The sequence below is a fragment of the Pseudomonas allokribbensis genome, from assembly GCF_014863605.1.
GTDB classification, from domain to species: Bacteria; Pseudomonadota; Gammaproteobacteria; order Pseudomonadales; family Pseudomonadaceae; genus Aquipseudomonas; species Aquipseudomonas allokribbensis.
On record NZ_CP062252.1, the window covers coordinates 987,787 to 1,043,408 of the forward strand.

57 protein-coding genes (2 of these 57 only partly in view) are annotated in these 55,622 nt (G+C 61.0%); 34 read left to right on the forward strand and 23 right to left on the reverse strand.

What is annotated here, in order from left to right:
• Both IF199_RS04315 and IF199_RS04320 read right to left on the reverse strand, forming a co-directional pair.
• Positions 1 to 1,280: the 5' portion of an ABC transporter substrate-binding protein gene (locus tag IF199_RS04315; protein ID WP_192559773.1), read on the reverse strand. The gene continues 322 nt to the left of window position 1, outside the view; 1,280 of the gene's 1,602 nt are visible here — the first part of the coding sequence; the start codon lies at positions 1,278 to 1,280; the stop codon falls past the left edge of the window.
• 583 nt (positions 1,281 to 1,863) lie between these two features.
• A complete protein-coding gene (locus tag IF199_RS04320) occupies positions 1,864 to 2,580 on the reverse strand; it encodes an SIMPL domain-containing protein (protein ID WP_096818907.1) in 717 nt (238 codons plus the stop codon).
• Between the two features lie 226 nt (positions 2,581 to 2,806).
• On the opposite strand from IF199_RS04320, the gene IF199_RS04325 reads away from it, so the two are divergent.
• The 4 genes from IF199_RS04325 to IF199_RS04340 all read left to right on the forward strand — a co-directional run bounded on the left by IF199_RS04325 (position 2,807) and on the right by IF199_RS04340 (position 7,298).
• Entirely contained in the window at positions 2,807 to 4,069 is a 1,263-nt protein-coding gene (locus IF199_RS04325) for an ATP-binding protein (protein ID WP_096818909.1), read from the forward strand.
• A complete protein-coding gene (locus IF199_RS04330) occupies positions 4,062 to 4,622 on the forward strand; it encodes a response regulator transcription factor (protein WP_003221630.1) in 561 nt (186 codons plus the stop codon). The genes IF199_RS04325 and IF199_RS04330 overlap by 8 nt, the downstream gene beginning before the upstream one ends.
• 96 nt (positions 4,623 to 4,718) lie before the next feature.
• Positions 4,719 to 6,446 carry an ABC transporter ATP-binding protein/permease gene (locus IF199_RS04335; RefSeq protein ID WP_192559774.1) on the forward strand — a complete coding sequence of 576 codons (1,728 nt, stop codon included), beginning with the start codon at positions 4,719 to 4,721 and terminating at the stop codon, positions 6,444 to 6,446.
• A 105-nt stretch (positions 6,447 to 6,551) separates the two neighbouring features.
• Positions 6,552 to 7,298: a FadR/GntR family transcriptional regulator gene (locus tag IF199_RS04340; RefSeq protein WP_096818913.1), complete on the forward strand. Its 747-nt coding sequence runs from the start codon at positions 6,552 to 6,554 to the stop codon at positions 7,296 to 7,298.
• Positions 7,299 to 7,302: 4 nt separating this feature from the next.
• Here the strand turns inward: IF199_RS04340 and IF199_RS04345 are convergent, their stop codons facing one another.
• The 3 genes from IF199_RS04345 to IF199_RS04355 all read right to left on the reverse strand — a co-directional run bounded on the left by IF199_RS04345 (position 7,303) and on the right by IF199_RS04355 (position 9,281).
• Positions 7,303 to 7,677, reverse strand: coding sequence for a hypothetical protein (locus IF199_RS04345; protein WP_192559775.1), 375 nt, complete (start codon positions 7,675 to 7,677; stop codon positions 7,303 to 7,305).
• A gap of 102 nt (positions 7,678 to 7,779) precedes the next feature.
• Positions 7,780 to 7,971, reverse strand: coding sequence for an early set domain-containing protein (locus IF199_RS04350; protein WP_192559776.1), 192 nt, complete (start codon positions 7,969 to 7,971; stop codon positions 7,780 to 7,782).
• 11 nt (positions 7,972 to 7,982) lie between these two features.
• Entirely contained in the window at positions 7,983 to 9,281 is a 1,299-nt protein-coding gene (locus IF199_RS04355) for a phospholipase (protein WP_192559777.1), read from the reverse strand.
• 236 nt (positions 9,282 to 9,517) lie between these two features.
• Between IF199_RS04355 and kdgD the strand changes: the two genes are divergently transcribed.
• The 5 genes from kdgD (at position 9,518) to IF199_RS04380 (ending at position 15,995) form a co-directional block, all read left to right on the forward strand.
• A complete protein-coding gene (gene kdgD, locus IF199_RS04360; RefSeq protein ID WP_007953624.1) occupies positions 9,518 to 10,429 on the forward strand; it encodes a 5-dehydro-4-deoxyglucarate dehydratase in 912 nt (303 codons plus the stop codon).
• Positions 10,430 to 10,490: 61 nt separating this feature from the next.
• Positions 10,491 to 11,930 carry an aldehyde dehydrogenase family protein gene (locus IF199_RS04365; protein WP_192559778.1) on the forward strand — a complete coding sequence of 480 codons (1,440 nt, stop codon included), beginning with the start codon at positions 10,491 to 10,493 and terminating at the stop codon, positions 11,928 to 11,930.
• 98 nt (positions 11,931 to 12,028) lie between these two features.
• Entirely contained in the window at positions 12,029 to 13,393 is a 1,365-nt protein-coding gene (locus IF199_RS04370; protein WP_102619615.1) for an MFS transporter, read from the forward strand.
• Between the two features lie 11 nt (positions 13,394 to 13,404).
• Positions 13,405 to 14,958, forward strand: a complete 1,554-nt coding sequence (garD, locus tag IF199_RS04375) for a galactarate dehydratase (RefSeq protein ID WP_192559779.1) — start codon at positions 13,405 to 13,407, stop codon at positions 14,956 to 14,958.
• 95 nt (positions 14,959 to 15,053) lie between these two features.
• Positions 15,054 to 15,995 (forward strand): AEC family transporter, encoded by a 942-nt coding sequence (locus tag IF199_RS04380; RefSeq protein WP_096818922.1) that lies wholly within the window; start codon positions 15,054 to 15,056, stop codon positions 15,993 to 15,995.
• A 10-nt stretch (positions 15,996 to 16,005) separates the two neighbouring features.
• Here the strand turns inward: IF199_RS04380 and IF199_RS04385 are convergent, their stop codons facing one another.
• From IF199_RS04385 to gatC, 6 genes are all read right to left on the reverse strand, one after another.
• The gene (locus IF199_RS04385; protein ID WP_085685699.1) at positions 16,006 to 16,386 is read right to left on the reverse strand and encodes a carboxymuconolactone decarboxylase family protein; all 381 of its coding nucleotides are present in this window, start codon (positions 16,384 to 16,386) and stop codon (positions 16,006 to 16,008) included.
• Complete coding sequence (locus tag IF199_RS04390) at positions 16,383 to 17,444, reverse strand: calcium/sodium antiporter (RefSeq protein ID WP_096818926.1); 1,062 nt, start codon at positions 17,442 to 17,444, stop codon at positions 16,383 to 16,385. Before IF199_RS04390 ends, IF199_RS04385 begins: the two co-directional genes overlap by 4 nt.
• Before the next feature lie 46 nt (positions 17,445 to 17,490).
• Positions 17,491 to 17,865: a septal ring lytic transglycosylase RlpA family protein gene (locus IF199_RS04395; RefSeq protein ID WP_192559780.1), complete on the reverse strand. Its 375-nt coding sequence runs from the start codon at positions 17,863 to 17,865 to the stop codon at positions 17,491 to 17,493.
• 88 nt (positions 17,866 to 17,953) lie between these two features.
• Entirely contained in the window at positions 17,954 to 19,399 is a 1,446-nt protein-coding gene (gatB, locus tag IF199_RS04400) for an Asp-tRNA(Asn)/Glu-tRNA(Gln) amidotransferase subunit GatB (protein WP_192559781.1), read from the reverse strand.
• 10 nt (positions 19,400 to 19,409) lie between these two features.
• Positions 19,410 to 20,861, reverse strand: coding sequence for an Asp-tRNA(Asn)/Glu-tRNA(Gln) amidotransferase subunit GatA (gatA, locus tag IF199_RS04405; protein ID WP_096818931.1), 1,452 nt, complete (start codon positions 20,859 to 20,861; stop codon positions 19,410 to 19,412).
• Between the two features lie 16 nt (positions 20,862 to 20,877).
• On the reverse strand, positions 20,878 to 21,165 hold the full coding sequence (gene gatC / locus IF199_RS04410; RefSeq protein WP_096818932.1) for an Asp-tRNA(Asn)/Glu-tRNA(Gln) amidotransferase subunit GatC: 288 nt from the start codon (positions 21,163 to 21,165) through the stop codon (positions 20,878 to 20,880).
• 211 nt (positions 21,166 to 21,376) lie between these two features.
• On the opposite strand from gatC, the gene mreB reads away from it, so the two are divergent.
• From mreB to tldD, 8 genes are all read left to right on the forward strand, one after another.
• Complete coding sequence (mreB, locus tag IF199_RS04415) at positions 21,377 to 22,414, forward strand: rod shape-determining protein MreB (RefSeq protein WP_002555108.1); 1,038 nt, start codon at positions 21,377 to 21,379, stop codon at positions 22,412 to 22,414.
• A 141-nt stretch (positions 22,415 to 22,555) separates the two neighbouring features.
• The gene (gene mreC / locus IF199_RS04420) at positions 22,556 to 23,701 is read left to right on the forward strand and encodes a rod shape-determining protein MreC (protein ID WP_192560907.1); all 1,146 of its coding nucleotides are present in this window, start codon (positions 22,556 to 22,558) and stop codon (positions 23,699 to 23,701) included.
• Positions 23,701 to 24,192: a rod shape-determining protein MreD gene (gene mreD, locus IF199_RS04425; RefSeq protein WP_085711798.1), complete on the forward strand. Its 492-nt coding sequence runs from the start codon at positions 23,701 to 23,703 to the stop codon at positions 24,190 to 24,192. The genes mreC and mreD overlap by 1 nt, the downstream gene beginning before the upstream one ends.
• Before the next feature lie 63 nt (positions 24,193 to 24,255).
• Positions 24,256 to 24,852, forward strand: coding sequence for a Maf family protein (locus tag IF199_RS04430; protein ID WP_192559782.1), 597 nt, complete (start codon positions 24,256 to 24,258; stop codon positions 24,850 to 24,852).
• Between the two features lie 58 nt (positions 24,853 to 24,910).
• Positions 24,911 to 26,368, forward strand: coding sequence for a ribonuclease G (gene rng, locus IF199_RS04435; RefSeq protein WP_096818937.1), 1,458 nt, complete (start codon positions 24,911 to 24,913; stop codon positions 26,366 to 26,368).
• A 75-nt stretch (positions 26,369 to 26,443) separates the two neighbouring features.
• Positions 26,444 to 30,247 carry a YhdP family protein gene (locus IF199_RS04440; RefSeq protein ID WP_192559783.1) on the forward strand — a complete coding sequence of 1,268 codons (3,804 nt, stop codon included), beginning with the start codon at positions 26,444 to 26,446 and terminating at the stop codon, positions 30,245 to 30,247.
• A 58-nt stretch (positions 30,248 to 30,305) separates the two neighbouring features.
• A complete protein-coding gene (locus IF199_RS04445) occupies positions 30,306 to 31,166 on the forward strand; it encodes a carbon-nitrogen hydrolase family protein (RefSeq protein WP_192559784.1) in 861 nt (286 codons plus the stop codon).
• Positions 31,167 to 31,171: 5 nt separating this feature from the next.
• Positions 31,172 to 32,614 carry a metalloprotease TldD gene (tldD, locus tag IF199_RS04450; RefSeq protein WP_085711794.1) on the forward strand — a complete coding sequence of 481 codons (1,443 nt, stop codon included), beginning with the start codon at positions 31,172 to 31,174 and terminating at the stop codon, positions 32,612 to 32,614.
• Positions 32,615 to 32,665: 51 nt separating this feature from the next.
• On the opposite strand, the gene yjgA is transcribed toward tldD, so the two are convergent.
• Complete coding sequence (gene yjgA, locus IF199_RS04455) at positions 32,666 to 33,190, reverse strand: ribosome biogenesis factor YjgA (RefSeq protein ID WP_096818946.1); 525 nt, start codon at positions 33,188 to 33,190, stop codon at positions 32,666 to 32,668.
• A 108-nt stretch (positions 33,191 to 33,298) separates the two neighbouring features.
• Between yjgA and pmbA the strand changes: the two genes are divergently transcribed.
• From pmbA to IF199_RS04485, 6 genes are all read left to right on the forward strand, one after another.
• A complete protein-coding gene (pmbA, locus tag IF199_RS04460) occupies positions 33,299 to 34,645 on the forward strand; it encodes a metalloprotease PmbA (RefSeq protein WP_425220355.1) in 1,347 nt (448 codons plus the stop codon).
• Between the two features lie 161 nt (positions 34,646 to 34,806).
• On the forward strand, positions 34,807 to 35,214 hold the full coding sequence (locus IF199_RS04465) for a FagA protein (RefSeq protein ID WP_085608076.1): 408 nt from the start codon (positions 34,807 to 34,809) through the stop codon (positions 35,212 to 35,214).
• The gene (locus IF199_RS04470; RefSeq protein WP_192559786.1) at positions 35,195 to 36,571 is read left to right on the forward strand and encodes a class II fumarate hydratase; all 1,377 of its coding nucleotides are present in this window, start codon (positions 35,195 to 35,197) and stop codon (positions 36,569 to 36,571) included. Before IF199_RS04465 ends, IF199_RS04470 begins: the two co-directional genes overlap by 20 nt.
• Positions 36,572 to 36,598: 27 nt before the next feature.
• A complete protein-coding gene (locus tag IF199_RS04475) occupies positions 36,599 to 37,039 on the forward strand; it encodes a hypothetical protein (protein ID WP_096818952.1) in 441 nt (146 codons plus the stop codon).
• Between the two features lies 1 nt (position 37,040).
• On the forward strand, positions 37,041 to 37,652 hold the full coding sequence (locus IF199_RS04480) for a superoxide dismutase (protein ID WP_192560908.1): 612 nt from the start codon (positions 37,041 to 37,043) through the stop codon (positions 37,650 to 37,652).
• Positions 37,653 to 37,682: 30 nt separating this feature from the next.
• A complete protein-coding gene (locus tag IF199_RS04485) occupies positions 37,683 to 38,576 on the forward strand; it encodes a ZIP family metal transporter (protein WP_102619440.1) in 894 nt (297 codons plus the stop codon).
• Between the two features lie 40 nt (positions 38,577 to 38,616).
• Here the strand turns inward: IF199_RS04485 and IF199_RS04490 are convergent, their stop codons facing one another.
• The 10 genes from IF199_RS04490 to IF199_RS04535 form a co-directional block, all read right to left on the reverse strand.
• Entirely contained in the window at positions 38,617 to 38,892 is a 276-nt protein-coding gene (locus tag IF199_RS04490; protein ID WP_096818959.1) for an HPr family phosphocarrier protein, read from the reverse strand.
• A 15-nt stretch (positions 38,893 to 38,907) separates the two neighbouring features.
• Positions 38,908 to 39,765 carry an RNase adapter RapZ gene (gene rapZ / locus IF199_RS04495; protein WP_096818961.1) on the reverse strand — a complete coding sequence of 286 codons (858 nt, stop codon included), beginning with the start codon at positions 39,763 to 39,765 and terminating at the stop codon, positions 38,908 to 38,910.
• Positions 39,766 to 39,767: 2 nt separating this feature from the next.
• Positions 39,768 to 40,232, reverse strand: coding sequence for a PTS IIA-like nitrogen regulatory protein PtsN (ptsN, locus tag IF199_RS04500; protein ID WP_096818963.1), 465 nt, complete (start codon positions 40,230 to 40,232; stop codon positions 39,768 to 39,770).
• Positions 40,233 to 40,243: 11 nt separating this feature from the next.
• Positions 40,244 to 40,552 carry a ribosome hibernation-promoting factor, HPF/YfiA family gene (gene hpf, locus IF199_RS04505; RefSeq protein ID WP_007953578.1) on the reverse strand — a complete coding sequence of 103 codons (309 nt, stop codon included), beginning with the start codon at positions 40,550 to 40,552 and terminating at the stop codon, positions 40,244 to 40,246.
• A gap of 73 nt (positions 40,553 to 40,625) precedes the next feature.
• The gene (locus tag IF199_RS04510; protein ID WP_011332472.1) at positions 40,626 to 42,119 is read right to left on the reverse strand and encodes an RNA polymerase factor sigma-54; all 1,494 of its coding nucleotides are present in this window, start codon (positions 42,117 to 42,119) and stop codon (positions 40,626 to 40,628) included.
• 186 nt (positions 42,120 to 42,305) lie between these two features.
• The gene (gene lptB, locus IF199_RS04515) at positions 42,306 to 43,031 is read right to left on the reverse strand and encodes an LPS export ABC transporter ATP-binding protein (protein WP_007953572.1); all 726 of its coding nucleotides are present in this window, start codon (positions 43,029 to 43,031) and stop codon (positions 42,306 to 42,308) included.
• Positions 43,031 to 43,576: a lipopolysaccharide transport periplasmic protein LptA gene (lptA, locus tag IF199_RS04520; RefSeq protein WP_096818965.1), complete on the reverse strand. Its 546-nt coding sequence runs from the start codon at positions 43,574 to 43,576 to the stop codon at positions 43,031 to 43,033. Before lptA ends, lptB begins: the two co-directional genes overlap by 1 nt.
• On the reverse strand, positions 43,563 to 44,135 hold the full coding sequence (lptC, locus tag IF199_RS04525) for an LPS export ABC transporter periplasmic protein LptC (protein WP_085711782.1): 573 nt from the start codon (positions 44,133 to 44,135) through the stop codon (positions 43,563 to 43,565). Before lptC ends, lptA begins: the two co-directional genes overlap by 14 nt.
• Positions 44,136 to 44,143: 8 nt before the next feature.
• A complete protein-coding gene (locus IF199_RS04530; protein WP_011332476.1) occupies positions 44,144 to 44,668 on the reverse strand; it encodes a KdsC family phosphatase in 525 nt (174 codons plus the stop codon).
• A complete protein-coding gene (locus IF199_RS04535; RefSeq protein ID WP_085729618.1) occupies positions 44,669 to 45,643 on the reverse strand; it encodes a KpsF/GutQ family sugar-phosphate isomerase in 975 nt (324 codons plus the stop codon).
• Between the two features lie 275 nt (positions 45,644 to 45,918).
• Here IF199_RS04535 and IF199_RS04540 point away from each other — a divergent pair, with 275 nt between their 5' ends.
• The 10 genes from IF199_RS04540 (at position 45,919) to hisC (ending at position 53,868) form a co-directional block, all read left to right on the forward strand.
• The gene (locus IF199_RS04540; protein WP_096818967.1) at positions 45,919 to 46,728 is read left to right on the forward strand and encodes an ATP-binding cassette domain-containing protein; all 810 of its coding nucleotides are present in this window, start codon (positions 45,919 to 45,921) and stop codon (positions 46,726 to 46,728) included.
• On the forward strand, positions 46,728 to 47,525 hold the full coding sequence (gene mlaE / locus IF199_RS04545) for a lipid asymmetry maintenance ABC transporter permease subunit MlaE (RefSeq protein ID WP_096818969.1): 798 nt from the start codon (positions 46,728 to 46,730) through the stop codon (positions 47,523 to 47,525). The genes IF199_RS04540 and mlaE overlap by 1 nt, the downstream gene beginning before the upstream one ends.
• Positions 47,525 to 47,992: an outer membrane lipid asymmetry maintenance protein MlaD gene (gene mlaD / locus IF199_RS04550; protein ID WP_096818971.1), complete on the forward strand. Its 468-nt coding sequence runs from the start codon at positions 47,525 to 47,527 to the stop codon at positions 47,990 to 47,992. Before mlaE ends, mlaD begins: the two co-directional genes overlap by 1 nt.
• Positions 47,993 to 48,003: 11 nt before the next feature.
• Positions 48,004 to 48,654: an MlaC/ttg2D family ABC transporter substrate-binding protein gene (locus IF199_RS04555; protein ID WP_096818974.1), complete on the forward strand. Its 651-nt coding sequence runs from the start codon at positions 48,004 to 48,006 to the stop codon at positions 48,652 to 48,654.
• Positions 48,651 to 48,956, forward strand: coding sequence for an STAS domain-containing protein (locus IF199_RS04560; RefSeq protein WP_096818976.1), 306 nt, complete (start codon positions 48,651 to 48,653; stop codon positions 48,954 to 48,956). The genes IF199_RS04555 and IF199_RS04560 overlap by 4 nt, the downstream gene beginning before the upstream one ends.
• Before the next feature lie 115 nt (positions 48,957 to 49,071).
• A complete protein-coding gene (locus IF199_RS04565; RefSeq protein ID WP_096818978.1) occupies positions 49,072 to 49,311 on the forward strand; it encodes a BolA family protein in 240 nt (79 codons plus the stop codon).
• 22 nt (positions 49,312 to 49,333) lie between these two features.
• Positions 49,334 to 50,599: a UDP-N-acetylglucosamine 1-carboxyvinyltransferase gene (gene murA / locus IF199_RS04570; protein WP_085729622.1), complete on the forward strand. Its 1,266-nt coding sequence runs from the start codon at positions 49,334 to 49,336 to the stop codon at positions 50,597 to 50,599.
• Positions 50,600 to 50,726: 127 nt separating this feature from the next.
• On the forward strand, positions 50,727 to 51,362 hold the full coding sequence (gene hisG, locus IF199_RS04575) for an ATP phosphoribosyltransferase (RefSeq protein ID WP_096818980.1): 636 nt from the start codon (positions 50,727 to 50,729) through the stop codon (positions 51,360 to 51,362).
• 125 nt (positions 51,363 to 51,487) lie between these two features.
• The gene (gene hisD, locus IF199_RS04580; protein ID WP_192559787.1) at positions 51,488 to 52,813 is read left to right on the forward strand and encodes a histidinol dehydrogenase; all 1,326 of its coding nucleotides are present in this window, start codon (positions 51,488 to 51,490) and stop codon (positions 52,811 to 52,813) included.
• A 2-nt stretch (positions 52,814 to 52,815) separates the two neighbouring features.
• Positions 52,816 to 53,868, forward strand: a complete 1,053-nt coding sequence (hisC, locus tag IF199_RS04585; protein ID WP_192559788.1) for a histidinol-phosphate transaminase — start codon at positions 52,816 to 52,818, stop codon at positions 53,866 to 53,868.
• Between the two features lie 49 nt (positions 53,869 to 53,917).
• On the opposite strand, the gene algW is transcribed toward hisC, so the two are convergent.
• The gene (algW, locus tag IF199_RS04590; RefSeq protein WP_192559789.1) at positions 53,918 to 55,072 is read right to left on the reverse strand and encodes a Do family serine endopeptidase AlgW; all 1,155 of its coding nucleotides are present in this window, start codon (positions 55,070 to 55,072) and stop codon (positions 53,918 to 53,920) included.
• A 103-nt stretch (positions 55,073 to 55,175) separates the two neighbouring features.
• Here algW and IF199_RS04595 point away from each other — a divergent pair, with 103 nt between their 5' ends.
• Positions 55,176 to 55,622 carry the 5' portion of a Nif3-like dinuclear metal center hexameric protein gene (locus tag IF199_RS04595; RefSeq protein ID WP_102619445.1) on the forward strand. The gene runs 312 nt beyond the window's last position, so 447 of the gene's 759 nt are visible here — the first part of the coding sequence; its start codon is at positions 55,176 to 55,178; the stop codon falls past the right edge of the window.

A 55,622-nucleotide genomic window follows, 5' to 3' on the forward strand; every position in this document is an offset into this window, starting at 1 on the left:
ATCGCGTCGTGTTCGCCATTCTTGGCGCGCTTGATGTACTCGCCCCATTCATAGCTGACGATGTTGGCCTTGATACCGATCTTCTCCCAATCCTGCTGGATCATCTGTGCCGACATCCGCGCATTCGGGTTGGATGCGCGCTGCACTGTCATCGCCCAGAGGTTGATGGTTGTACCCGGCGCAACCCCGGCTTCCTTGAGTAGCGCCTTGGCTTTCACGGGATCGTACGGCGCGTCCTTGATATTCGGGTCATAGGACCATTGCGCGGGCGGCAAGGCGTTCTGCGCCAGCTGCCCGGCACTCTGATAAACAGCCTTGATGATCGCCGGTTTGTCGATGGCCATGTCCAGGGCCTGACGCACCTTTAATTGGTCCAGCGGCGGGTGAGTGGTGTTGTAGGCAAGGAAACCGAGGTTGAAACCGGCCTGCTTCAACACGCGCAGGTTCGGGTCTTTTTCCATCACTTCGATGTCGGCCGGGCGCGGGTAGCCGCTGACCTGGCATTCGCCGGTCTTGAGCTTTTGCAGGCGCACGGCGGCGTCCGGGGTGATCGAGAACACCAGGTTGTCGATTTTCACGTCCTCGGGTTTCCAGTAGTCCTTGTTCGCCGCGTAGCGGATCTGCGAGTCCTTCTGATAACGCTTGAACACAAACGGGCCGGTGCCGACCGGTTTCTGGTTGAGGTCGGCGGCGTGGCCTTCCTTCAGCAGTTGGGCGGCGTATTCGGCCGATTGCACCGAGGCGAAGCTCATGGCGAGGTTTTGCACGAACGCGGCGTCGACGTTGTTCAGGTTGAAGCGCACGGTGTTTTCGTCGAGTTTTTCCACGGATTTGATCGTGGTGTTCAGATCCATGTCTGTGAAATACGGGGACTCGGCGGGGTAGGCCTTGCGAAAGGCGTTGTCCGGGTCGAGCAGGCGTTGGAAGGTGAACAGGACGTCGTCGGCGTTGAAGGTGCGGGTCGGGGTGAAGTAGTCGGTGGTGTGGAATTTTACGTTTTGGCGCAGGTGGAAGGTGTATTGGAGGCCGTCCGGGCTTACGTCCCAGTTGGTCGCCAGACCGGGTTCGACTTCGGTGCCGCCGCGTTTGAACTGGGTGAGGCGGTTGAAGAGGGTTTCGGCGGAGGCGTCGAAGTCGGTGCCGCTGGTGTACTGGCTGGGGTCGAAGCCTGCGGGGCTGGCTTCGGAGCAGTAGACCAGGGTTGTTGCTGCGTTGGCGAAGGGGGCGGTAGTTGCCAGGGCGAGGGTTATCAGTAGTGGTTTTAGGGTGAGTCTTTGCATGTCTGCCCCGGGTGTTGGAGGTGATTGTGGCGGGGGAGGGTAGCTGGGGTGATGGGGGGCGCGGAAATATCGTTTTTCTAGGTGAGGTGTCTAACTCGGTATATCTGGGGTGGTTGGGTACATATCCGTTGTTGCGGTAACGGCCACTTAGGGTTCCGCCCTTACGGCGGGTCACTTTTTACAAACGCCTAAAAAGTAACCAAAAACGCTTGCTCCTACGTTCGGCCCGCTCGCTGAGGCTCGGGGTTCCTTCGCTCCGGGATTCATCCGGGGGGCATCGCCTACGGTTTGCTTCGCTGCACCTCCTCTCGATGTGTTTGGCTTCGCCAAACGGTCGCTGCGCTCCCACCCCCGGATGAATCCCTCCACTCAGCCTTCCGACGTCGCCAAAAGATCAAGAGCTGCAGCCGAGCTAACGCTCATCCTGTTGAGTGGGGCGGCTGCGCCGCAGGGGGCGTCTATCAGGATTTTTGGGACAGCAGCGGCGATCCGGTTTGCCAGCGATGGCGGCAACCCAAATCCGATGCATAAAAAAACCGGCGATCATCACTGATCGCCGGTTTTTCATTCAGCCGTCACTCAATCACTGCATCAACACTTCAATCGAGCCATCGGCCGTCAGGCTGACCTGGCTGGTGCCTGCTTCGACTTCAGGCGTGACCGGTGCTGCGTCCATGCCGGCGGCTTTCATCATCATCGGGGCGCGCATGTACGGTTGTGGGAAGCCGTTGCTGTTGAGGTTCAGGTTGACGATTTTGTAACCCTTGCCGCCCAGGGCGTCGGTGGCCAGTTGGGCGCGGGCCTTGAAGGCGGTGACGGCTTCTTTCAGCAGTTTGTCTTCGCTGGCCTTGCGAGTCGGGTCGGCGATGGCGAAGTCCATGCCGCCCATTTTCAGGTCGGTCAGCAGTTCGCCAGTGAGTTTGGACAGGGCGGCGAAGTCGGCGCTTTCCAGGCGCAGTTCGGCGCGTTCGCGCCAGCCGGTGATTTTCTGGCCCTTGGTGTCGTAGATCGGGTAGCTGTTGCGGCTGCCCTGGCGCAGGGTGATGTCTTTGACCTGCTTGGCCTGGGCGAGGGCCTTGTTCATGGTGGTGCTGACGTCGGCGGCGAGTTTGGCCGGGTCAGTGTTTTGCTCTTCGGTGTAGAGGGTCACGATCATCAGGTCGCGGGCCACTTCCTGGCTGACTTCGGCGCGCAGGGAAATCTGGTTGTAGTGCAGCTCATCGGCAGCCAGGGCCGGAAGGCTGGCGACGCTGCCGACGGTCAGGGCGAGAAGGGCGGCGCTGCGGCGAAATGTGTGCATGAAAGCTCCTTGATGAGGGCGCAGGTGATGGTTCGGGGGCCTGCGTGAAACCATCAGACTGTAGCTTTTATGATCCGGTTCGCCCAGTTACAACTTCTATACAGATGGGTCTTATAGCCGCCGCGAAGCTTTTTGCCATGTGGTCGTTTGCCGCACTTTCGCCTCTCAAGCCCGCGCCTTGGTTATACTCCGTGCGATCCGCCTGGAGCGCTCATCAGGAGAGCTCATGCTCGCCCCCGTACAACTGACTTCCGCCACTCGCCAGAACCTCTGGCGGCTGACTTTCATCCGCACGCTGGTGCTCGCCGCGCAGGCCGGTTCCGTGGGCCTGGCCTACTGGCTGGATTTGTTGCCGTTGCCGTGGGTGCAGCTGGTGATGACCCTCGGCTGTTCGATTCTGCTCTGCGTGTTCACCGCCGTGCGCTTGCGCACTTCGTGGCCGGTTACCGAGCTCGAATACGCGCTGCAACTGGCCTGCGACCTGTTTATCCACAGTGCCTTGCTGTATTTCTCCGGCGGTTCGACCAACCCGTTCGTTTCGTATTATCTGGTGCCGCTGACCATTGCCGCAGTGACGCTGCCGTGGCGTTATTCGGTGGTGCTGTCCGGCATTGCGCTGGCCTTGTACACGCTGATGCTGACGCATTTCTATCCGCTGGAAACCCTGCCGGTGGCCCGGGAGAACCTGCAGATCTACGGCATGTGGCTGAGCTTCGCGCTGGCGGCAGCGGTGATCACCTTCTTCGCCGCGCGGATGGCCGAAGAGCTGCGCCGTCAGGAGGAATTGCGCGCGATCCGCCGCGAAGAAGGCTTGCGCGATCAGCAATTGCTGGCCGTGGCGACTCAGGCCGCTGGCGCCGCCCATGAACTGGGCACACCGCTGGCGACCATGAGCGTGTTGCTCAACGAAATGCAGCAGGATCATCACGACCCGATGCTTCAGGAAGACCTGAAGGTGCTGAAGGATCAGGTGAAACTCTGCAAGGAGACCCTGCAACAATTGGTGCGCGCCGCCGAAGCCAATCGCCGGATGGCCGTGGAGATGCAGGACGTCACCGAGTGGCTCGACGAAGCGCTCAATCGCTGGCACCTGATGCGTCCCGAGGCCAGTTACCGCTTCCAGCGCCTGGGCCAGGGCACGTTGCCGCGTGTAGCACCGCCGCCGGATCTGACCCAGGCCTTGTTGAATTTGCTGAACAACGCCGCCGATGCTTGCCCGGAAAACCTTCAGGTGACGCTGGACTGGACCGCTGAAGACCTGACCATCAGCATCCGCGATCATGGCGCCGGTGTGCCGCTGGCCATCGCCGAGCAGATCGGCAAACCGTTTTTTACCACCAAGGGCAAAGGTTTCGGCCTGGGCCTGTTTTTGAGCAAGGCCAGCGTGACACGCGCCGGCGGCTCAGTGAAACTCTATAGTCATGAGGAAGGCGGCACGCTCACCGAGCTGCGCCTGCCCCACGGCGCCCGAGGAGAGCAACATGAGTGACGAAATCCAAGTCGAAGGCGAAGAGCTGCCGCATTTGCTGTTGGTCGATGACGACGCGACCTTCACCCGGGTGATGGCCCGCGCCATGGCTCGCCGTGGTTTCCGCGTCAGCACCGCCGGTTCCGCCGAAGAAGGCCTGACCATCGCCCAGGCCGATCTGCCGGACTATGCCGCGCTGGACCTGAAAATGGACGGCGACTCCGGTCTGGTCCTGCTGCCGAAGCTGCTGGAGCTGGACCCGGAAATGCGCGTGGTGATCCTCACCGGTTACTCGAGCATTGCCACGGCGGTCGAGGCGATCAAGCGCGGCGCCTGCAATTACCTGTGCAAACCGGCCGACGCCGACGACGTGCTGGCGGCGCTTCTGTCCGAACACGCCGACCTCGACAGCCTGGTGCCGGAAAACCCGATGTCGGTGGATCGCCTGCAATGGGAACACATTCAGCGCGTGCTGACCGAGCACGAAGGCAACATCTCCGCCACTGCCCGTGCCCTGGGCATGCACCGCCGCACCCTGCAGCGCAAACTGCAGAAGCGTCCGGTTCGTCGCTGAACCTGCGCTGAACGGCCATCGCCAGCCCTCGCGATAAAGCGCACCGATCAACTATGATCGGTGCGTGTCTGTTCTTTTCTTTATCGAGCCTTATCCATGAATCAGAACGCTGAATATTCCGCGGTCAACGATGCTGTGCGCGGGCAGTTTTTTCGCAAGGTGTGGGCCATGACCACGCCGTACTGGCGCAGTGAAGAGAAGGGCAAGGCCTGGACGTTGCTGATCGCCGTGATCGCGCTGTCGCTGTTCAGCGTCGGCATCTCGGTGTGGCTCAACAGTTGGTACAAGGATTTCTACAACGCCCTGCAAAAGAAGGACGAGGCGGCGTTCTGGCAGTTGATCCTGTATTTCTGCGGCATTGCGGCCGTGGCGATTCTCGGCGCGGTGTATCGCCAGTACCTGACGCAGATGCTGACCATCCGCTGGCGGGCGTGGCTCACCGAAAACCATTTCAAGCGCTGGCTCGGGCACAAGAACTACTACCAACTGGAGCAGGGCGGCTACACCGATAACCCTGACCAACGGATTTCCGAAGACCTGAATACCTTCACCAGCAACACCTTGAGCCTCGCATTGGGCTTGATCCGCACGGTGGTCAGCCTGGTGTCGTTCTCGATCATTCTGTGGGGAGTGTCGGGCAGCATTGAGGTGTTCGGCGTCGAGATTCCCGGTTACATGTTCTGGTGTGCACTGCTGTATGCGGCGGTCGGCAGTTGGCTGACGCACCTGATCGGTCGACGCCTGATCGGCCTGAACAACCAACAACAACGTTTCGAAGCCGACCTGCGTTTCTCGATGGTGCGGGTGCGCGAGAATGCCGAGAGCATTGCGCTGTACAACGGCGAGCCCAACGAAAATCGTCGTCTGAGCAGCCGCTTCGGTCTGGTCTGGCACAACTTCTGGGACATCATGCGGGTGTCCAAGCGCCTGACGTTCTTCACCTCGGGTTACGGCCAGATCGCAATCATCTTCCCCTTCATCGTCGCGGCACCGCGTTACCTGTCCGGCAAGATCGAACTGGGTGAGCTGATGCAGATCAACTCGGCATTCGGCAACGTGCAGGAGAACTTCAGCTGGTTCATCTCCGCCTACTCGGACCTCGCCGCATGGCGAGCGACTTGTGATCGTTTGTTGAGCTTCCGTCAGGCCATGAGCGACAACGAAGACCGGGCACCGGCCATCGATGTACAGAATCACGGTGATGAACTGAAGGTACACAACCTCGGTCTGGACCTGGCTGACGGTCGTCACCTGCTGACCAGCGCCGACATGACCGTGGAGGCGGGTGATCGAGTGATGCTCAGCGGCCGCTCCGGCAGCGGCAAGTCGACACTGCTGCGGGCGATGGGGCATTTGTGGCCGGCCGGCCACGGCAGCATCCGTCTGCCGGCATCGCGTTATCTGTTCCTGCCGCAAAAACCGTATCTGCCGATCGGCACCCTGCGTGAAGCCTTGAGTTATCCACAACCGGGTGACACCTACTCGCCAGAGCGTTATGCACAAGTGCTGGAGACCTGCCGTCTGCCGCATCTGGTGGCACGACTGGACGAAGCCAATCACTGGCAGCGCATGCTCTCGCCGGGTGAACAGCAACGTCTGGCCTTCGCTCGTGCGCTGCTCTACGCACCGCACTGGCTGTACATGGACGAAGCGACGTCGGCGATGGACGAAGAAGACGAGGCCACGCTGTATCAGGCGCTGATCGATCAGTTGCCGGGCCTGAGCATCGTCAGCGTCGGCCATCGCAGCAGCCTCAAGCGCTTCCATCCACGGCATGTGCGGATCGACAGCGGGCATCTGGTCGAGCAGGCCGTCACGGCTTGATGTGTACTGAATCTGTGGGAGCCTGCTCCCACAGAGGACGGTGATCGTACAACTCCCTTGGGCTATGATGCCCCTCTAGCCGAATTTTCGAGATAAACGCAGACCATGGAAAACCCGATCGACACCCCGCGCCTCCCTCGCAAGCGCCGCAGCCTGGCACAGGAACTGGTGACGGTGCTGACCGAGCAGATCCGCGACGGTCTGCTCAAGCGTGGCGACAAGTTGCCCACCGAGTCGGCGATCATGGAAGCCAATGGTGTCAGCCGTACTGTGGTGCGCGAGGCGATTTCCCGACTGCAGGCTGCAGGGCAGGTCGAAACCCGTCACGGTATCGGTACCTTCGTGCTCGACACACCGAGCCCGAGCGGTTTCCGGATCGACCCGGCAACCGTGGTCACCCTGCGTGACGTGCTGGCGATTCTCGAATTCCGTATCAGCCTCGAAGTAGAGTCCGCCGGTCTCGCCGCACAACGTCGCAGCACCGAACAACTGGCCGCCATGCGTGCCGCCCTCGATGCATTGAACGAAAGCGTGGCCCATGCCAGCGATGCAGTGGCGTCGGACTTCCAGTTCCACCTGCAAATCGCGCTGTCCACCGGCAACCGCTATTTCACCGACATCATGACCCACCTGGGCACCAGCATCATTCCGCGCACGCGGCTGAACTCCGCGCGCCTGGCCCATGACGATCAGCAGCACTACATGAATCGCCTGAGCCGCGAGCACGAGGAAATCTACGAGGCCATCGCCCGTCAGGATTCCGATGCCGCCCGCGCGGCCATGCGCCTGCACCTGACCAACAGCCGCGAACGGCTGCGTCAGGCGCATGAAGAAGCGCAGGCGCAGGGTTGAGGAATCAGGCTTCGACGTAGAGTTTCAGCGGTTCGGAGGAGGGCTCCAGGCTGGACTCATCGGCGAACTTGTAGCGCAGCTCGACGGTGCTGTTCAGGTACTTTTCCAGTTCGAATCGAGGGATGCTCAGCTCGATTCCGGTCAGGCCGACCATGTCGTCGAGTGCGTCATCCCAGACGCCGGTCGGCTCCGACAGGCCTAGCCATTCAGGCTCTTCCGGATCGTCGCCGAGGATCGGGTACACATCCCAGTTCGGCGGTGTGTCCTGTCCATCGGGGACACGAATGATCAAATCGTCATCCAGCGTCGACAGCCGCAGGATGATCGAATCGCTGGCGTGATCGGGGAATTGCGGAAGGTGTGCAGCGGCAAACGTCATGCTTCGTTCTCCTTGAAAGATCTGCCGCGATCCTTCGCGGCAGTCGTCGCACTTTACCCGGCGAATCCGTGTTGTGCGCCGGGGCAATCTTGTCCGGGCATTTCAGCTCCGGGGCAGAATCGAGCGATCCACCCTGACCGCCAGTTTGCCCGGGCCGGGCCTGACGTCGAACGTCGCCTGGCCCTGGGCATCCACCGACGCCCGGGCGATGGCGACGCCGTCGTGCAGCAATTGCAGCGGCGCACCTTTCAACGATTGGCCGGAAGCCAGTTCCACTTTCAATTTGATCGTCATCGAATCGCTCCTTAATTCGTGTTGCCGGTTGGGTGATAGTCCTTGAGCAGCAGGTAAGTGCTCCAGCCCCACCAGTCGTCGACGGTGGCGGTGTCGTTGAGGTTGTTCACGTCCTTGCGCCGCAGGACTTTGTTGCCCTGAAGGCGGAACAGTGGCGAGAAGTTGTTCGTCAGACTCATCACGAAAGTCAGGTCCGGCAACCGTTGCAGCGCGTTGAAGGTGGTCGGCACATTGCCGCTGAAATAGGCGGCATACACTTCGTCCGCAGAATCCTGTACCGCGTGATTCACCTGATTGCGATTGTCGGTATCGGCGGCTTCGAAGTAGCGCTTGTCGCCGAATGCCCGCCATTGCTCGCCCCGGGCGTTGCGTACCTTGAGGCCGAATTTGCTGTCTTCGTCGTGCATGAACCGGGTGATCAGAGAGCCCAGATCGCTCGGCGTCACTGCGGCGGCCATGGCCTTGCGGGGCACTCGCAAATGCCCGGAGGAGAACAGGTCGGTGAGATAGTGATCGGCGAACGCGTTCATCGCGTAGGCCCGTTCCAGTTGCAGCTCGTCCTGACTGGCGTGGGCGGCAGCGGCAGTTTGCAGGGCGGCGGTGTGCCCGGCGATGTAAGCCTGACGGGCCCATTCGCCGAAGTGGTCGGCATTGTTCGCCGCCAGTTTCAGGTAGCGACCGAGCGGGAATAGCGCCGAGACGAAACTGCCGCCACCGGTGATCTTGTTCCACTCTTCCGACAACGTATCTCCCAGTGCGTCGTAGGCTTCGTGGGGTGGTTTGCCGTCCTTGATCGCCTGTTTAACGGCGTCGATCTCTTTTTGCATGATCGCGAGAATCTGTGGCGCTTCGGCCTTGGAGGCCGGCACGGCGGCGAGGGTGTCGAAAGCTGCCGTGAAGCGCAGCAGACGATCCGCCGGGGTGGCGCCTTCGTTGATCGGCCGGTCGACGACTCCGTAGAAATCTCCGCCTAGCGCCAGCACCTGGCCATAGGTTAGCACCAGTCCGTTCGGCAGATGCAACGGCACGTTTTGCGCGAGCACCGGCTCGGCGTTTTCAACGAGGCGCAGCAGGGTGTTGTCGCCGATAGCCGTGTGTTCCGCACCTTCGAAGCGCAGCGGCGGCCGAGCTTTCATGGCCTTGCCGGGCAGGGCGGGGGCGGGTTCGACATCGCTGTGCGAGTCGGCAATGTGCAGCAACAGGTGCGGATTTTCAGCAGTGAAGGCGATGCCGCCGGGGGTAAAGAGATCATCGAAACGGGCGATGACCGGTGTGGGTTTTTCAAGGCATTTTGTTTGTAGACCGGACATTTCTTTCTCCTTGATATGTCGTCGGTGGATTCTTATTTAGCTGTATGTATATACAGTCAATTCGAGCCTAGTCGAGAAAACGCCTACGTCAAAAAGAAATCCTGTCCGACAAAAAATGCCCCCCAGCGATGAAATGCAGTTGACGGTTATCTTTTAAGTTGTACGATGACCTACAACTTCGGCGAAGGCTGAACGGTCCACTCACAAAAAAACGTTGCTACCAGGGTGTTCGAATAATGAATCCACAAGAACTGAAGTCCATCCTCTCCGCCGGCCTGCTGTCGTTCCCGGTTACCGATTTCAATGCCCAGGGCGATTTCAACCGCGCGGGCTATATCAAACGCCTGGAATGGCTGGCCCCGTACGGTGCTTCGGCCCTGTTCGCCGCCGGTGGCACTGGTGAGTTCTTCTCCCTGGCTGCCAGCGAATACTCGGAAATCATCAAGACTGCCGTCGACACCTGCGCCAGCAGCGTGCCGATCCTCGCCGGTGTCGGTGGTTCGACCCGCCAGGCCATCGAATACGCTCAGGAAGCCGAACGTCTGGGCGCCAAAGGTCTGTTGTTGCTGCCGCATTACCTGACCGAAGCCAGCCAGGACGGCGTTGCCGCCCACGTTGAAGCGGTGTGCAAATCGGTGAACATCGGTGTGGTGGTTTACAACCGCAACGTCTGCCGCCTGACCGCGCCGCTGCTGGAACGTCTGGCCGAGCGCTGCCCGAACCTGATCGGTTACAAGGACGGTCTGGGTGATATCGAGCTGATGGTGTCGATCCGTCGTCGCCTGGGCGATCGCTTCAGCTACCTCGGTGGTCTGCCGACCGCTGAAGTCTACGCCGCTGCCTACAAGGCCCTGGGCGTGCCGGTCTACTCGTCGGCGGTGTTCAACTTCATCCCGAAAACCGCGATGGATTTCTACCACGCGATTGCCCGCGAAGATCACGCCACCGTTGGCAAAATCATCGACGACTTCTTCCTGCCGTACCTGGACATCCGCAACCGCAAGGCTGGTTACGCCGTGAGCATCGTCAAGGCAGGCGCCAAGATCGCCGGCTATGACGCAGGCCCGGTGCGGGCGCCGCTGACCGACCTGACTCGCGAAGAGTACGAAATGCTCGCCGCGCTGATCGACAAGCAAGGTGCGCAGTAACCCAACCCACTAATCAAGGCCGCTGAGCAATCAGCGGCCTTTTGCGTCAGGAGAATGATTCGTGACCAAGCGCTATGACAACTACATCAACGGTGAGTGGATCGCCGGTAACGATTACTCGGTCAACATCAACCCGTCCGAGCTGAGCGACACCATCGGCGACTACGCCAAGGCCGATCTGGCTCAGGTCAACGCCGCCATCGACGCCGCTCGCGCCGCGTTCCCGGCGTGGTCGACCTCAGGCATTCAGGCTCGCCACGACTCGCTGGACAAGGTCGGTACTGAAATCCTCGCCCGTCGCGAAGAGCTCGGTACCCTGCTGGCCCGGGAAGAGGGCAAGACCCTGCCGGAAGCCATTGGCGAAGTGACCCGCGCCGGCAACATCTTCAAGTTCTTCGCCGGTGAATGCCTGCGTCTGTCTGGTGATTACGTGCCGTCGGTGCGCCCGGGCGTCAACGTCGAAGTCACCCGCGAAGCCCTCGGCGTGGTCGGCCTGATCACCCCGTGGAATTTCCCGATTGCCATCCCGTCGTGGAAAATCGCCCCGGCCCTGGCCTACGGCAACTGCGTGGTGTTGAAGCCTGCGGATCTGGTGCCGGGTTGCGCCTGGGCCCTGGCCGAAATCATCTCCCGCGCAGGCTTCCCGGCTGGCGTGTTCAACCTGGTGATGGGCAGCGGACGCGTAGTGGGTGAAGCGCTGGTCAACAGCCCGAAAGTCGACGGCATCAGCTTCACCGGTTCCGTCGGTGTGGGACGTCAGATCGCGGTCAATTGCGTGTCGCGCCAGGCCAAGGTTCAGCTGGAGATGGGCGGCAAGAACCCGCAGATCATTCTCGACGACGCCGACCTTAAGCAGGCGGTCGAGTTGTCGGTGCAGAGCGCGTTCTACTCCACCGGCCAGCGTTGCACGGCGTCTAGCCGTTTGATTGTCACTGCCGGGATTCACGACAAGTTCGTTGAAGCCATGGCCGAGCGCATGAAGTCGATCAAGGTCGGTCACGCGTTGAAGGCGGGCACTGATATCGGTCCGGTGGTCTCCCAGGCGCAGCTTGAGCAGGACCTGAAATACATCGACATCGGCCAGTCCGAAGGCGCACGCGTGGTCAGCGGTGGCGGTCTGGTGACCTGTGACACCGAGGGCTACTTCCTTGCACCGACGCTGTTTGCCGATAGCGAAGCGTCGATGCGCATCAGCCGCGAAGAGATCTTCGGCCCGGTGGCCAACATCGTCCGCGTCGCCGACTACGACGCCGCGCTGGCCATGGCCAACGACACCGAGTTCGGTCTGTCGGCGGGTATCGCCACCACGTCGCTGAAGTACGCCAACCACTTCAAGCGTCATTCCCAGGCCGGGATGGTGATGGTCAACCTGCCGACCGCCGGTGTCGATTACCACGTTCCGTTCGGGGGCCGTAAGGGTTCATCCTATGGCTCACGTGAGCAAGGCCGTTATGCGCAAGAGTTCTACACCGTGGTGAAAACCGCCTACATCGGTTCGTAAGTCGCTGCACCCGCGCAGGGTTATTGCCAAGGCCCTGCGCGGCACAAGACCAAAGAATGTTTTACCCGCATAAAAATAATCAGTGGGAGTACATCTACATGCAATCGTCCAAGCCGACTCACGTCCGCTATTTGATTCTGCTCATGCTGTTCCTGGTGACCACGATCAACTACGCCGACCGCGCCACCATCGCGATCGCCGGTTCCAGTTTGCAAAAAGACCTCGGCATCGACGCGGTCACCCTCGGCTACATCTTCTCTGCATTCGGTTGGGCCTACGTGGCCGGGCAAATTCCCGGTGGCTGGCTGCTCGATCGCTTCGGCTCGAAAAAAGTCTATGCCCTGAGCATCTTCACCTGGTCGCTGTTCACCGTGCTGCAAGGCTTCGTCGGTGAGTTCGGCATGTCCACGGCCATCGTCGCGCTGTTCATGCTGCGCTTCCTGGTGGGGCTGGCCGAGGCGCCATCGTTCCCCGGCAACGCGCGTATCGTGGCGGCCTGGTTCCCGACTGCTGAACGCGGCACCGCTTCGGCAATTTTCAATTCGGCGCAATACTTCGCCACCGTGCTGTTCGCTCCGCTGATGGGCTGGATCGTCTACACCTTCGGCTGGGAGCACGTGTTCATTGTCATGGGCCTGTTCGGCATCGTGTTCTCGCTGATCTGGCTGAAGGTTATCCACAGCCCGCGCCAGCACCCGATGGCCAACGAAGCGGAAGTGAAGTTCATCGCCGACAACGGCGGCATGGTCGACATGGACCAGAAACAAGGTAAAAAGGCTGACGGCCCGAAATGGGACTACATCCGTCAGTTGCTGACCAACCGCATGATGCTCGGCGTTTATCTGGGCCAGTACTGCATCAACGGCATCACCTATTTCTTCCTGACCTGGTTCCCGGTGTACTTGGTGCAGGAACGCGGCATGACCATCCTCAAGGCCGGTTTCATTGCCTCGTTGCCGGCGATCTGCGGTTTTATCGGCGGCGTCCTCGGCGGGGTGATTTCCGATTACCTGCTGCGCAAGGGCCATTCGCTGACCTTCGCTCGCAAGGCGCCGATCATCGCCGGCCTGCTGGTCTCCAGCAGCATCGTCGCGTGCAACTATGTTGAAGTGGAATGGATGGTGGTCGGTTTCATGGCCCTGGCCTTCTTCGGCAAAGGTGTGGGTGCGCTGGGCTGGGCGGTGGTCTCCGACACTTCGCCGAAACAGATCGCCGGTCTGAGCGGGGGCCTGTTCAACACTTTCGGCAACATCGCGTCGATCACTACGCCGATCGTCATCGGCTACATCATCAGTTCCACCGGTTCGTTCAAATGGGCACTGGTGTTCGTTGGCGCCAACGCACTGGTGGCGGTGTTCAGCTACCTGGTGATCGTCGGCCCGATCAAACGTGTGGTTCTCAAAGAGCCGCCAGCCAATGGCGGTTCCGAAGCCACCGGTAAATTGTCTCAAGCGCATTCCTGAGGAGCGGCGTCATGCAGTTGATTGAACATTCCGACTCGCCGCGCTACATCCGCCTGCACGAGCGGGACAACGTAGTGGTCGTGGTCAACGACCAGGGCGTTCCGGCCGGCACCGCATTCGCCGATGGCCTGGTGACGGTGGATTTCGTGCCGCAGAGCCACAAAGTCACCCTCGAAGACATTCCCGAGGGCGGTCAGGTGATTCGCTACGGCCAGATCATCGGCTATGCGTTGCAGCCGATTCCCCGTGGCAGTTGGGTCAAGGAAGATCAACTGCGCATGCCGACCGCGCCACCGCTGGACAGCCTGCCGCTGTCCACCGAAGTGCCGGCCGCGCAGGCACCGCTGGAGGGTTACACCTTCGAGGGTTATCGCAATGCCGACGGCACCGTCGGCACGCGCAACATCCTCGGGATCACCACCACCGTGCAATGCGTCACCGGGGTGCTGGATCACGCGGTAAAGCGGATCAAGGATGAACTGTTGCCGAAGTACCCGCACGTCGATGACGTGGTGGCGCTGACCCACAGTTACGGTTGCGGCGTGGCCATCACGGCCACCGATGCCTACATCCCGATCCGTACCGTGCGCAATCTGGCGCGCAACCCGAACCTCGGTGGCGAGGCGCTGGTGATCAGTCTGGGCTGCGAGAAATTGCAGGCCGGGCAGGTGATGCACGAGGATGACGCGTCGGTCGACCTGAGCGAGCCGTGGCTGTATCGCTTGCAGGATTCCAGTCACGGCTTCACCGAAATGATCGAGCAGATCATGGAACTGGCCGAAGTTCGCCTGAAGAAACTCGACCAGCGCCGCCGGGAAACCGTGCCGGCGTCCGAGCTGATCCTCGGCATGCAGTGCGGTGGCAGCGATGCGTTTTCCGGGATCACCGCGAACCCCGCGCTGGGTTACGCCTCGGATTTGCTGCTGCGGGCGGGGGCGACGGTGATGTTTTCCGAAGTCACCGAAGTGCGTGACGCGATTTACCTGCTGACCTCACGGGCCCAGACCAAAACCGTTGCCGAGGAACTGGTGCGCGAGATGGACTGGTACGACCGTTACCTGGCCAAGGGCGAAGCGGATCGCAGCGCCAACACCACGCCGGGTAACAAGAAGGGCGGGTTGTCGAACATTGTCGAGAAGTCGCTGGGGTCGATCGTCAAATCCGGCAGCAGTGCGATCAACGGCGTGCTCGGCCCTGGGGAGCGCTTCAAGCAGAAAGGTTTGATCTTCTGCGCGACGCCGGCGAGTGATTTTGTCTGCGGCACGTTGCAACTGGCGGCGGGGATGAACTTGCATGTGTTCACCACCGGGCGTGGCACGCCTTATGGTCTGGCCATGGCGCCGGTGGTGAAGGTTTCGACCCGTACGGAGCTGGCGCAGCGTTGGCCTGACCTGATTGATATTGATGCCGGGCGGATTGCCACTGGGCGCGCGACCATCGAGGAGTTGGGTTGGGAGTTGTTCCACTACTATCTGGATGTGGCGAGCGGCAAGCAGCAGACGTGGGCGGAGAAGCACAAGCTGCATAACGACATTACGTTGTTCAATCCGGCACCGATTACTTGATGGTTGATCGTTCCCACGCGCTGCGTGGGAACGATCGGGGTGAAAGTGGCTTATCATTAGCCCCCTAACGACGCTCACCTCCAAGGCTCCCCGGCATGCTGGCAATCTTCCTCGAAACCCTGAACATCACCGCGCCGGTGTTTGCCATGCTGTTTCTCGGTGTGTTGCTCAAGCGCATCGACTGGATCAACGACAATTTCATCCACACAGCGTCGTCGCTGGTGTTCAACGTCACCATGCCGGCGCTGTTGTTTCTCGGCATCCTGCATGCCGACCTGCACGCCGCGCTGCAACCGGCGCTGCTGATCTACTTTGCCCTCGCCACGCTGGCCAGTTTTGCCCTGGCCTGGGGCTGGGCGATTTTCCGCTGCCCGCGTGAGGATCGCGGTATCTACACCCAAGGTGCGTTTCGTGGCAACAACGGGGTGATCGGTCTGGCGCTGGCGGCGAGCATGTATGGCGACTACGGGATTTCCCTCGGGGCGATTCTCGCGGCGCTGGTGATCCTCTTCTACAACACGCTGTCGACCATTGTGCTGGCGGTCTACAGCCCGGTGATCAAGTCCGATCCGTGGAGTATCTGCAAAAGCGTCATCAGCAATCCGCTGATCATCAGCGTGATCGCGGCGGCGCCGTTTGCCTGGTTCAAGATCGGATTGCCGGGATGGCTGGAAACGTCGGGTCAGTACCTGGCGCAAACCACGCTGCCGCTGGCTCTGATCTGCATTGGCGGCACGCTGTCGCTGGCGGCGCTGCGCAAGAGCGGCAGCCTGGCGCTGAGTTCCAGTCTGGTGAAGATGATCGGCCTGCCGGTGCTCGCGACGTTGGGTGCGTGGCTGTGGGGCTTTCGTGGGGCGGAACTGGGGATTCTGTTTCTGTACTTCGGCAGCCCGACGGCGGCCGCGAGTTTTGTCATGGCCCGTGCAGCCCAGGGCAATCATGAACTGGCGGCGGCGATCATCGTGTTGACCACGTTGATGGCGGCGATCACCACCAACGTCGGGATCTTCTTCTTGCAGTGGGGCGGGTGGATCTGAGAGCTGGCGGTTACTCAGGCTTCTGGTAACTGTCGATCACTTCCTGCGCCGCACGAAACGCATCGATCGCCGCCGGCACGCCGGCATACACCGCGCAATGCAGCAGCGCTTCACGGATCTCATCGACCGTGCAGCCATTGTTCAACGCACCGCGCACGTGGCCCTTCAACTCCTGCGGGCACTTCAACGCGGTCAGCGCGGCGAGGGTGATCAGGCTGCGGGTTTTCAGCGGCAAACCTTCGCGATTCCACACGCCGCCCCAGGCGTGTTCGTTGACGAAATCCTGCAACGGTTGGGTGAATTCAGTGGCGTTGCCCAGCGCGCGGTCGACAAATGCATCGCCCATTACCTGGCGGCGGATTTCGACCCCGGATTTCTTCGATTCGGTCATGGCACATCCCTCTTGTGGTGTTGGCGGCGCCAGGCGCGCACCGACGTGATAAACAGAAACGTCAGCAGCGTCGGCAGGACATAAAACAGCATCAACCGTTCGAGCTTGCCGGCCAGCGGCATGCCGGTGGTGAAGGACACCACGTGCAGCCCGTACGCCAGGTACAAACCGAGCAGCAACAAGCCTTCGGCCCGAGTCACGCGGTAGCCGGAATAGAACACCGGCAGGCACAGCGCGGCGACGCCGAGCATCACCGGCAGGTCGAAATCCAGTGCATTCGGCGACACTGAGAGTGGCGTCGGTGCGATCAATGCGGTGATGCCGAGGACCCCGAGCAGGTTGAACAGGTTGGCGCCGATCACGTTGCCTACGGCAATGTCCCGCTGACCGCGCAATGCGGCGATCAACGAAGTGGCGAGCTCTGGCAGCGAGGTGCCGACCGCGACCACGGTCAGGCCGATGACTCGCTCGGAGAACCCGAGATCGGTAGCCACCGCGACCGCTGCACCCAGCAGCAAATGCCCGGCGAACACCAGCATGGCCAGACCGGCGACGATCATCAGCAGGCTGGTGAACCAGGGAGCCGGCTGAGTCTGAGGATGATCGGAATGCGGCCGGGCCGAGTGGCGCGACTGGCGCAGCAGCAAGCCGAGATACAGCCCCAACGCGCTCAGCAGCAGAACACCGTCGAAACGGCCGATCTCTTCATTCCAGGCCAGTACGAACACCAGCAGGCTGGCGCCGATCATCAGCGGGATGTCCAGGCGCACCAGTTGCCGCGAAACCCGCAGCGGAATGATCAGAGCCGACAGGCCGAGGGTCACGAGGATGTTGAAAATGCTGCTGCCGATCACGCTGCCGACGGCGATGTCGGGGTTGTGCGTCAGGGTCGCTTGCAGGCTGACCGCCATTTGCGGGGCGCTGCTGCCGAGGGCGACGATGGTCAGGCCGATGATCAGCGGCCGCACATGCAGGCGCGCAGCCAGACGCACGGCTGCGCGCACCATCAGTTCGGCACCGGCGATCAGCAGGAACAGCCCACAGAGCAGTTCGATCACGTTGATCAGCGGTAAATCGGTCAGTCCGAAAATGGGGGGGGCTCCATCAGTTGTCGAGGGCCTGCACGCGAACCCGTGCCGTGCCGCTGCCAATCATGCCGAGACGTTCGGCGGCTTCGCGTGAAACATCGATGATGCGCCCACGGGTGTGCGGCCCACGGTCATTGATGCGTACCACGCAGGATTTGTCGTTTTTCAGGTTGGTGACCTTCACCCGGGTGCCGAAGGGCAGCTGGCGATGGGCGGCGGTCAGGGAATTCTGGTTGAACGCTTCGCCGCTGGCGGTGCGTTTACCGTGGTGTTTGGCTCCGTAATAGGAGGCGACGCCGGTCTGGTCGTAACCGTGCGGGTCGATGACATCGGTGCTGGCGCAACCGGCCAGCAGAGAGAGCAGGGCGCAGCTGATGAATAGACGCTTCATTCAAAGGTTTCCCGAAAACAGATGTGGGAGCCAGCCTGCCGGCTCCCACAGGGAATGGAGCCAGGCGTTGGAACTGGCCCCATTTTCATCAGCCTTCGAGCTTGCTTTTCAGCAGTTCGTTCACTTGCTGCGGGTTGGCCTTGCCTTTGGAGGCTTTCATGGCCTGACCGACGAAGAAGCCGAACATCTTGCCGCGCTTGGCTTCGTCTGCCGCACGGTATTGCTCGACCTGCTCGGCGTTGGCCGCGAGCATTTCGTCCAGCACTGCCGAGATCGCGCCAGTGTCGGTGACCTGCTTCAGGCCGCGCTTTTCGATGATCTCGTCCGCGCTGCCTTCGCCGTTGGCCATCGCTTCGAACACCACTTTGGCGATCTTGCCGGAGATGGTGTTGTCCTTGATGCGCTGCAGCATGCCGCCCAGTTGCTCGGCCGAAACCGGCGAATCCTCGATGTCCAGGTTCTGCTTGTTGAGCAGGCTGCCCAACTCGACCATCACCCAGTTCGCCGCCAGTTTGGCGTCGCCGCCGATGCTTGCGACCTTCTCGAAGTAGTCCGCCTGCTCACGGCTGGTGGCCAGCACGTTGGCGTCGTAGGCCGACAGACCGAACGCACTCTGGAAGCGCTCGCGTTTTTGCGGTGGCAGTTCCGGCAGGGTGCCGCGCACGTCGTTGAGGAACGAGTCCTCGATGACCACCGGCAGCAGGTCCGGATCGGGGAAGTAACGGTAGTCGTTGGCTTCCTCTTTGCTGCGCATCGGACGGGTTTCGTCCTTGTTCGGATCATACAGACGGGTCTGCTGGATCACTTTGCCGCCGTCTTCGATCAGGTCGATCTGACGCTGGATCTCGGAGTTGATCGCCTTCTCGATGAAACGGAACGAGTTGACGTTCTTGATCTCGCAGCGCGTGCCGAATTCAACCTGGCCTTTCGGACGGATCGACACGTTGCAGTCGCAGCGCAGCGAGCCTTCGGCCATGTTGCCGTCGCAGATGCCCAGGTAGCGCACCAGCGCGTGGATCGCCTTGACGTAGGCCACGGCTTCCTTGGCACTGCGCATGTCAGGTTCGGAAACGATTTCCAGCAGCGGTGTGCCGGCACGGTTCAGGTCGATGCCGGTGGCACCGCTGAATTCTTCGTGCAGGCTCTTGCCGGCGTCTTCTTCCAGGTGCGCACGGGTGATGCCGACGCGTTTGACCGTGCCGTCTTCCAGGGCGATGTCCAGGTGGCCCTTGCCGACGATCGGCAATTCCATCTGGCTGATCTGGTAGCCCTTCGGCAGGTCCGGGTAGAAGTAGTTCTTGCGGGCGAACACGTTGTGCTGACCGATCTCGGCGTCAATCGCCAGACCGAACATCACCGCCATGCGCACGGCTTCCTGGTTGAGCACCGGCAGCACGCCGGGCATGCCCAGGTCGATCAGGCTGGCCTGGGTGTTTGGCTCGGAACCGAATGTGGTGGAACTACCGGAAAAGATTTTCGACCGGGTGGTGAGCTGGGTGTGAATCTCCAGCCCGATCACGACTTCCCATTGCATGTGTGTCTCCTCAGAAGCCGGTTGGGGTGCGGGTGTGCCAGTCAGTGTTCAACTGATACTGGTGGGCAACGTTCAACAGGCGACCTTCCTGGAAATACGGAGCGAGCAGTTGCACGCCGACCGGCAGGCCGTCGACGAAACCGGCCGGCATCGACAGGCCCGGCAGGCCCGCGAGGTTGGCGGTGATGGTGTAGACGTCTTCCAGGTAGGCAGCGACCGGGTCGCTGTTCTTGGCGCCGAGTTTCCAGGCCGGGTTTGGCGTGGTCGGGCCGAGGATGATGTCGACTTCATTAAAGGCCGTCATGAAGTCGTTCTTCACCAGGCGACGGATCTTCTGCGCTTTCAGGTAGTAGGCGTCGTAGTAACCGGCAGACAGCGCGTAGGCACCGACCATGATCCGGCGCTGCACTTCGGCACCAAAGCCTTCGCCACGGGAGCGCTTGTACAGGTCTTCCAGGTTCTTCGGGTCTGCGCAGCGGTGGCCGAAGCGCACGCCGTCGAAACGCGACAGGTTGGAAGAGGCTTCCGCCGGAGCGATCACGTAGTACGCCGGAATGGCGTGCTGCATGTTCGGCAGGCTGATTTCCTTGATCACGGCACCGAGCTTCTGCAGCTCTTTGATGCTGTTCTGGATCAGCTCGGCGATGCGCGGGTCGAGACCGGCACCGAAGTATTCCTTCGGCACGCCGATGCGCAGGCCTTGCAACGAACCATTCAGACCGGCGGCGTAGTCCGGCACCGGTTCATCGATGCTGGTGGAGTCGTTCGGATCGAAGCCAGCCATGCCTTGCAACAAAATCGCGCAGTCTTCGGCCGTGCGAGCCAACGGGCCGCCCTGATCGAGGCTGGAGGCGTAGGCGATCATGCCCCAGCGCGAAACACGACCGTAGGTCGGTTTCAGGCCGGTGAGGTTGGTGAACGCGGCCGGCTGACGGATCGAGCCACCAGTGTCGGTCGCGGTAGCCGCCGGCAACAGACGAGCGGCAACCGCCGCCGCCGAACCACCGGACGAGCCGCCCGGTACGTGTTCCAGGTTCCACGGGTTTTTCACCGCGCCGTACCAGCTCGACTCGTTGGCCGAACCCATGGCGAATTCGTCCATGTTGGTCTTGCCCAGAGTCACGGTGCCAGCGGCGGCCAGTTTGGCAACCACGGTGGCGTCGTACGGCGCCTTGAAGTTGTCGAGCATCTTCGAGCCGCAGCTGGTGCGGATGCCCTGGGTGCAGAACAGGTCTTTGTGGGCGATCGGCGCACCAAGCAGGGCGCCGCTCTCACCGTTGGCCCGGCGCACGTCGGCGGCTTTCGCCTGCTCGAGGGCCAGCTCTTCGGTGAGGCTGATGAAACTGTTGAGCTGCGGGTCGAGCTGGGTAATGCGCGCCAGCAGGACTTTGGTCAGCTCTTCGGAAGAAAACTTTTTATCGGCGAGACCGCGGGCGATCTCGGCCAGAGTCATTTGATGCATTGCAGGCTCTTTCCCTTTAGTCGATGACTTTCGGAACCAGATACAGGCCGTTTTCGACCGCTGGTGCGATGGACTGATAGGCCTCGCGGTTATTCGTCTCGGTCACGACGTCGGCGCGCAGGCGCTGACTGGCTTCCAGCGGGTGGGCCAGCGGCTCGATACCATCGGTATTGACCGCCTGCATTTCGTCGACCAGCCCGAGAATGCTGTTGAGGGCCGAAGTGATTTGTGGAAGATCGGCATCATTAAGGCCAAGGCTGGCCAGATGAGCGATTTTTTCCACGTCGGAGCGTTCTAGCGCCATCGGGTTTCTCCAGTGGAAAACAGGACGGACGGCGTCCGTGTGTTAGATTGTCGGAACACTACCGCACTTCTACGGTCATAAGGCCGCGATTGTGGGGCTTGGTGCACAGAAAAGCGGCCAATTTAACATATTGGCGCCTTGCCCAAAATCCCTGTCGTTGTTAGAGTTTGCCGCACTTTTTTACCCACGCGTTGCCTAGGGTCCCTTTCCCATGTTCAAGAAACTGCGTGGCATGTTTTCCAGCGATCTTTCCATTGACCTGGGCACTGCCAACACCCTTATTTACGTGCGCGAGCGCGGTATCGTCCTGAATGAGCCATCGGTTGTGGCCATTCGGACACACGGTAACCAGAAAAGTGTCGTTGCTGTCGGCACCGAGGCCAAGCGCATGCTCGGCCGTACGCCGGGCAACATTGCTGCCATTCGTCCGATGAAGGACGGCGTCATTGCCGACTTCAGCGTCTGCGAAAAGATGCTGCAATACTTTATCAACAAGGTTCACGAAAACAGCTTCCTGCAGCCTAGCCCTCGTGTGCTGATCTGCGTTCCATGCAAGTCCACCCAGGTTGAGCGTCGTGCCATCCGTGAATCGGCCCTTGGTGCCGGTGCGCGTGAAGTGTTCCTGATCGAAGAGCCGATGGCTGCTGCGATCGGTGCCGGCCTGCCGGTTGAAGAAGCACGCGGCTCGATGGTCGTGGATATCGGTGGCGGTACTACCGAAATCGCGCTGATCTCCCTGAACGGTGTGGTCTACGCCGAATCCGTCCGCGTTGGCGGCGACCGCTTCGACGAAGCGATCATCACCTACGTGCGCCGCAACTACGGCAGCCTGATCGGCGAATCCACCGCCGAGCGCATCAAGCAGGAAATCGGTACGGCCTACCCGGGCGGCGAAGTTCGCGAAGTCGACGTTCGCGGTCGCAACCTGGCCGAAGGCGTTCCACGCGCATTCACCCTGAACTCCAATGAAGTGCTGGAAGCTCTGCAAGAGTCCCTGGCAACTATCGTTCAGGCCGTAAAAAGCGCCCTGGAGCAATCGCCGCCGGAACTGGCTTCCGACATCGCCGAGCGTGGCCTGGTGCTGACCGGTGGTGGCGCGCTGCTGCGTGACCTCGACAAGTTGCTGGCCCAGGAAACCGGTCTGCCGGTGATCGTTGCCGAAGACCCGCTGACCTGTGTTGCTCGCGGCGGTGGCCGTGCACTGGAAATGATGGACAAGCACACCATGGACCTGCTCTCCAGCGAATAAGTCGCCGGGTGCAATACGTGGGTGAGCGCGCAGGCAGCACTTTGCAGTGCTGCCTGTTGGCGTTTATCTTCTGTCAGTCTTCATCCAGGCCGGTTTGATGCCGTATGAATAAACAGAACATTTGCCTGGGAGGAGCGGCCTATTAAACCGCTTTTCGCCAAGGGCCCCTCACTGGGCGTGCGCTTGTTGGTGCTGGCCGTGCTGTCGGTCGCGCTGATGGTGGTCGATGCCCGTTTCAGCCTGCTCAAGCCTGCCCGCAGCCAGATGTCGCTGGTGCTGATGGACGCTTACTGGATCACCGACCTGCCCGGCAGGCTGTGGGAAGGTGTCGCCAGTCAGTTCGGCAGTCGCACCGAGCTGGTCGCCGAAAACGAAAAACTCAAGACCGAGAACCTGCTGTTGCAGGGCCGCATGCAAAAGCTTGCCGCCCTCACCGAGCAGAACGTCCGTCTGCGCGAGTTGCTCAATTCCTCCGCGCTGGTCAACGAGAAGGTCGAAGTGGCCGAGCTGATCGGCATGGACCCGAATCCCTTCACCCATCGCATCATCATCAATAAAGGTGAGCGCGACGGCGTGGTGCTCGGTCAGCCGGTGCTTGATGCACGCGGCCTGATGGGGCAGGTGGTCGAACTGATGCCGTACACCTCCCGTGTTTTGCTGCTGACCGACTCGACCCACAGCATTCCTGTGCAGGTGAACCGTAATGGTCTGCGGGCGATTGCCAGCGGCACCGGTAACCCTGAGCGTCTGGAACTGCGCCATGTGGCCGATACGGCCGATGTCAAAGAAGGCGATCTGCTGGTCAGCTCCGGCCTGGGCCAGCGCTTCCCGGCCGGCTACCCGGTGGCGACGGTCAAGGAAGTGATCCACGATTCCGGCCAGCCATTCGCCATTGTCCGCGCCGTACCGACGGCTGCGCTGAACCGCAGCCGCTACCTGTTGCTGGTGTTCAGCGACAACCGTACGGCTGAAGAGCGTGCCAACGATGCGGCGCAGGCTCAGGAAAACCTTGATGTGTTTGGTGGTGGCCCGATCATTCCAGCCACTGTGCCGAAAACGGTGAATACACCGGCTCAGGCTCAAGCACCTGCTGCGGCCAGCACACCTGCTGCACCCGCTGCTGCTACGCCAGCCAAACCCGCCGCGAGCAAACCGCCAGCGACGCCGGCCAAACCACCCGCAGCGACGCCGGCAGCCAGCAAGCCGCCAGCCGCTCAGCCTGCCAGCGCACGGCCGGCCGCCAAACCGCCTGTCACTGCGCCGGCTACCACTGGGGGACGAGAATAATGGTCGGTGTCAAAGCCTCCCGAAACGGCTGGATCGTCTGGCTGACGTTTCTGATCGGCATGCTGCTCAGCGTGTCGCCGCTGCCGCAATTCATGGAAATCCTGCGCCCGCTCTGGCTGGCCCTGCTCCTGGCATTCTGGGCCTTGGCCCTGCCGCAGAAGGTCGGCATGGTCACCGCATTTTGCCTCGGGCTTGCTGAAGACGTGCTGTACGGCACGCTGCTGGGACAGAACGCGTTGATCCTGACGCTGATCACGTTCCTGGTGCTGTCGTTGCAGCAACGCCTGCGGATGTTCCCGATGTGGCAGCAGTGCCTGGTGATCCTGGTGATCTTCGGTCTCGCGCAGCTTGTGCAATTATGGCTCAGTGCCCTGACCGGCAATCGCCAGCCGACTCTGGCGCTGGTGCTGCCGGCACTGGTCAGCGCCTTGCTCTGGCCGTGGGTCAGCTTCGCTTTGCGTGGATTGCGCCGACGCTACAAAATCAACTGATTCGGTCAGGCATGGGCCCGTACCGGTGCCATGAGGCAGGGCACTCAACAGGGAGATGTTTGGATGAAGTCGCTTTACCTCGCCTCTGGATCGCCGCGTCGGCGTGAGCTGCTCACGCAGATCGGCGTTCCGTTCACCGCCATCAGTGCGGACATCGATGAAACCCCTTTAGCCAATGAATCCCCAACGGCCTATGTCGAGCGCCTGGCGCGCGGCAAGGCCGAGGCTGGGCGGTGCTCTGTCGTCTGCGACACGCCATTTTGCGTGCTGGGCGCCGACACTGCCGTGGTGCTGGACGGCAAAATTCTCGGCAAACCGGTGGACGAAGCCGATGCATGCGCCATGCTGATGATGTTGTCCGGCAAGGAGCACGAAGTCCTGACCGCCATCGCCGTGCTCGATGGTGAGCGCTGCGAGTCGCAAGTGGTATGCAGTCTGGTACGGTTTCGGGCGATCAGTCGCGTAGAAGCCGCCGCCTACTGGGCCAGCGGCGAACCTCGGGACAAGGCCGGTGGTTACGGCATTCAGGGGCTGGGCGCAGTGTTTGTCGCCGGTCTCAACGGCAGTTATTCGGCTGTCGTGGGATTGCCGGTGTGCGAAAGCGCAGAACTGCTCGGCCATTTCGGCATACCCTGTTGGCAAAACCTGAGTGCGCAGTAAGCGTCGAACGGAACAAGATGCGGCCATTATCGTGAACATGCCTGAACGAGACCCTGCCATGAGTGAAGAGATTCTGATCAACATCACGCCGATGGAATCGCGCGTGGCGGTGGTCGAAAACGGTGTGCTGCAAGAAGTGCATGTCGAGCGCACGCAAAAACGCGGGATCGTCGGCAACATCTATAAAGGCAAGGTAGTGCGGGTATTGCCGGGCATGCAGGCGGCATTCGTCGACATCGGCCTGGACCGTGCGGCGTTCATTCACGCCTCGGAAATCTCCCTGCGCGAAGGCCCTGCGGTGGAAAGCATCAGCGCCCTGGTGCATGAAGGTCAGAGCCTGGTGGTGCAAGTCACCAAGGATCCGATCGGTTCCAAGGGCGCGCGGTTGACCACGCAACTGTCGATCCCGTCGCGCTATCTGGTGTACATGCCGCGCACCGCCCACGTCGGCATTTCCCTGAAAATCGAAGACGAAGCCGAGCGCGAACGCCTGAAGCAGGTGGTCAGCGATTGTGTGGCCAAAGAAGGCATCAAGGAGGCCGGTGGTTTTATTCTGCGCACCGCCGCCGAAGGTGCCGGGGCCGATGAGATCCTGATGGACATCCGCTACCTGCGACGCCTGTGGGATCAGATCAGCGAACAGATCAAGACCATCGGCGCGCCGAGCGTGATCTATGAAGACCTCGGTCTGGCATTGCGCACCTTGCGTGACCTGGTCAGCCCGAAAATCGAGAAGATCCGCATCGACTCCCGGGAAACCTTCCAGAAAACCACGCAGTTCGTCGCCGAACTGATGCCGGAAATTGCCGATCGTCTGGAACACTATCCGGGTGAACGGCCGATTTTCGACCTGTACGGCGTCGAAGACGAAATCCAGAAAGCCCTTGAACGCAAGGTGCCGCTGAAGTCCGGCGGTTATCTGGTGGTGGATCCGGCTGAAGCCATGACCACCATCGACGTCAACACTGGTGCGTTCGTCGGGCATCGCAACCTTGAAGAGACCATCTTCAAGACCAACCTCGAAGCCGCCACCGCGATTGCCCGGCAGATGCGTCTGCGCAATTTGGGCGGGATCATCATCATCGACTTCATCGACATGGAAGATGAAGAGCACCAGCGCCAGGTACTGCGTACCCTGGAAAAACAGCTGGAGCGCGATCACGCCAAGACCAACATCATCGGTATCACCGAGCTGGGTCTGGTGCAGATGACTCGCAAGCGTACCCGCGAAAGTCTGGAGCAAGTGCTGTGCGAGCCTTGCAGCAGTTGTCAGGGGCGGGGCAAGCTGAAGACGCCGGAAACCATTTGCTACGAGATTTTCCGGGAGATCCTGCGCGAGGCCCGGGCCTATCAGGCCGAGGGTTATCGTGTGCTGGCGAACCAGAAAGTCGTCGACCGGCTGCTCGATGAAGAGTCCGGTAACGTCGCCGAGCTTGAAGGGTTTATCGGGCGCACCATACGCTTCCAGGTGGAAACCATGTATTCCCAGGAACAATATGACGTGGTGCTGCTCTGATCCCCTGCGTCACCTATTTCCTGAAACGGCTGGCCTCAGCTTTTTGCAGTATTTTTGCCATGGGAGCCAACTGACATGGAACGTCTGACACGCATTCTGGCCGCACTGACCCGTTGGGGGCTGGGCCTGTGCGCGTTGGTTCTGGTGTTGATGGCGTTGTACGTCAGCCTCGGCCGGGAACTCACGCCACTGGTGGCCGAATACCGTACCGACATCGAAGATAAGGCCAGCGCCGCCCTGGGCATGCCGTTGCAGATCGGTGAGCTGGAAGGCAACTGGAGCGGATTTGCGCCGATCCTGCTGGCCCACGACGTGATGGTCGGCGACGGCGCCAATGCGCTGCGCCTGGATCGGGTGCGTGCCGTGCCGGATCTGTGGGCCAGTCTGCTGGCTCGTGAAGTGCGTATCGCGCATCTTGAACTCAACGGCCTGAAGATCAGCCTCAAGGAAGGTGAAGACGGCCAATGGGCGCTCGAAGGATTGCCGGTGCAGCAGGATCAGCCCATGGATCCCGAGCAACTGTTCAACCGTATGCAAGTGGTCCAGCAATTGTCGGTGCTCGACAGCCAGGTGACCTTGCAGCCGCGGGACCAGGCGCCGCTGACGTTCACTTACGTCGGCCTCAATCTCAAGACCGGTCTCAATCGTCAGCGCCTCGACGCGCGACTGACCTTGCCCGACGGGCAACCCGTTGCACTGAGCCTGCGTACGCGGATTCGTGCCAGCCAGTTGCAGGACAGCGCGGTCGAGGGCTACGCCAGCCTGCCGCAAAGCGACTGGGCGAAATGGCTGCCCGAGCGCCTGACCCAGCAGTGGAATTTCTCCGAGATCAAGGCCGGCGGCGAGTTGTGGGTCAACTGGAGCGAGGGCGCGTTGCAAAGCGCCGCCATTCGCCTCAACGCTCCGCAATTGACCGGTGCCTACGCCGAGCGCAAGCCGATCCAGATCAACAATCTGGCCCTCAACGGTTATTTCCAGCGCAGTGCCGAGGGCGCGACCGTCACCCTCGATTCGCTGGCGATGAATTTTGGCGAGACCCGCTGGGAATCCCGTGTTCAGGTCAAGCAGACCGCCGCCACCGACAAGGTCGATGAGCTCTGGCATCTGCAGGCCGATCGCCTCGATCTGACGCCGATCACTCCGTTACTCAATGCGCTGGGCCCGCTGCCTCAAGGCTTTGCCGCCGTGGTCGAGCACCTGAAAGTGACCGGTGGCATGCGCAATGTGCTGCTGGATTTCCGGCCCAACGCCACCGACGACAGCAAATTCAGCTTCGCCGCCAACCTCGATCAGGTCGGCTTCGACGCCTATCACGGTGCGCCGGCCGCGCGGAATGTCAGCGGCAGCCTGACCGGCAACCTCGGCGGCGGTGAGTTGCGCATGGACAGCAAGGACTTTGTCCTGCACCTCGATCCGATTTTTGCCAAGCCATGGCAATACATCCAGGCCAATGCCCGACTGACCTGGAAGCTCGATAGCGAAGGTTTCACGCTGATCGCACCGTACCTGAAGGTGCTCGGCGAGGAGGGCAAGATCGCCGGCGACTTCCTGATCCGCCTGCATTTCGACCACACCCAGGAAGACTACATGGACCTGCGGGTCGGGCTGGTGGAAGGCGACGGTCGCTACACCGCCAAGTACTTGCCCGAGGTACTGAGCCCGTCTCTGGACGAATGGCTGCGCACGGCGATTCTCAAAGGGGCGGTGGATCAGGGGTTCTTCCAGTACCAGGGTTCCCTGAACAAAGGCGCCGCAGATGCGGATCGCAGCATCAGCCTGTTTTTCAAGGTGCACGATGCCGAACTGGCATTCCAGCCTGGCTGGCCGCACGTGAGCAAGGTCAGCGGTGATGTGTTCATCGAGGACAGCGGTGTGCGGATCGTCGCCAGCAAAGGCCAGTTGCTCGACACTCAGGTCAGCGATGTTTTCGTCAATATCCCCCATGTACCGAGTGGCGAGCACAGCCATATGTACCTCGACGGCGGGTTTGCCGGCGGACTGGGCGACGGCTTGAAAATTCTCCAGGAGGCGCCGATCGGCACCGCCGACACCTTCGCCGGCTGGGAAGGCGAGGGCGACCTGCAAGGCAAACTCAAACTGGATGTGCCGTTGGCCAAGGGCGATCAGCCGAAGATCCTCGTGGACTTCAAGACTGCCAATGCGCGACTGAAACTGGCTGAGCCGAAACTGGAGTTGAGCCAGCTCAAGGGTGACTTCCGCTTCGACAGCGCCAAGGGTCTGAGCGGGCAAAACATCAGTGCCCGGGCCTTCGACAAACCGGTCACCGCGCAGATCTTCGCCGATGGCGGCCCCGGCAAGCTCAAGACCCGGGTAGCGGCGTCGGGGCAGGTCGAAGTCAAGAAACTCACCGACTGGCTCGGCGTGACTCAGCCGTTGCCGGTGTCCGGGACGATTCCCTATCAACTGCAAGTGAACCTGGACGGTGCTGACAGCCAATTGATGGTCAGCTCCAATCTGAAGGGTGTGGCGGTGAATCTGCCCGCGCCGTTCGGCATGACCGCCGATGTCGGGCGTGACACGGTGTTCCGCATGACGCTGCAAGGTCAGGAGCGGCGTTACTGGGTCAATTACGATCAACTGGCCAACTTCACCTTCGCCGCGCCACCGAGCAGTTTCGCCGATGGCCGTGGCGAGCTGTTCCTCGGTACCGGTGAGGCCGTGTTGCCGGGCAACAAAGGCCTGCGGATACGCGGTGTGTTGTCCGAGCTGGACGTCAAACCCTGGCAGGATCTGGTGGACAAGTACGCCGGTCAGGATCCGGGCGGCAGCGCCAAGCAACTGCTCAGCAGCGCAGATTTCAAGATCGGCAAACTCACCGCCTTCGGCACCACGCTGGATCAGGCGGCGGTGCAACTGGATCGCAAGCCCGGCGCCTGGGCGCTGGCCCTCGACAGTCAGCAGGCCAAGGGCACGGTCGGCATTCCCGACGCCAAAAGCGCGCCGATTGTGGTGAACCTTCAATACGTGCGTTTGCCGGCACCGGACCCGACGGTGCAGGCCGACGATAACGCACCTGACCCTCTGGCCTCGGTCGATCCAACCAAGATCCCGGCGCTGGACATCACCATCAATCAGCTGTTCCAGGGACAGGACCTGGTCGGTGGCTGGTCGCTGAAAGTCCGTCCGACCGCCAAGGGTATCGCCCTGAACAACCTCGATCTGGGCCTCAAGGGCATTCTGTTGCAGGGCAGCGGTGGCTGGGAGGGGACGCCCGGTGCCACCAGCAGTTGGTACAAGGGCCGGATTGGCGGCAAGAATCTCGCCGACGTGCTCAAGGGCTGGGGCTTTGCGCCGAGCGTGACCAGCGAAGAGTTCCACATGGATGTCGACGGCCGCTGGCCGGGTTCACCGGCGTGGCTGGCGACCAAGCGCTTCTCCGGCACGCTCGATGCGTCGCTGAACAAGGGGCAGTTCGTCGAAGTCGAGGGCGGTGCTCAGGCGCTGCGAGTGTTCGGTCTGCTCAACTTCAACTCCATCGGCCGGCGTCTGCGCCTCGATTTCTCCGACCTGTTCGGCAAAGGTTTGAGCTATGACCGGGTCAAGGGATTACTGGTGGCGAACAACGGTGTCTACGTGACGCAGGAGCCGATCAAACTGACCGGGCCGTCGAGCAATCTTGAGCTCAACGGCACGCTGGATCTGGTCGGCGATCAGGTCGATGCCCGGTTGCTGGTGACCTTGCCGGTGACCAACAACCTGCCGATTGCCGCGTTGATTGTCGGTGCACCGGCTGTCGGCGGGGCGCTGTTCCTGATCGACAAACTGATCGGTGATCGCGTGGCGCGGTTCGCCAGCGTCAAATACACCGTCAAAGGCCCGTGGAAAGAGCCGAAAATCACCTTCGACAAGCCTTTTTGATCAGCCAGGCCGCAAACCGATGGAGTAGCATGGCTGCCTACCTCTTGCGGAGTTCGCCATGTCTTTAGCGGTGATTCAAATGGTCAGCCAGAGCGACGTGCTGGCCAATCTGCGCGATGCCCGACGTTTGCTCGAACAAGCGGCCAACGCTGGCGCGAAGCTGGCGGTGCTGCCGGAAAACTTCGCCGCCATGGGGCGTCGCGACATCGCTGATATCGGCCGTGCCGAAGCACTTGGCGAAGGACCGATCCTGCCGTGGTTGAAACAGACCGCTCGCGACCTCAAGTTATGGATAGTGGCCGGCACCTTGCCGTTGCCGCCTGTGGGGCAACCCGAGGCGAAGTCCCATGCCTGCTCGTTGTTGGTGGACGATCAGGGCGAAATCGTTGCTCGCTATGACAAGTTGCATCTGTTTGATGTGGATGTTGCGGACAATCGCGGCCGTTACCGCGAATCCGATGACTATGCTTATGGCAGTGGCGTGGTGGTTGCGGACACGCCGGTCGGCCGAATCGGCCTGACGGTGTGTTACGACCTGCGCTTCCCGGAGCTGTACAGCGAATTGCGGGCTGCTGGGGCTGAATTGATTACCGCGCCGTCGGCCTTCACCGCAGTGACCGGTGCGGCGCACTGGGACGTGTTGATCCGTGCGCGGGCGATTGAAACCCAGTGCTACGTGTTGGCGGCAGCCCAGGGTGGGACGCATCCGGGGCCGCGGGAAACCTTTGGCCACGGGGCGATTATCGATCCGTGGGGCCGCGTGCTGGCGCAGCAGGAACAAGGCGAAGCCGTGCTGCTGGCCGAGCGCGACAGCAACGAACAGGCGTCCATCCGGGCGCGAATGCCGGTGACGGGTCATCGGCGGTTTTTTTCGCAGGGCGCACAGCGACCTGCTTCAGAACACGAATTTAAGGCGTAAAACCTATGAGCGAGTTGTTGTCCTCAGTCAGTGATCACCTGTTGGCGCCTGGCGGCGTGACGATCGAGAGCCTGCAAGGCGTGCTCGGTGATCTGGCGGGTCCAGGCATCGATGCGGCCGACCTGTATTTCCAGGGGCAGATTTCCGAGTCCTGGTCGCTGGAAGACGGCATCGTCAAGGAAGGCAGTTTCAACCTCGATCAGGGTGTTGGTGTGCGTGCGCAGTCCGGCGAAAAAACCGGTTTTGCCTACAGCAACGCGATCACTCTCGAAGCGCTTGGCGCGGCGGCCCGTGCGGCCCGTTCGATTTCCCGCGCCGGGCAGAATGGCACGGTGCAAGCGTTCAGCACGCAGGACGTCGCCCAGTTGTATGCGCCGGACAACCCGCTGGAAGTGCTGAGCCGCGCTGAAAAAGTCGAACTGCTCAAGCGCATCGACGTTGCGACCCGCGCCCTCGACCCACGTATTCAGCAGGTCAGCGTGAGCATGGCCGGGGTCTGGGAGCGGATTCTCGTGGCCTCGACCGACGGTGGCCTGGCTGCCGACGTGCGTCCTTTGGTGCGATTCAACGTCAGTGTGATCGTCGAGCAGAACGGTCGTCGCGAACGTGGCGGTCATGGCGGCGGCGGGCGTACCGACTACCGTTATTTCCTCGCCGAAGACCGCGCCATGGGTTATGCCCGTGAAGCGTTGCGTCAGGCGCTGGTGAATCTGGAAGCGATTCCGGCACCGGCCGGCACCTTGCCGGTTGTTCTGGGTTCGGGTTGGTCCGGCGTGCTGCTTCACGAAGCGGTCGGCCACGGTCTGGAAGGCGATTTCAACCGCAAGGGCAGTTCTGCCTACAGCGGGCGTATGGGCGAGATGGTTGCTTCCAAGCTCTGCACCATCGTCGATGACGGCACGTTGGCCGGTCGTCGTGGTTCGCTGAGCGTCGATGATGAAGGCACGCCGACCGAGTGCACTACGCTGATCGAAAACGGCGTGCTCAAGGGCTACATGCAGGACAAGCTCAATGCGCGCCTGATGGGCGTGGCCCGCACCGGCAACGGTCGCCGCGAATCCTACGCGCACTTGCCGATGCCGCGGATGACCAACACTTACATGCTCGGCGGCCAGAGCGATCCGGCGGAAATCATTGCGTCGGTGAAGAAGGGTATCTACTGCGCCAACCTTGGTGGCGGTCAAGTCGACATCACCAGTGGCAAGTTCGTGTTCTCCACCAGCGAGGCTTATCTGATCGAGGACGGCAAGATCACCGCGCCGGTCAAAGGCGCGACGTTGATCGGCAACGGTCCGGAAGCGATGAGCCGGGTGTCGATGGTCGGTAACGATCTGGCGCTGGACAGCGGTGTGGGGACTTGCGGCAAGGATGGGCAATCGGTGCCGGTGGGCGTAGGTCAGCCGACGCTGAAGATCGATGCGATCACCGTGGGTGGCACGGGCGCATAAGAAAGGATGGAGCTTCGGGTGGCGCGCAGTGCGGCCACCCGGTGGCGAATATCAACGCAGACCGCGTTGAGTCTCGTCCAGCTCACGGATGTACTTGAAGATCTTGCGGCTCGAGGCAGGAGGTTTGTTTTGCGCAACCTCATGCTGGGCCTGACGGATCAGGGAACGCAGTTGCTGGCGGTCGGCGTCCGGGTACTCGACGACGAATTTCTCCAGCACGGCATCGTCACCGCCGATCAGGCGGTCACGCCAGCGTTCGAGGTTGTGGAAACGCTCGTTGTACTGACGGGTAGAGGCATCGAGTTGATCGAGCAAGGTGAGAATGGCGTCAGTGTCCTGATCGCGCATCAGTTTGCCGATGAACTGCAAGTGCCGTTTACGCGCGATGTTCGCGGTGTGCTTGGGCGCATCGGCCAGGGCCCGGCGCAAAGCGTCGGTCAATGGCAGTTTCGCCTGCAAGTCGGGCTTGAGCGTTGTAAGGCGCTCGCCAAGGTCAACCAGAGCATGCAGCTCGCGTTTGACCTGGGATTTGCTTTTTTCTCCCGTATCGAGGGAGTCGTCGTAAGAATCAACCATGGTGGCAGTCCGCAAAGAAACGCCGCCATGATAACCAGTCGGGGGCCGCTTGTCCGGCCCGGTCGCTCGAAGGCCCCAGCCGAAAGCAGAATTTGAGTGGAGATGAGCATGAGTGCAGTTGAAAGCGTCGGCCCACAGGCATTGCCGGCACTGCAGGAACAGGTCGAGCAGATCATCGCCGAAGCCAAGCGCCAGGGTGCCAGTGCCTGCGAAGTAGCGGTATCGCTGGAGCAGGGCCTGTCGACGTCGGTGCGTCAACATGAAGTCGAAACGGTCGAGTTCAACCGCGATCAGGGTTTTGGCATCACGTTGTATGTCGGCCAGCGCAAGGGTTCTGCCAGCACGTCTGCCACCGGGCCGGATGCGATTCGCGAGACGGTTGCTGCGGCACTGGCGATTGCCAAACACACCTCCGAAGACGAAGCTTCGGGGCTGGCCGATGCCGCGCTGATGGCCAGGGATATTCAGGATTTCGACCTGTTCCACCAATGGGACATCACCCCGGAACAAGCCATCGAGAAGGCGCTGCTCTGTGAAGCCGCGGCGTTCGACACCGATGCACGGATCAAGAATGCCGATGGCACCACCCTCAGCACTCATCAGGGTTGCCGCGTGTATGGCAACAGCCACGGTTTCATCGGTGGTTACGCCTCGACTCGACACAGCCTGAGCTGCGTGATGATCGCCGAGGCCGATGGCCAGATGCAGCGTGATTACTGGTACGACGTGAACCGCCAAGGCAGTTTGCTGGCTGACCCGGTGAGCATCGGTCAGCGCGCTGCACAGCGAGCAGCGAGCCGTCTGGGCGCGCGCCCGGTACCGACTTGCGAAGTGCCGGTGCTGTTTTCCGCCGAGCTGGCGGGCGGGTTGTTTGGCAGTTTCCTGTCGGCGATTTCCGGCGGCAGCCTGTATCGCAAATCGTCCTTCCTTGAAGGGACGCTGGGGCAGAAGCTGTTTCCGGAGTGGCTGACCATCGACGAGCGCCCGCACCTGATGCGCGCCATGGGCAGTGCGTCGTACGACGGTGACGGTCTGGCGACCTATGCCAAACCGTTCGTCGAAAAAGGCGAACTGGTGTCGTACATCCTCGGCACCTATTCCGGTCGAAAGCTCGGCATGCCAAGCACCGCCAACGCAGGCGGTGTGCACAACCTGTTCGTCACCCATGGCGATGAAGACCAGGCAGCACTGTTGCGACGTATGGGCCGTGGGTTGCTGGTCACCGAGCTGATGGGCCATGGCCTGAACATGGTCACCGGCGATTACTCGCGTGGTGCGGCGGGTTTCTGGGTCGAGAACGGTGAAATCCAGTTCGCGGTGCAGGAAGTGACCATTGCCGGCAACATGCGCGACATGTTCAAGCAGATCGTCGCAGTGGGTAACGATCTGGAGCTGCGCAGCAACATTCGCACCGGTTCGGTATTGATCGAGAAGATGACCGTCGCGGGCAGTTAAGCCCCAGGCACGTACACAAAAGGCGCGCCATCCGATTGGGTGGCGCGCCTTTTTTGTGTCCGCAAATCTTTCGGGCCGATCAGGCCAGCTAAAAAGCTACTCTTGTTTTGGTTCTCATTATCATCTAATAATAAATCTCATTATCGGATGAGCCCAGGATCATGAGTTCTGCCTTGCACGAGCAGCCGTACCTCGAAAGCTGGCGCTGGATGAGTCGCCAGATCCGTTGCGCCATGGATCCCGACGAACCGCGTCTGATCGAACACTACCTGGCCGAAGGCCGGTATCTGGCCTGCTGCACGGCGACCTCGCCCTGGACTGTCGCTGAAACTTCTTTCCGTCTGCTGCTCGACACGGCCACCGACATCGCGTTGCCGTGGCACTGGCGAAGCCTCTGTCTCGATCAAGCCTGGCGCCCATTGCGTGAAATGGAGCGCCTGTCGCTGTGCAAGTGTCGGCTCAAACGCTGGCAAAGCTACACCTGGCAGCTCGCCACTTGCGAGTTGCAACCCTCGATTCCTCTCATTGAATTAGTCCAAGGATTTACCGATGACCAAGACACGTATTGAGCGCGACAGCATGGGCGAACTGCAGGTGCCGGTGGACGCTCTCTACGGCGCGCAAACCCAGCGCGCAGTGGATAACTTCCCGATCAGCGGCAAGCCGATGCCGACCCAGTTCATCCGTGCACTGATCCTGGCCAAAGCGGCCGCCGCTCGCGCGAACGTCGAACTCAACCAGATCAGCGCAGCGCAAGGCAAAGCCATCAGCGACGCGGCCCAGGGTCTGCTTGAAGGTGACTTCATGCAGCATTTCCCGGTGGATATCTTCCAGACCGGTTCCGGCACCAGTTCCAACATGAACGCCAACGAAGTGATCGCCACCCTGGCCAGCCGCCTGCTCGACGAGCCGGTGAACGCCAACGATCACGTCAACTGCGGGCAGAGCAGCAACGACATCATCCCGACCACCATCCACGTCAGCGCCGCGCTGGCCCTGCATGAACAACTGCTGCCGGCGCTGCTGGACCTGGTGCAAGTGATCGAACGCAAGTCTGAACAAGTCCACCACCACGTCAAAACCGGTCGCACCCACCTGATGGACGCCATGCCGGTGCGCATGAGCCAGGTGCTCAACGGTTGGGCGCAGCAGCTCAAGGCCAACATCGGTCACCTGCAGGACTTGCTGCCAAGCCTGCAATCTCTGGCCCAGGGCGGTACGGCGGTCGGCACCGGGATCAATGCGCATCCGGAATTCGCCGCGCGTTTCAGCCGTCAACTTAGCCAACTGACCAACGTGCAATTCACCCCGGGCAAGGATCTGTTCGCGCTGATCGGCTCGCAGGACACTGCCGTGGCCGTCTCGGGTCAGCTCAAGGCGACTGCCGTATCGCTGATGAAAATCGCCAACGACCTGCGCTGGATGAACTCTGGCCCGCTCGCTGGCCTCGGTGAAATCGAGCTGGAAGGCCTGCAACCGGGCTCGTCGATCATGCCGGGCAAGGTCAATCCGGTGATTCCGGAAGCTACCGCCATGGTTGCCGCACAAGTGATCGGCAATGACTCGGTGATCACCATCGCCGGTCAGTCGGGCAATTTCGAACTGAACGTGATGCTGCCGATCATCGCTCAGAACCTGTTGAGCAGCATTGAATTGCTGGCCAACTCCAGCCGTCTGCTGGGTGACAAGGCGATTGCCAGCTTCAAGGTCAACGAGTCGCGCCTCAAGGAAGCGCTGTCGCGCAACCCGATTCTGGTCACCGCACTCAACCCGATCATCGGTTACCAGAAAGCCGCCGAAATCGCCAAGCAGGCCTACAAACAGGGCCGTCCGGTGATTGATGTCGCGCTGGAGCACACCGACCTGTCGCGCAGCCAACTGGAAGAGTTGCTCAATCCCGAGAAACTCACCGCCGGCGGCGTGTAAACACCGCAACCGCTTTGGAGACTCATCATGGAGCACTGGAAACGCACGATCGAACGGGCCAATCGCTGCTTCATGCTGGGCGAGCTGATCGACGCCCGCGAGGCCTATCTGCAAGCGCTGGCCCTGGCTCAAGTGCTGTTCGAGCGCTGGGCCGATGCCGACGAAGCGGTGGCGGCCTGCGTCATCTCCCATCACAACCTGGCCGACCTGCATCTGCGCCTGAACCAGCCGGAGGAGAGCGCCGAATATCTGTGCGCGATCCACCAGCGCCTGTTGCAGACCATGCAGAACGAGCGCCTGCGCCCGGCCCTGCGTGAGGCGGCATTGCGCCAAAGCAGCAAGACCTATGTCGAACTGCTCAATTTCATCAGCGAACACGGCGAGTACCCGCGCACCCAGCGTCTGCTGCACCCGGATACCGGCAATGCGCGTCGCGTGCCTGCCCAACATCACCATGGAGTCCACTGAAATGGCTTTTACCCTGCCAGCCTTGCCTTACGCCTACGACGCACTGGAACCGCACATCGATGCGCAGACCATGGAGATCCACTACACCAAGCATCACCAGACCTATATCAACAACCTGAACGCCGCGGTCGAGGGCACGGAGTACGCCGAATGGCCGGTGGAAAAACTGGTGGCCAGCGTCCAGCAACTGCCTGAAAAACTGCGCGCGGCGGTAATCAATCAGGGCGGCGGTCACGCCAACCATTCGCTGTTCTGGGAAGTGATGGTGCCAGGCGGTGGCGGCATGCCGGGCGGCGCGCTGGCCAGGGCGATCGATGAGCAACTGGGCGGCCTCGACAGCTTCAAGGATGCGTTCACCAAAGCTGCGCTGACGCGCTTCGGCAGCGGCTGGGCCTGGCTCAGCGTGACCCCGGACAAGAAACTGGTGGTGGAAAGCAGCGGCAATCAGGACAGCCCGCTGATGGGCGGCAATACGCCGATTCTCGGACTCGATGTGTGGGAACACGCCTACTACCTGCGTTATCAGAACCGTCGCCCGGAATACATCAGCGCGTTCTACAACGTGATCAATTGGCCTGAAGTCGCTGCGCGTTATCAGGCTGCACTGGTTTAAGTCTCCTATAAAAACAATCCAAGGCTGACTATGGGCACTGAAACACTGGCGATCGGAAGTGGGCGTATGTTTCGTTACGCATTCGGATCGCTGCTGCTGTTGGCGGGCATGACCTTGCTGGTGGCTCACGGACTCGAATGGCTGGACCTGGAGCCGAAACTGTCCCGGGCATTGCAGGGCGGTGCAATCTGCGCACTCGGCACGGCACTCGGGGCGGTTCCGGTGCTGGTGATCCGCAACATGCCTCAGGCATTGGGCGACACGCTGCTGGGGTTTGGTGCCGGCGTGATGCTGGCAGCGACTGCTTTTTCGCTGATCGTGCCGGGGATTGCCGCCGCAGAAAGCCTTGGCCTGAGCCCTTGGGGTGCCAGTGGTCTGATCTGTTTCGGCATCATGCTCGGTGCTTTCGGTCTGTATCTGGTGGACCGCAAGGTGTCCGGCGCTTCACCGGAAATGCTCATCGGCACCGTCGAGCATCCAGTGATTCCCCCGCGGATCTGGCTGTTCGTGTTTGCCATCATTGCCCATAACATTCCGGAAGGCATGGCCGTCGGCGTCTCCGCTGGCGGCGGCATGCCGGACGCTGACAGCCTGGCGATGGGCATCGCCTTGCAGGATGTGCCGGAAGGTCTGGTGATTGCGCTGGTGCTGGCCGGGGCGGGGATGTCGCGGGTCAAGGCGTTTCTGATCGGGGCGGCATCGGGGCTGGTCGAACCGGTGTTTGCACTGCTCTGTGCATGGCTGGTCAGCCTGGCGGAGTTGCTGTTGCCCCTTGGATTGGCGCTGGCGGCCGGGGCGATGTTGCTGGTGGTGACCCACGAAGTGATCCCGGAGTCGCGACGCAATGGTCACGACAAACTGGCGAGCCTGGGATTATTGATCGGGTTCTGTCTGATGATGGTGATGGACACGGCGTTGGGATGAGAGGGGGGAGGGAAGCTTGCTCCCTCGCCACCAAAGGCTTTCAACCGCCTTCGTCGAAGTAGTTGTTGATCAGTGCCACCAAGGCATCCAGGGCTTCCTGTTCCTGATGCCCTTCAGTGCTCAGGAAGATTTTGGTGCCCTTGCCGGCAGCGAGCATCATCATCGCCATGATGCTTTTGCCATCTACCGTGGTTTCCGGGGTGCGACCCACTCTGATCGTGCAGTCGGGATACTGCCCCGCCACGCCAACGAACTTTGCCGACGCCCGGGCATGCAGGCCCAGCTTGTTGATGATTTCGATTTCCAGAGCAGGCATCGCGGTGTGAATCCTTTAGCTGAGGTCGCGGTGGCGAACCTGGACGTTCTTCAGGGTTTTCTGCAGGGCCTGACCCAGGCGTTCGGTCAGGTAGACGGAACGGTGATGTCCGCCGGTGCAGCCAATGGCAATGGTGACGTAGGCGCGATTGCTTGCAGCGAAGCGCGGCAGCCATTTGAACAGATACGCATAGATGTCCTGGAACATCTCTTCGACTTCCGGCTGTGCCGCCAGGTACTCGGCTACCGGCTCATCGAGCCCCGATTGCGCGCGTAGTTCCGGTTTCCAGTACGGGTTGGGCAGGCAGCGTACATCGAACACCAGATCCGCATCCACCGGCATGCCGCGTTTGAAACCGAACGACTCCACCAGAAACGCCGTGCCCGGCTCCGGCTGGTTCAGCAGCCGCAGCTTGATGGTGTCGCGCAACTGGTACAGGTTCAGATTGGTGGTGTTGACCTTCAGGTCGGCCAGATCGGCGATCGGGCCCAGCAGGGCCGTTTCATCGTTGATGGCTTCGGCCAGCGAACGATTGGCGCTGCTCAGAGGGTGGCGACGACGGGTTTCCGAAAAACGCTTGAGCAGGGTTTCTTCATCGGCGTCCAGATACAGGACGTCGCACTGGATGTGCCGGCTGCGGACTTCTTCAAGCAATTCCGGAAAGCGCGAGAGATGACTGGGCAGATTGCGTGCGTCGATCGATACCGCGACCAGTGGCTGAGACAGTTCCGTATGAATCAGTGCGCGCTCCGCCAGTTCCGGGAGCAGGCCGGCAGGCAAATTGTCGATGCAGTAGTAGCCGTTGTCTTCGAGGACATCCAGAGCGGTACTTTTGCCCGAGCCGGAGCGGCCACTGACGATGATCAAGCGCATGTTTAGTGCCCGTTTTGCTCGTCCAGGACAACCTGATACAAGGCTTCGTTGGTGGTGGCGCGACGCAATTTTTCGCGTACGTCCTTGCGGTCGAGCATGCTGGCGATCTGGCGCAGCAGTTCCAGGTGCGCATCGGTGGCGGCTTCCGGGACCAGCAGCACGAACAGCAGGTCGACCGGTGCACCATCAATGGCGTCGAAATCGATGGGTGCTTCAAGGTGCATCAAGGCGCTGATGGGGGATTCGCAACCCTTGAGGCGGCAGTGGGGAATGGCGATGCCGTTGCCAAAACCGGTCGAGCCGAGTTTTTCACGGGCAATCAGTGCCTCGAAGACATCTTGCATCTCCAGATCCGGTACTTCCCGGGCGATCAGGTTGGCAATTTGTTCGAGGGCTTTCTTTTTGCTGCCGCCCGGCACGTTCACGAGGGAACGGCCGGGGGTCAGGATGCTTTCAAGTCGGATCATGGGGGTGGGGGTTATCGACCGGTAGCGCCCTGAAGCAGGCTCTGGGTCTTTTCCTTATGCTTTTTGAGTTGTTTATCAAGCTTGTCGGTCAGCGCGTCGATCGCTGCGTACATATCGGTATGTTCCGCGTTTGCGACGACCTCGTTACCGGGAATATGCAGCGTGGCTTCGATTTTCTGCTTCAGCTTCTCGACGCACATCGTGACTTGCACGTTGGTGATCTTGTCGAAATGCCCCTCAAGCCTCTTGAGCTTTTGCTCAACGTACTCACGGAGAGGTTGGGTAACTTCCAGTTGGTGTCCACTGATGTTGACTTGCATACAGCTTCTCCTTCGTTGCCAGTGCATAAAGCGGCAGGCCGAAGAGCCTGCCACTGGAACGCTGTAACGTGGCTTACATCAACCGCTTGCGTTCGCTCGAAGGCGCGATCCCGAGGGATTCGCGGTACTTGGCGACGGTGCGGCGAGCCACCTGAATGCCTTGTGCCTCCAGTAAACCAGCGATCTTGCTGTCACTCAACGGCTTTTTCTGATTTTCCGCGGCAACCAGTTTCTTGATGATCGCGCGGATCGCCGTGGACGAGCATTCGCCGCCTTCGGAGGTGCTGACGTGGCTGGAGAAAAAGTATTTCAGTTCATAGATGCCCCGGGGGGTATGCATGAATTTTTGCGTGGTCACCCGGGAAATCGTCGACTCGTGCATGCCCACCGCTTCGGCGATGTCATGCAGCACGAGAGGCTTCATGGCTTCGTCGCCGTATTCAAGAAAGCCGCGCTGATGCTCGACGATCTGGGTGGCCACTTTCATCAGGGTTTCGTTGCGGCTCTGCAGGCTCTTGATGAACCAGCGGGCTTCCTGCAACTGATTGCGCATGAAGGTGTTGTCGGCGCTGGTGTCGGCGCGGCGCACGAAACCGGCGTACTGGGCGTTGACCCGCAGGCGCGGCACCGATTCCTGGTTCAGTTCGACCAGCCAGCGCTCGTTGTCCTTGCGCACGATGACGTCAGGCACCACGTACTCGGCTTCGGTGGACTCGATCTGCGAACCGGGGCGCGGGTTGAGGCTCTGCACCAGTTCGATGACCTGGCGCAGTTCATCTTCCTTGAGTTTCATGCGGCGCATCAGCTGGCTGTAGTCGCGGCTGCCGAGCAGGTCGATGTAATCGGTGACCAGACGCTTGGCTTCCGCCAGCCAAGGAGTCTTGGCCGACAGCTGGCGCAATTGCAGCAGCAGGCATTCGCCCAGGTTGCGTGCGCCGATGCCGGCAGGTTCGAATTGCTGGATGCGGTGCAGGACGGCTTCGATCTCGTCCAGCTCGATGTCGAGCTCCGGATCGAAGGCGTCGAGAATTTCTTCGAGGGTTTCGTCGAGGTAGCCCTGATTGTTGATGCAGTCGATCAGGGTGACGGCGATCAGGCGATCCGTGTCGGACATCGGCGCCAGGTTCAACTGCCACAGCAGGTGGCTTTGCAGGCTCTCGCCGGCGGAGGTACGGGTGGTGAAGTCCCACTCGTCGTCATCGCTGCTCGGCAGGCTGCTGGCGCTGGTCTGGTAGACGTCTTCCCAGGCGGTGTCGACGGGGAGTTCGTTGGGGATTCGCTCGTTCCATTCGCCATCCTCTAGATTGTCGACCGTCGGTGCGGTCTCCTGATAGGAGGGTTCCTGGATCTCGGTGTTGGGCTTCTGTTCGGCGTTGTCGGCCATGGGATCGGAGTTGTCGAAGTCGTCGCCGTCTTCCTGGCGTTCGAGCATCGGATTGGATTCCAGAGCCTCCTGGATTTCCTGTTGCAGATCCAGGGTCGACAATTGGAGCAGGCGGATGGCCTGTTGCAGCTGCGGTGTCATCGTCAGCTGCTGGCCCATTCTCAAGACTAGCGATGGTTTCATGGCAGGGGCTTAACACCTTATTCGCCGGCGCTATGCGCCATCCACTACAGGGCGCCGAAGCGCCAAACTTAAGCAAATTATATGCCTGAAACTGTCGTGTTTGCCTAGAGCGCTGTAACAATAAAAGCGTATAAAAGTGCGCTTCAACGTTACAGCACCCGGACGGCTGGTCGAATGCTGTCGCGCTTACAGGCGGAACTCGTGACCCAGATACACTTCCTTCACCAGATCGTTGGCGAGGATGGTCGCGGAGTCGCCTTCGGCGATCAGTTGGCCGTCATTGACGATGTAGGCCGTTTCGCAGATATCCAGCGTCTCGCGGACGTTGTGGTCGGTGATCAACACACCGATGCCCTTGGCCTTGAGGTGGTGAATGATCTGCTTGATGTCACCCACGGAGATCGGGTCGACACCGGCGAACGGTTCGTCGAGCAGAATGAACTTCGGTGCAGTGGCCAGTGCGCGGGCGATTTCCACCCGGCGACGCTCACCACCGGACAGGCTCATGCCGAGGTTGTCGCGGATGTGGCTGATGTGGAATTCCTGCAGCAGGCTTTCCAGCTCCTTGCGACGACCGGCCTTGTCGAGCTCCTGACGGGTCTCGAGGATGGCCATGATGTTGTCGGCCACCGACAGTTTGCGAAAGATCGACGCTTCCTGTGGCAGATAGCCGATACCGGCCTTGGCGCGACCGTGCATCGGCTGGTGGCTGACGTCCAGGTCGTCGATCAGCACGCGACCCTGATCAGCCTGCACCAGGCCGACGATCATGTAGAAGCAGGTGGTCTTGCCGGCGCCGTTGGGGCCGAGCAGGCCGACGATCTGACCGCTGTCGATCGACAGGCTGACATCGCGCACGACCTGGCGGCTTTTATAGGCCTTGGCCAGGTGCTGGGCTTTCAGAGTTGCCATTACTGGGATTTCTCGTCGGTTTTCTTCTTCGGCTGGATCACCATGTCAATGCGCGGACGCGCTTCGGTGACCTTGTTGCCGGTGGCACGACCCGCGCTGGCCAGCTTTTTCACCGTGTCATAGACGATTTTCTCGCCCTGAGTGGTGTTGTTGTCCTTGTCGACGACTTTCGCCTTGTCGATCAGCACAACACGGTTTTGCGCGGCGTGGTACTGGATGGTCACGCCCCAGCCCTGTACAGGCTTGGTGTCGCCAGCCGTCTGCAACTGCTCGAAGTAGGCAAGGTTGCCCACCGAGGTCACGACGTCGATATCGCCGGTCGGGGTGCGGGTGATGGTCACGGTGTTGCCTTTGACGATCATCGAACCCTGAGTGATGATCACGTCACCTTTATAGGTGGCAACGCCATTCTTGTCGTCCAGCTGGGCATCGTCGGCCTGAATGCGGATTGGCTGCTCTTGATCGTTCGGCAGAGCCCAGGCGCTCACGCTTCCCAGTGCTGCGCCCAGACTGAGCAAAATAGGGAGGGTTTTAACGAGCCTCATACTGTCCTCTTACGTTCGATAGCAGGTGTATCCTGCTTTCCTTCAAATACGCTTTCATTCCCACGCCGGTCGATACACCGCCAGCGCCGTCGATTCTAACGGGTTGCTGGGTCTGCGCATATTGTTGCTGCGGGAACACTGTCATGCGAGTGGAGGTGATCAGGGTGTCGCGGTTCTTTTCATCGGTGCGCTTGACGCGAACCGAGTCGATCAGCTCGACCTCGGTGCCACCGGAATTCACTTCACCGCGCTCGCTGGTCACGTGCCACGGGAAGTCGGTGCCGCGATACATGTTCAGGTCGGGCTTGGTGACCAGTGTAATGTCGGTCGCCTTGACGTGCTCGGCCTTGTCGGAAGTCATTTCGTACTGCACCTTGCCGTCTTCCAGGTATTGCAAGGTGTGGGTGTTGGTCGCATACCAGTCGATCGGGCTCTCTTCTGCCGAGACAGGAGGCTTGTCGAGGAAGCGTTCCGGGCTGATGTTCCAGTAGCCGACCGCGCCGAAAATGGCCGCGATGCAACCGAACAGCAGTATGTTGCGAAACTTTTTGCTAAACATGGTTTGACTCACAAATACGCGTTATTGGCGGCATCGAGGCTGCCCTGGGCGCGCAGGATCAGTTCGCAGAATTCACGGGCGGCACCCTCGCCACCACGGGCCTGAGTGACGCCATGGGCGTGCTCGCGCACAAAAGCGGCAGCGTTGGCCACCGCCATCCCCAGCCCCACCCGGCGAATCACCGGCAGGTCGGGCAGATCGTCGCCGAGATAGGCGACCTGTTCATAGCTTAGGCCCAGTTGCTCGAGAAGGCCGTCGAGGACGACGAGTTTGTCTTCACGACCCTGAAACAGGTGCGGAATGCCCAGGTTTTTCGCCCGGCGTTCGACCACCGGGGTCTTGCGACCACTGATGATGGCCGTTTGCACGCCGGCGTTCATCAACATCTTGATGCCCTGGCCGTCGAGCGTATTGAAGGTCTTGAACTCGCTGCCGTCTTCAAGGAAGTACAGGCGCCCGTCGGTGAGGACGCCGTCAACATCGAAAACCGCCAGCTTGATGGCTTTGCCGCGTTGCAGCAGATCGGTGCTCATTTACATCACTCCTGCGCGCAGCAGGTCGGAGAGGTTGAAGGCGCCGATCGGGCGATCGTCCTCATCCACGACGACAAGCGCGTTGATTCGATGGTCTTCCATGATTTTCAGGGCCTCGGCGGCGAGCATTTCGGCGCGGGCGGTCTTGCCGTGCACGGTCATCACCTGGTCGATGGTGGCGCTGCGTATATCAATGCTTCGATCCAGCGTACGGCGCAAGTCGCCGTCGGTGAAGATCCCTGCAAGCTTGCCGTCGGCTTCAAGAATCACGGTCATGCCCAGACCCTTGCGGGTCATTTCCATCAGTGCGTCCTTGAGCAGCGTGCCGCGTTGTACCTGCGGCAGCTCCTGGCCGGCGTGCATGACGTTTTCCACTTTCAGCAGCAGGCGTCGGCCCAGTGCGCCACCCGGGTGGGAAAAGGCGAAATCTTCGGCGGTGAAGCCGCGGGCTTCCAGCAGCGCCACGGCCAGGGCATCGCCCATGACCAGTGCGGCGGTGGTCGAGGAGGTCGGTGCCAGGTTCAGCGGGCAGGCTTCGTGCTCGACGTGAACGTTGAGATTGACCTCGGCCGCTTTTGCCAGAGGCGATTGCGGGTTGCCGGTCACGCTGATCAGCTGGATGCCCAGGCGCTTGATCAGCGGCAGCAGGGTGACGATTTCGTTGGTGGAGCCGGAGTTCGACAGGGCCAGGATCACGTCGTCACGGGTGATCATGCCCATGTCGCCATGGCTGGCTTCGGCCGGGTGCACGAAAAATGCCGGGGTGCCGGTGCTGGCCAGGGTCGCGGCAATCTTGTTGCCGATGTGCCCGGACTTGCCCATGCCGACCACGACGACACGGCCCTTGCTGGCCAGAATCATCTCGCAAGCGCGTACGAAATCGGCGTCGATATGGGGCAACAAGCCTTGTACGGCTTCCACTTCGAGGCGGATGGTGCGTTGTGCCGATTGAATCAGGTCGCTGGTTTGGCTCATGTCAGAAATCGTATAGCCCGATGAAAAGGCGGCGATTATAGCGGTTATGTTGAAAAGCCTCACGCAAGTTCGTCGTGCTTTGTCATTCCTCGTTACCAAAACCCTCTAATAGAAGCATCGGGCCTGTCATATCGCTGAACGTGGCCGGGGAGAGGCCTTGGGCGCTTGGCCTTTGCAGTGATATAGTTCGCCGCCAGTTCGGCCTGCCCGGGATGTAGGGGCTTTCTCCAGAAAGCCAGGCGTCCGAGTGAGAGGCTGCATCGCAAGGAGTTTAGATGAGTGCCGATAACGCCTACGCGGTCGAGCTGAAGGGAGTCTCCTTCAAGCGCGGTGCGCGGAGCATTTTCAATAACGTCGATATCCGCATCCCGCGCGGCAAGGTCACCGGCATCATGGGGCCTTCCGGGTGTGGCAAGACCACGCTGTTGCGCTTGATGGGCGCCCAGTTGCGGCCTTCGCAGGGTGAGGTCTGGGTCAACGGCCAGAACCTGCCGAAGCTGTCGCGCAGCGATCTGTTCGATGCACGCAAGCACATGGGTGTGCTGTTTCAGAGCGGCGCGCTGTTCACCGATCTCGACGTGTTCGAGAACGTCGCCTTTCCCCTGCGCGTTCACACCGAATTACCGGACGAGATGATCCGCGACATCGTCCTGCTCAAATTGCAGGCAGTCGGCCTGCGCGGCGCCATCGAATTGATGCCCGACGAGCTGTCCGGCGGCATGAAACGTCGTGTGGCGCTGGCCCGGGCGATTGCGCTGGATCCGCAGATTCTCATGTACGACGAACCGTTCGTCGGCCAGGACCCGATCGCCATGGGCGTTCTGGTGCGCCTGATCCGTCTGCTCAACGACGCGCTGGGGATCACCAGCATCGTGGTTTCCCACGATCTGGCGGAAACCGCGAGCATCGCCGACTACATCTATGTCGTAGGTGATGGCCAGGTGCTGGGGCAGGGTACGCCGGACGAGTTGATGAACTCGGACGAGCCGCGTATCCGTCAGTTCATGACCGGCAACCCCGATGGCCCGGTTCCGTATCACTTTCCAGCGACGGATTACCGCGCAGATCTTCTGGGGAAGCGCTGATGCGCAGAATTTCATTAATAGAACGCGTGCGTCGATTCGGCGAGTCAGCCATCGACGCTGTCGCGGTATTCGGTCGGGCGACCCTGTTCCTGTTTCATGCCCTGCTGGGCCGGGGCGGCATCAGCGGTGGTTTCGGCCTGCTGGTCAAGCAATTGCACTCAGTCGGCGTGATGTCGCTGGTGATCATCGTGGTGTCCGGGATCTTCATCGGCATGGTGCTGGCGCTGCAAGGCTTCAGTATTCTGTCGAGCTATGGTTCGGAGCAGGCGGTGGGGCAGATGGTTGCCTTGACCCTGCTGCGTGAACTGGGTCCGGTGGTGACGGCGCTGCTGTTCGCCGGTCGTGCCGGTTCGGCGCTGACGGCGGAAATCGGCAACATGAAGTCCACCGAGCAGTTGTCCAGCCTGGAAATGATCGGTGTGGACCCGCTCAAGTACATCATTGCCCCGCGTCTGTGGGCCGGTTTCATTTCCCTGCCGGTGCTGGCGATGATCTTCAGCGTGGTCGGCATCTGGGGCGGTTCCTGGGTCGCGGTCGACTGGCTGGGCGTCTATGAAGGCTCCTACTGGGCGAACATGCAGAACAGCGTGAACTTCTCCAGCGATGTGCTCAACGGCGTGATCAAAAGTATCGTTTTCGCCTTTGTCGTGACCTGGATCGCCGTATTCCAAGGCTATGACTGTGAGCCCACTTCCGAGGGGATCAGTCGTGCCACCACCAAGACCGTAGTGTTTGCCTCGCTGGCAGTGCTCGGCCTGGACTTTATTCTGACCGCTTTGATGTTTGGAGATTTCTGATGCAAAACCGCACCCTGGAAATCGGTGTCGGCCTGTTCCTGCTGGCAGGGATCCTGGCCTTGTTGCTGCTTGCCCTGCGGGTCAGTGGCCTGTCTCCGACGTCCACCACCGACAGCTATAAACTTTACGCGTACTTCGACAATATCGCCGGTTTGACGGTCAGAGCCAAAGTGACCATGGCCGGTGTGACCATCGGCAAGGTCACGGCGATCGATCTGGACCGCGACAGTTTCACCGGTCGGGTAACGTTGCTGGTGGACAAGAAGGTCGACAACCTGCCGACTGACTCCACAGCGTCTATCCTCACCGCTGGCCTGTTGGGCGAGAAGTACATCGGTATCAGCGTGGGCGGGGAAGAAACCCGCCTCAAGGATGGTGGAACCATCCACGACACGCAGTCGTCACTGGTACTGGAAGACCTGATCGGTAAATTCCTGCTCAATACCGTTAGCAAAGACGCCAAATGAGGAGCTTTTGAATGATCTCTACCTTGCGACGTGGCCTGTTGGTGTTGCTGGCGGCACTGCCGCTGGTGGCTAACGCCGTGGCGGCGCCTTCGGCGCACGACCTGGTTCAGGACACCACCAAACGGATGTTGGCCGATCTGGCCGCCAATAAAGAGAAGTACAAGCAGGACCCGAACGACTTCTACGCGGCGCTGAACAGCATCGTCGGACCGGTCGTGGATGCCGAGGGCATTTCCAAGAGCATCATGACGGTCAAGTATTCGCGCAAGGCAACACCGGCGCAGATGAAGACTTTCGAGGAAAACTTCAAGAAAGGCCTGTTCCAGTTCTATGGCAACGCCTTGCTCGAATACAACAACCAGGGCATCACTGTTGATCCGGCCAAGGACGAGTCGGGCGATCGCACCAGCGTCGGCATGACCGTCAAGGGCAGCAACGGCGCGATCTACCCGGTGTCGTACACGCTCGAGAAGATCAATGGCGAGTGGAAACTGCGCAACGTGATCATCAACGGCATCAACATCGGCAAGCTGTTCCGCGATCAGTTCGCCGATGCAATGCAGCGCAACGGCAACGACCTGGACAAGACCATCAACGGTTGGGCCGGGGAAGTGGCCAAGGCCAAGCAGTCGGCTGAACAGAACGGAAAGCCTGCCCAATGACCGAGTCGGCCATTCGTCTGGACGCCGCCAGTGAGCTGCAACTCACTGGCGTGCTGGATTACCGCACCGGTCCCGGCCTTCGGGAGCAGGGCCGGGCGCTGATCAAATCGTGCAATGCCCCGGCATTGGTGATCGATTGCTCGGCAGTGGAAAAGTCCAGCAGCGTCGGCCTGTCGTTGCTGCTGTGCTTCATTCGTGATGCGAAAGCCGCCGGCAAGGCCGTCAGCATCCGCGGGATGCCCGAAGACATGCGTGAAATTGCTCAGGTCAGCGAGCTGACCGAGCTGTTGGCGCAACCCTGAACCCGCATCTGTAAAGAAGCCCCCCGTCAGAGTCCTGCGCAGCGGGGTTCGCAGGCGCGGGGCTTTTTTGTATGATGTCCGACCCGTGCGCACAGGGCGCCGATTGAGGTTGAGCATGCAGGCCGTAGAAGTGAAGAGCTTCCTTGAAGCAAATCTGCCCGGAACCCGGGTGGAAGTTGAAGGCGAAGGCTGCAACTTTCAGCTGAACGTGATTAGCGATGAACTGGCGGCGTTGAGCCCGGTCAAGCGTCAGCAAAGCATCTATGCCCATTTGAACCCATGGATCGCCGATGGCAGCATCCACGCGGTCACTATGAAATTTTTCAGCAGCGCGGCCTGGGCCGAGCGCACCTGAGCCCTAGGGCGTCGAGATTGTTATGGATAAATTGATTATTACTGGTGGCGCTCGTCTTGATGGCGAGATCCGCATTTCCGGGGCGAAGAACTCCGCCCTACCGATCCTGGCTGCCACCTTGCTGTGCGATGGCCCGGTCACCGTCGGCAACCTGCCGCACCTGCACGACATCACCACCATGATCGAGCTGTTCGGTCGCATGGGCATCGAGCCTGTGATCGACGAGAAGCTCAGCGTCGAAATCGACCCGCGCACCATCAAGACCCTGATCGCCCCGTACGAACTGGTGAAAACCATGCGTGCGTCGATCCTGGTGCTGGGCCCGATGGTTGCTCGTTTCGGTGAAGCCGAAGTGGCTTTGCCTGGCGGTTGCGCGATTGGTTCGCGTCCGGTCGATCTGCACATCCGTGGCCTGGAAGCCATGGGTGCGATCATCGACGTCGAAGGCGGCTACATCAAGGCCAAGGCCCCTGAAGGCGGCCTGCGCGGTGCACACTTCTTCTTCGATACCGTCAGTGTGACCGGTACCGAGAACATCATGATGGCCGCTGCTCTGGCCAAGGGCCGCAGCGTGCTGCAGAACGCCGCCCGCGAGCCTGAAGTGGTCGACCTGGCGAACTTCCTGAACGCCATGGGCGCCAAGGTTTCCGGCGCTGGCACCGACACCATCACCATCGATGGTGTCGAGCGTCTGGGTTCGGCCTTCTACAAGGTCATGCCTGACCGTATCGAAACCGGTACTTACCTGGTGGCCGCCGCAGTTACCGGTGGCCGCGTGAAGGTCAAGGACACCGATCCGACCATTCTCGAAGCCGTTCTGGAAAAACTCCGCGAAGCCGGTGCAGAAGTCACCACCGGTGAAGACTGGATCGAGCTGAACATGCACGGCAAGCGCCCGAAAGCGGTCAACGTGCGCACTGCGCCGTACCCGGCGTTCCCGACCGACATGCAGGCGCAGTTCATCTCGCTCAACGCCATTGCCGAAGGCACTGGTGCCGTGATCGAGACGATCTTCGAAAACCGTTTCATGCACGTGTACGAGCTGCATCGCATGGGCGCCAAGATCCAGGTCGAAGGCAACACGGCCATCGTGACCGGCACTGAAATCCTCAAGGGCGCGCCAGTGATGGCAACCGACCTGCGGGCTTCGGCCAGCCTGGTGATCTCGGCCCTGATGGCCGAAGGCGATACCCTGATCGACCGCATCTACCACATCGACCGTGGTTACGAGTGCATCGAGGAAAAACTGCAGATGCTGGGCGCCAAGATCCGTCGCGTTCCGGGCTAGTCGCTGCATCTGGACACAGGGAAGTGTCCGTTGAATTCGTTTTGATCGGGGGTGGTAACGCCCTCGATGTATGTCCGGCGCCGATTGCGACCGGACATGAGTACCTTGATAAGGACTGACGTTTCCCATGTTGACCATCGCACTGTCCAAGGGCCGCATCCTTGACGACACCCTGCCGCTTCTCGCCGAAGCGGGCATCGTGCCGACCGAGAATCCGGACAAGAGCCGCAAGCTGATCATTCCCACGACTCAGGAAGACGTACGCCTGTTGATCGTGCGTGCCACCGACGTGCCGACCTATGTCGAGCATGGCGCGGCCGACCTCGGCGTTGCCGGTAAAGACGTGCTGATGGAATACACCGGGCAAGGCCTGTACGAGCCGCTGGACCTGCAGATCGCCCAGTGCAAGCTGATGACCGCCGGCAAGATCGGTGCTGTCGAGCCCAAGGGCCGTCTGCGCGTTGCGACCAAGTTCGTCAACGTTGCCAAGCGTTACTACGCCGAACAGGGCCGTCAGGTCGACATCATCAAGCTGTACGGCTCGATGGAACTGGCACCGCTGATCGGTCTGGCCGACAAGATCATCGACGTGGTCGACACCGGCAACACTCTGCGTGCCAATGGTCTGGAACCCCAGGAACTGATCGCCACGATCAGCTCGCGTCTGGTGGTCAATAAAGCTTCGATGAAAATGCAACACGCCCGAATCCAGGCGTTGATCGACACCCTGCGCAAGGCAGTGGAGTCTCGACACCGCGGCTGATGTACCTGCGCGACCTTGAGTCGCGCCCGTCTATCCGCCTCATAGCCAGAATCTCAGGTGCCCAAGCGGAAACGACTGCTAAGTTAGGGCGCCTGAGTTTTTGCCATTCCTATGAGGCTCTCGCTATGACCGCACCGACTGCAATTCGCCGACTCAACGCTGCTGACCCGGATTTCGCGCATCATCTGGATCATCTGCTGAGCTGGGAAAGTGTGTCTGACGACTCGGTCAATCAGCGGGTGCTGGACATCATCAAGGCTGTGCGCGAGCGCGGTGACGCGGCGCTGGTCGAATTCACCCAGAAGTTCGACGGCCTCGAAGTCGCCTCAATGGCGGACTTGATCCTGCCGCGCGAGCGCCTGGAACTGGCCCTGACTCGCATCACCGCACCGCAACGCGAAGCGCTGGAAAAAGCCGCCGCCCGCGTTCGCAGCTATCACGAAAAACAGAAGCAGGATTCCTGGAGCTACACTGAAGCCGACGGTACGGTGCTGGGCCAGAAAGTCACGCCACTGGACCGCGCTGGTCTGTACGTGCCGGGCGGCAAGGCGTCGTATCCGTCGTCGGTATTGATGAACGCGATTCCGGCCAAGGTTGCCGGCGTGACCGAAGTGGTCATGGTGGTGCCGACCCCGCGTGGCGAGGTCAACGAGCTGGTGCTGGCGGCGGCGTGCATCGCCGGTGTCGACCGGGTGTTCACCATCGGCGGCGCCCAGGCCGTTGCGGCGCTGGCCTACGGTACTGAAAGCGTGCCGCAGGTGGACAAGGTCGTCGGCCCGGGCAACATCTATGTGGCCACCGCCAAGCGTCACGTATTCGGTCAGGTCGGCATCGACATGATCGCCGGCCCGTCGGAAATCCTCGTGGTGTGCGATGGCCAGACCGATCCGGACTGGATCGCCATGGACCTGTTCTCCCAGGCCGAGCACGACGAAGACGCCCAGGCGATTCTGGTCAGCCCGGACGCCGAGTTCCTCGACAAAGTGGCCGCCAGCATCGACAAACTGTTGCCGACCATGGATCGCGCCACCATCATCGAAACTTCGATCAATGGTCGCGGTGCACTGATCCACGTGCGCGACATGGCCCAGGCCATCGAAGTTGCCAACCGCATCGCCCCGGAACACCTTGAGCTGTCGGTCGCCGACCCGGAGGCCTGGCTGCCGCAGATCCGCCACGCTGGCGCGATCTTCATGGGCCGCCACACCTCCGAAGCGCTGGGCGACTACTGCGCAGGTCCGAACCACGTGTTGCCGACCTCCGGTACCGCGCGTTTCTCCTCGCCGCTGGGTGTGTACGACTTTCAGAAACGCTCGTCGATCATCTTTTGCTCCGAGGCCGGTGCTTCCGAACTGGGCAAGACCGCATCGATCCTGGCCCGTGGCGAATCGCTGAGCGCCCACGCTCGCAGCGCCGAGTACCGCATCAAAGACGAAGTGAAGGGGAACTGAACATGAGTAAATTCTGGAGCCCGTTCGTCAAGGATCTGGTGCCTTACGTGCCGGGCGAGCAGCCGAAGCTGACCCGCCTGGTCAAACTCAACACCAACGAAAACCCGTACGGCCCGTCGCCAAAAGCCCTGGCGGCGATGCAGACCGAACTCAACGACAACCTGCGCCTGTACCCGGACCCGAACAGCGACCTGCTGAAAAACGCCGTCGCCAAATACTACGGCGTGCAGAGCAATCAGGTGTTCCTCGGCAACGGTTCGGACGAAGTGCTGGCGCACATCTTCCACGGCCTGCTGCAACACGATCAGCCGCTGCTGTTCCCGGATATCAGCTACAGCTTCTATCCGGTCTACTGCGGCCTTTACGGCATCAAGTTCGACGCGGTGCCGCTGGACGCGCAGTTCCGGATCAACCCGGCTGACTACGCCAAACCGAACGGCGGGATCATTTTCCCCAACCCGAACGCGCCGACCGGTTGCCTGTTGGCGCTGGAAGCCGTCGAACAAATCCTCAAGGCCAGCCCGGATTCAGTGGTGGTGGTCGATGAGGCCTACATCGACTTCGGCGGCGAAACCGCGATCAGTCTGGTGGACCGTTATCCGAACCTGCTGGTGACTCAGACCTTGTCCAAGTCCCGTTCGCTGGCGGGTCTGCGGGTCGGTCTGGCGGTCGGGCATCCGGACCTGATCGAGGCGCTGGAGCGGATCAAGAACAGCTTCAACTCCTACCCGATCGATCGCATGGCCAATGTCGGCGCGGCGGCAGCGTTCGAGGATCGCGAATACTTCGACAAGACCTGTGCACTGGTCATCGAGAGTCGCGAATGGGTGGTTGCCCAGTTGCAGGCCAAAGGCTTTGAAGTGCTGCCGTCAGCGGCAAACTTCATCTTCGCCCGGCATCCGCAACACGATGCGGCAGGGCTGGCGGCCAAGCTGCGAGAGCAGGGTGTGATCGTGCGCCACTTCAAGCAGGAACGGATTGCCCAGTTCCTGCGGATCTCGATCGGCACGCCGGAGCAGAATCAGGCGTTGATCGACGGTCTCGGCGACCTCTGACTTGCCGATAAAAAGACGGGAGCGAATTCGCTCCCGTCTTTTTTTGTACTTACTCTTCTTCTTTTACTGGCGCCGGCGGCGGACGCAGACCGATCTCGGCGGTCAGCTTCAACTCCTTGCCATTGCGCATCACCTGAATCGTGACCTTGTCGGTCGGTTTGATCCGCGCCACCTGGTTCATCGACTTGCGGCCATCACCAGCCGGTTCGCCGTCGATGCTGAGAATCACGTCACCCAGTTGCAGGCCGGCCTTTTGCGCCGGGCCGTCGCGGAAAATCCCCGCCACCACGATCCCCGGACGTCCGGACAGACCGAACGACTCCGCCAGTTCTTGGGTCAGCGGTTGCACTTCAATGCCCAGCCAGCCACGAATCACCTGACCGTGCTCGATGATCGACTTCATCACTTCCATCGCCAGCTTCACCGGGATCGCAAAACCGATGCCTTGCGAGCCGCCGGACTTGGAGAAAATCGCTGTGTTGATGCCGGTGAGGTTGCCGTTGGCATCCACCAGTGCGCCGCCGGAGTTGCCCGGGTTGATCGCCGCGTCGGTCTGGATGAAGTCTTCGTAGTTGTTCAGGCCGAGCTGGTTACGGCCGGTGGCACTGATGATGCCCATGGTCACGGTCTGGCCGACCCCGAACGGGTTGCCGATGGCGAGGGCGACGTCGCCGATGCGGATGTTGTCGGAACGGCCGACAGTGATCGACGGCAGGGTTTTCAGGTCGATCTTCAAGACGGCGAGGTCGGTTTCCGGGTCGCTGCCGATCACGCGGGCCAGGGTTTCACGACCGTCCTTGAGCGCCACGACAATCTGGTCGGCGCCGGTGGTGACGTGGTTGTTGGTCAGGATGTAGCCTTCCGGGCTCATGATCACGCCGGAACCGAGGCTCGACTCCATGCGTTTCTGCTTCGGCGAGTTGTCCCCGAAGAAACGACGGAACTGCGGGTCTTCGAACAGCGGATGGCTCGGCTTGTTGATGACTTTGGTGGTGTAGAGGTTGACCACCGACGGCGCGGCGATGACCACGGCGTCGGCATAGGACACCGGCCCCTGCTGCGTGCTGGTGGTCTGCGGGGCCTGATGCAGGTTGACGTCGAGGCTCGGAAGCCCGACCCACTGCGGGTAACGCTGAATAATCAACAGAGCGATAAGCACGCCGGCCAACAGCGGCCAGCCGAAAAAACGCAGCGCCTTGAGCATTAAGCACGTCCTGGAAAAGTTGCAGGCGGGGTCAGACCGCCCATAATGTCGCGCATTATACGAGGCCGCGCGTGCCTCTGAACGGGATATTTAGGAGTCTTTCATGGCCGTCGCCCTGAGCACCCTGGTCGAAGAAGCCGACCGTTACCTCGGCAGTGCGAAAATTGCCGATTATTGCCCCAACGGCCTGCAGGTCGAGGGCCGCCCGCAAGTGATGCGCATCGTCAGCGGCGTCACGGCCAGCCAGGCGCTGCTCGATGCCGCCGTCGAAGCCGAGGCCGATCTGGTGCTGGTGCATCATGGTTACTTCTGGAAGGGTGAGAACCCGTGCGTCACCGGCATGAAGCAGCGGCGCCTGAAAACCTTGCTCAAACACGACATCAGTCTGCTGGCGTATCACCTGCCGCTGGATCTGCACCCGGACGTCGGCAACAACGTGCAACTGGCCCGGCAGCTCGACATTACCGTCGAAGGGCCGCTGGATCCGGACAACCTGAAGATCGTCGGCCTGGTCGGTTCGCTGGACGAACCGGTGACCGCCCGCGACTTC

Bases quoted from the DNA above. Each gene is read 5' to 3' on its own strand.
- IF199_RS04320 (WP_096818907.1), bottom strand. From the start codon at position 2,580: ATGCACACATTTCGCCGCAGCGCCGCCCTTCTCGCCCTGACCGTCGGC.
- IF199_RS04325 (WP_096818909.1), top strand. From the start codon at position 2,807: ATGCTCGCCCCCGTACAACTGACTTCCGCCACTCGCCAGAACCTCTGG.
- IF199_RS04330 (WP_003221630.1), top strand. From the start codon at position 4,062: ATGAGTGACGAAATCCAAGTCGAAGGCGAAGAGCTGCCGCATTTGCTG.
- IF199_RS04335 (WP_192559774.1), top strand. From the start codon at position 4,719: ATGAATCAGAACGCTGAATATTCCGCGGTCAACGATGCTGTGCGCGGG.
- IF199_RS04340 (WP_096818913.1), top strand. From the start codon at position 6,552: ATGGAAAACCCGATCGACACCCCGCGCCTCCCTCGCAAGCGCCGCAGC.
- IF199_RS04345 (WP_192559775.1), bottom strand. From the start codon at position 7,677: ATGACGTTTGCCGCTGCACACCTTCCGCAATTCCCCGATCACGCCAGC.
- IF199_RS04350 (WP_192559776.1), bottom strand. From the start codon at position 7,971: ATGACGATCAAATTGAAAGTGGAACTGGCTTCCGGCCAATCGTTGAAA.
- IF199_RS04355 (WP_192559777.1), bottom strand. From the start codon at position 9,281: ATGTCCGGTCTACAAACAAAATGCCTTGAAAAACCCACACCGGTCATC.
- kdgD (WP_007953624.1), top strand. From the start codon at position 9,518: ATGAATCCACAAGAACTGAAGTCCATCCTCTCCGCCGGCCTGCTGTCG.
- IF199_RS04370 (WP_102619615.1), top strand. From the start codon at position 12,029: ATGCAATCGTCCAAGCCGACTCACGTCCGCTATTTGATTCTGCTCATG.
- garD (WP_192559779.1), top strand. From the start codon at position 13,405: ATGCAGTTGATTGAACATTCCGACTCGCCGCGCTACATCCGCCTGCAC.
- IF199_RS04380 (WP_096818922.1), top strand. From the start codon at position 15,054: ATGCTGGCAATCTTCCTCGAAACCCTGAACATCACCGCGCCGGTGTTT.
- IF199_RS04385 (WP_085685699.1), bottom strand. From the start codon at position 16,386: ATGACCGAATCGAAGAAATCCGGGGTCGAAATCCGCCGCCAGGTAATG.
- IF199_RS04395 (WP_192559780.1), bottom strand. From the start codon at position 17,865: ATGAAGCGTCTATTCATCAGCTGCGCCCTGCTCTCTCTGCTGGCCGGT.
- gatB (WP_192559781.1), bottom strand. From the start codon at position 19,399: ATGCAATGGGAAGTCGTGATCGGGCTGGAGATTCACACCCAGCTCACC.
- gatA (WP_096818931.1), bottom strand. From the start codon at position 20,861: ATGCATCAAATGACTCTGGCCGAGATCGCCCGCGGTCTCGCCGATAAA.
- gatC (WP_096818932.1), bottom strand. From the start codon at position 21,165: ATGGCGCTAGAACGCTCCGACGTGGAAAAAATCGCTCATCTGGCCAGC.
- mreB (WP_002555108.1), top strand. From the start codon at position 21,377: ATGTTCAAGAAACTGCGTGGCATGTTTTCCAGCGATCTTTCCATTGAC.
- mreD (WP_085711798.1), top strand. From the start codon at position 23,701: ATGGTCGGTGTCAAAGCCTCCCGAAACGGCTGGATCGTCTGGCTGACG.
- IF199_RS04430 (WP_192559782.1), top strand. From the start codon at position 24,256: ATGAAGTCGCTTTACCTCGCCTCTGGATCGCCGCGTCGGCGTGAGCTG.
- rng (WP_096818937.1), top strand. From the start codon at position 24,911: ATGAGTGAAGAGATTCTGATCAACATCACGCCGATGGAATCGCGCGTG.
- IF199_RS04440 (WP_192559783.1), top strand. From the start codon at position 26,444: ATGGAACGTCTGACACGCATTCTGGCCGCACTGACCCGTTGGGGGCTG.
- IF199_RS04445 (WP_192559784.1), top strand. From the start codon at position 30,306: ATGTCTTTAGCGGTGATTCAAATGGTCAGCCAGAGCGACGTGCTGGCC.
- tldD (WP_085711794.1), top strand. From the start codon at position 31,172: ATGAGCGAGTTGTTGTCCTCAGTCAGTGATCACCTGTTGGCGCCTGGC.
- yjgA (WP_096818946.1), bottom strand. From the start codon at position 33,190: ATGGTTGATTCTTACGACGACTCCCTCGATACGGGAGAAAAAAGCAAA.
- pmbA (WP_425220355.1), top strand. From the start codon at position 33,299: ATGAGTGCAGTTGAAAGCGTCGGCCCACAGGCATTGCCGGCACTGCAG.
- IF199_RS04465 (WP_085608076.1), top strand. From the start codon at position 34,807: ATGAGTTCTGCCTTGCACGAGCAGCCGTACCTCGAAAGCTGGCGCTGG.
- IF199_RS04470 (WP_192559786.1), top strand. From the start codon at position 35,195: ATGACCAAGACACGTATTGAGCGCGACAGCATGGGCGAACTGCAGGTG.
- IF199_RS04475 (WP_096818952.1), top strand. From the start codon at position 36,599: ATGGAGCACTGGAAACGCACGATCGAACGGGCCAATCGCTGCTTCATG.
- IF199_RS04480 (WP_192560908.1), top strand. From the start codon at position 37,041: ATGGCTTTTACCCTGCCAGCCTTGCCTTACGCCTACGACGCACTGGAA.
- IF199_RS04485 (WP_102619440.1), top strand. From the start codon at position 37,683: ATGGGCACTGAAACACTGGCGATCGGAAGTGGGCGTATGTTTCGTTAC.
- IF199_RS04490 (WP_096818959.1), bottom strand. From the start codon at position 38,892: ATGCCTGCTCTGGAAATCGAAATCATCAACAAGCTGGGCCTGCATGCC.
- rapZ (WP_096818961.1), bottom strand. From the start codon at position 39,765: ATGCGCTTGATCATCGTCAGTGGCCGCTCCGGCTCGGGCAAAAGTACC.
- ptsN (WP_096818963.1), bottom strand. From the start codon at position 40,232: ATGATCCGACTTGAAAGCATCCTGACCCCCGGCCGTTCCCTCGTGAAC.
- hpf (WP_007953578.1), bottom strand. From the start codon at position 40,552: ATGCAAGTCAACATCAGTGGACACCAACTGGAAGTTACCCAACCTCTC.
- IF199_RS04510 (WP_011332472.1), bottom strand. From the start codon at position 42,119: ATGAAACCATCGCTAGTCTTGAGAATGGGCCAGCAGCTGACGATGACA.
- lptB (WP_007953572.1), bottom strand. From the start codon at position 43,031: ATGGCAACTCTGAAAGCCCAGCACCTGGCCAAGGCCTATAAAAGCCGC.
- lptA (WP_096818965.1), bottom strand. From the start codon at position 43,576: ATGAGGCTCGTTAAAACCCTCCCTATTTTGCTCAGTCTGGGCGCAGCA.
- lptC (WP_085711782.1), bottom strand. From the start codon at position 44,135: ATGTTTAGCAAAAAGTTTCGCAACATACTGCTGTTCGGTTGCATCGCG.
- IF199_RS04530 (WP_011332476.1), bottom strand. From the start codon at position 44,668: ATGAGCACCGATCTGCTGCAACGCGGCAAAGCCATCAAGCTGGCGGTT.
- IF199_RS04535 (WP_085729618.1), bottom strand. From the start codon at position 45,643: ATGAGCCAAACCAGCGACCTGATTCAATCGGCACAACGCACCATCCGC.
- IF199_RS04540 (WP_096818967.1), top strand. From the start codon at position 45,919: ATGAGTGCCGATAACGCCTACGCGGTCGAGCTGAAGGGAGTCTCCTTC.
- mlaE (WP_096818969.1), top strand. From the start codon at position 46,728: ATGCGCAGAATTTCATTAATAGAACGCGTGCGTCGATTCGGCGAGTCA.
- mlaD (WP_096818971.1), top strand. From the start codon at position 47,525: ATGCAAAACCGCACCCTGGAAATCGGTGTCGGCCTGTTCCTGCTGGCA.
- IF199_RS04555 (WP_096818974.1), top strand. From the start codon at position 48,004: ATGATCTCTACCTTGCGACGTGGCCTGTTGGTGTTGCTGGCGGCACTG.
- IF199_RS04560 (WP_096818976.1), top strand. From the start codon at position 48,651: ATGACCGAGTCGGCCATTCGTCTGGACGCCGCCAGTGAGCTGCAACTC.
- IF199_RS04565 (WP_096818978.1), top strand. From the start codon at position 49,072: ATGCAGGCCGTAGAAGTGAAGAGCTTCCTTGAAGCAAATCTGCCCGGA.
- murA (WP_085729622.1), top strand. From the start codon at position 49,334: ATGGATAAATTGATTATTACTGGTGGCGCTCGTCTTGATGGCGAGATC.
- hisG (WP_096818980.1), top strand. From the start codon at position 50,727: ATGTTGACCATCGCACTGTCCAAGGGCCGCATCCTTGACGACACCCTG.
- hisD (WP_192559787.1), top strand. From the start codon at position 51,488: ATGACCGCACCGACTGCAATTCGCCGACTCAACGCTGCTGACCCGGAT.
- hisC (WP_192559788.1), top strand. From the start codon at position 52,816: ATGAGTAAATTCTGGAGCCCGTTCGTCAAGGATCTGGTGCCTTACGTG.
- algW (WP_192559789.1), bottom strand. From the start codon at position 55,072: ATGCTCAAGGCGCTGCGTTTTTTCGGCTGGCCGCTGTTGGCCGGCGTG.